Origin of the sequence: Klebsiella sp. 141240 (genome assembly GCF_050600805.1) — a bacterium.
Lineage (GTDB): Bacteria > Pseudomonadota > Gammaproteobacteria > Enterobacterales > Enterobacteriaceae > Klebsiella > Klebsiella aerogenes.
Genome location: NZ_JAQIRK010000008.1, coordinates 1 through 56,496, shown reverse-complemented (window position 1 = coordinate 56,496; position 56,496 = coordinate 1). Strand labels below are relative to the sequence as shown.

Sequence of the window (56,496 nt, the reverse complement as noted above, 5' to 3'; positions counted from 1 at the left end):
GACCGGCGCCGATATTCCGCAGGAACCGGTGGTATTCAGCAAGTGGACCAGCGCGGTGGTCGGGCCGAACGACAACGTGATTATCCCGCGTGGTTCGCAAAAGACCGACTGGGAAGTCGAGTTAGGGGTGGTGATTGGTAAAGGCGGGCGCTATATCGACGAGCGCGACGCCATGCAGCACGTTGCTGGCTACTGCGTGATTAATGACGTCTCCGAACGTGAGTATCAAATCGAGCGCGGCGGCACCTGGGATAAAGGCAAAGGCTGCGACACGTTCGGGCCGACCGGCCCCTGGCTGGTGACCGCCGATGAAATACCCGACCCTAACTCCCTTAACCTGTGGCTGGAGGTTGACGGCAAACGCTATCAGGACGGCAACACTCGCACCATGATTTTCAAAGTGCCCTATATCATCAGCTACCTGAGCCGCTTTATGAGCCTGCAGCCGGGCGATGTCATCTCCACCGGTACGCCGCCGGGGGTGGGTATGGGCCAGAAACCGCAGCCGGTTTATTTACGCGCCGGCCAGACTATTCGTTTGGGCATTGAAGGGTTGGGCGAACAGCAGCAGCTGACCGTGGAGGACAAACAATGACGCAAATTACCGCCCTGCGGGTAGAGGATATTCGCTTCCCCACTTCGCAGCAGTTGGACGGCTCCGATGCGATGAATCCCGACCCGGATTACTCCGCCGCCTACGTGATCCTCGAAACCGACAATCCTAAGCTCACCGGTCACGGGCTGACCTTCACCATTGGCCGCGGCAACGAAATTTGCTGCGCGGCGATTCAGGCGCTGGAGCATTTAATCGTCGGCGAGCAACTCGAGACGATCGCCGCCGATATGGGCGCCTTCTGGCGGCGCTTTACCAGCGATAGCCAGCTGCGCTGGATTGGCCCGGACAAAGGGGCGATTCACCTGGCGACCGGCGCGGTGGTCAATGCGGTGTGGGATCTGTGGGCGAAGGCCGAAGGCAAACCGGTCTGGCGACTGGTTGCCGATATGAGCCCGGCCGAGCTGGTGCGCTGCATTGATTTTCGCTACATCACCGACTGCATTACCCCGGAGGAGGCGCTGCGCCTGCTGGAAAGCCGTGAGGAGGGTAAAGCCCAGCGGCTTGAACAGCTACAGGCGCAGGGTTATCCGTGTTACACCACGTCAGCGGGCTGGCTGGGTTACGGTGATGACAAACTGCGTCGTCTTTGTCAGCAGGCGGTGGACGCCGGTTTCTCGCATATCAAGCTGAAGGTTGGGCGCGATATTGAAGATGACATCCGCCGCGTGCGCATTGCCCGTGAAGTGATTGGCCCCGAGCGGAAACTGATGATTGACGCCAACCAGGTATGGGAAGTGGACGCCGCCATTCCATGGGTCAAAGCGTTGGCCTTCGCCAACCCGTGGTTTATCGAAGAGCCGACCAGCCCGGATGATATCGAAGGCCACCGCAAGATCCGCGAGAACATCGGCGCGGTGAAGGTCGCCACCGGCGAGATGTGCCAGAACCGGATTATGTTCAAACAGTTCATTATGCGCGGCGCGATTGACGTGGTGCAGATCGATGCCTGCCGGTTAGGCGGCGTCAACGAAGTGCTGGCGGTGATGCTGATGGCGGCGAAGTACAACCTGCCGGTTTGCCCGCACGCCGGCGGCGTCGGACTGTGCGAATACGTCCAGCACCTGTCGATGATTGACTACCTGTGCATCGCCGGTACCCATGAAGGGCGGGTGATCGAGTTTGTCGACCATCTGCACGAGCACTTCCTGCACCCTTGCGAAATCCGCGGCGCAGCTTATATGCCGCCGCAGGCGCCGGGCTACTCGATTGAAATGCATCAGGCTTCTATCGAGCAGTACCGCTACCGTGGAGAAGCGCATGTTGCGCATTGATGCCCACCACCACTACTGGCGCTATCAGCCACAGGATTACCCGTGGATTGATGACGACATGCCGCAACTGCGCCGGGATTTTTACCCCCCGCAGCTCCAGCCGCTGCTGGCGCAGCACCGGCTCGATGGCGCGGTGGTGGTGCAGGCGCGTCATGACGAAAACGAAACCGCCTGGCTGGTGGCGCAGGTTTCTCAGGCGGTTGGCGTATGCGGCGTGGTGGGCTGGCTGGATATTACCGCCGCGGATCTCGAGGACAAGCTGACGCAGTGGCGCGACCAGCTGTGCGGGTTGCGCCATCAGGTGCAGGATGAAGCCGACCCGGCAGCGTGGCTTGAGCGCGAGGCGGTCTCGCGAGGAATGCAGCAGTTGCAGCGCCAGGGCTATAGCTGGGATCTGTTGGTTACCCATCGTCATCTCGCGGCGGCGGCACGCTTTGCCGCCCGCCACGATGATCACTGGCTGGTACTCGACCATTTCGGCAAGCCGGATATCGCGCGCGGCGCGGCCCACTGGGCCGAACAGGCGAGGCCGCTGGCCGCATTACCGCATGTGGTGGGCAAACTTTCCGGCCTGGTGACCGAAGTCGGGCGCGGATGCTGGACCGAGCAGCAACTGCTGCCTTTCTTCGACGCCGCGCTGGAGCTGTTTGGCCCGCAGCGGCTGATGTTTGGTTCCGACTGGCCGGTATGCCTGCTGGCGGCGGAGTACCACCAGGTTTACCAGCTGTGCGAAACGGCGCTGGCCCCGCTGACGGAAACGCAGCGGTCAGCTATCTGGGGCGGCACTGCCTGTCGGGTTTATGGTTTAACGGAGGCGAAGCGTGGATCTATTTCTTAAAGACAAAGTGGTTATCGTCACCGGCGGCGGCTCGGGGATCGGCGCGGCGGTAACGCAACTGCTGGCGGAAGAGGGGGCGGTGCCGGTCATCGTCACTAACGCCCAGCCAGAGCAGGGGTTTATGGATAGGCTGAAGCAAATCGCGCCGCAAAGTGAGCTGATTATCGCCGACCTGTGCCAGGAGGCTGAATGCGCCGCGGCGGTAGGCCAGGTGCTGGCGCGCTTTGGTCGTATTGATGCGCTGGTGAATAACGCCGGAGTGAACGATGGCGTAGGGCTTGAGGCCGGGCGTGAGGCGTTTCTCGGATCGCTTGAGAAAAACCTGATCCACTACTACCAGATGGCCCACCTGTGCCGCGAGGCGCTGGAGGCGGCGCGGGGCGCTATCGTCAATATCGCCTCGAAAACCGCGCTCAGCGGCCAGGGCGGCACCAGCGGCTATACCGCGGCGAAAGGGGCGGTGCTGGCATTAACCCGTGAATGGGCGGTATCGCTGCGCGAGAGCGGCGTGCGGGTTAACGCGGTGGTACCGGCGGAAGTGCTGACGCCGCAGTACCAGCGCTGGATAAATACCTTCCCCGATCCACAGCGGCAGATGGCGGCGATTAACCAACGCATTCCGCTGGGCAAACGCATGACCACGCCGGAAGAGATCGCCAATACCGTGGTGTTTCTTATCTCCTCGCGCGCGTCGCACACTACCGGGCAGTGGCTGTCGGTGGACGGCGGGTATTTGCATCTCGACAGGGCGCTGTCATGAGCGCCGCGCGGCGGCTGTGTCAGGCGCTGGATTTAGTCGATTCGGCGGAGAAAATTGCCGAATACCAGCGTCTGCATGAACGTATCTGGCCGGAAGTCGCCGGGCATCTACGCGACCATGGCGTGCTGGATATGGAGATTTACCGGCTTGGCACGCGGCTGTTTATGGTGATGGAGGTCGCCGGGGATTTCGATGGCGAACGCTTTGCTCAACACAGCCTGAACCACCCGGTCATTCAGCGTTGGGAAGCGCTGATGTGGCAATACCAGGTTCCCACCCCCTGGACGCCGGCAGGCGAAAAATGGGTGTCGATGGAGCGCATATTCTCTTTGCAGGATCAATAAAACAACTCTGTACTCTACTGAGGATCTCACCATGCTAGTGAATAAAACGGCGGAGCCGCTGGCGGCCCGCGCCGGGGCGACCCCTAATCTGCGCTGGGCATTTATGCTGGTCACCAGCCTGTTCTTTATGTGGGGGCTCTCTTACGGCCTGCTCGATGTTCTCAATAAACATTTTCAGGAGACCCTGCACGTTACCAAAGCGCAGTCCGGTTTACTGCAGGCGGCCTATTTTGGCGCCTACTTCCTGGTGGCGCTGCCCGCCGGCTACTTTATGGATAAACGCGGTTATAAAGCGGGGATCCTGGTCGGCTTGTGCCTGTATGCGCTTGGCGCGCTGCTGTTTGTGCCGGCGGCGAGCGTGAATAGCTTTGCGCTGTTCCTGTTCGCGCTGTTTGTGATTGCCTGTGGATTAGGTTGCCTTGAGACCGCGGCGAACCCTTATGCGACGGTACTTGGCGATAGTAAAGGCGCCGAGCGGCGGTTGAATCTGGCTCAGTCGTTTAACGGACTGGGGCAATTTATTGGCCCGCTGATCGGCGGCACGCTGTTCTTTTCAGCCACTCAGAGCAATACCGGCGATCAGAGCTCGGTAAAAATCACCTATGTCGCTATCGCCGTACTGGTGCTGGCCATCGCGCTGCTGTCCCGCCGCACACCGATGCCGGATATTCGCGAGGATGAGGGCAGTCAGCAAGAAGCGGCGCAGGGGCTGTGGCAGCATCGCCACTTTACCGGCGGGGTCATCGCCCAGTTCTTTTACGTTGCCGCGCAGGTCGGCGTGGGGGCGTTCTTTATCAACTATGCGACCGAGCACTGGCATGGCGTGACAAACCAGCACGCTTCCTATCTGCTGTCGATTGCGATGATTAGCTTTATGGTCGGTCGTTTCTTCAGTACCTGGCTGATGGGGCGGGTGCAGGCGGCGACGCTGCTGATGGTTTACTCGCTGGTCAATATCGTGCTCTGCGGTTTGGTGATGATGAGCATTGACGGCGTGTCGGTGGTGGCACTCATTGCGGTCTTCTTTTTTATGTCGATTATGTTCCCGACCATTTTCGCGCTGGGCGTTAAAAACATGGGCAGCCATACCAAACGCGCCAGCTCATTTATGATTATGGCCATCGTCGGCGGGGCGATTATGCCTTACTTCATGGGGGCGCTGGCCGACCGCTACAGTACCGCGTTGGCCTATGGGTTGCCGCTGCTATGCTTCCTGGTGGTGCTGTGGTACGGCATGAGCCAACGACGCGCGTAAACGGTAAAATTAGCTAAAAAGGCGGAGGAGACCCTCCGCCTTTTTCTTTTTTGTCGCGCCGGTGGTAAATTTTGCTCAGAATGACGGGTTTACCCTAAATAATTCGAGTTGCAGGAAGGCGGCAAGTGTGTGAATCCCCAGGAGCATAGATAACTATGTGACTGGGGTGAGCGCACGCAGCCAACGCACGTGCAACTTGAAGAATGACGGGTATAAATTGCTGTTTAATATGCTTTGTAACAATTTCGACTAGAATATATACCAGATTTGGCTGGTCGTATTAGCGTGGGTTTTTAAGAATACGCACTAACGATTGCAGTGAACCTTTGGGAGTACAAACAATGCAAGAGAATTATAAGATTCTGGTTGTGGATGACGATATGCGCCTGCGCGCGCTGCTGGAACGTTATCTGACCGAGCAGGGCTTCCAGGTTCGTAGCGTGGCGAACGCTGAACAGATGGATCGCCTGCTGACCCGTGAATCCTTCCACCTGATGGTGCTGGATCTGATGCTGCCGGGCGAAGATGGTTTATCTATCTGCCGCCGTCTGCGTAGCCAGAGCAACCCGATGCCGATCATTATGGTGACGGCGAAAGGGGAAGAAGTGGACCGTATCGTGGGGCTGGAAATCGGCGCCGATGACTACATTCCTAAACCGTTTAACCCGCGCGAACTGCTGGCCCGTATCCGCGCCGTGCTGCGCCGCCAGGCGAACGAGCTGCCGGGCGCGCCATCGCAAGAAGAAGCGGTGATCGCTTTTGGCAAATTTAAACTGAACCTCGGCACCCGCGAGATGTTCCGTGAAGATGAGCCGATGCCGCTCACCAGCGGTGAGTTCGCGGTATTAAAAGCGCTGGTGAGCCATCCGCGTGAACCGCTGTCCCGCGATAAGCTGATGAACCTTGCCCGCGGCCGCGAGTACTCGGCGATGGAGCGTTCCATCGACGTACAAATCTCCCGCTTGCGCCGCATGGTGGAAGAGGATCCGGCGCACCCGCGCTACATCCAGACCGTTTGGGGCCTGGGCTACGTCTTCGTGCCGGACGGTTCTAAGGCATGAAGCGCGTGCGTTTTTCGCCGCGAAGCTCATTTGCCCGCACCCTGTTACTGATCGTCACCCTGCTGTTCGTCAGCCTGGTGACGACTTATCTGGTGGTGCTGAATTTCGCGATCCTGCCGAGCCTGCAGCAGTTTAATAAGGTGCTGGCATACGAAGTCCGTATGCTGATGACCGATAAACTGCAGCTGGAAGACGGCACCCAACTGGTGGTACCGCCGGCGTTTCGCCGCGAAATTTACCGCGAGCTGGGGATTTCGCTCTATTCTAATGAGGCGGCGGAAGACGCAGGCCTGCGCTGGGCGCAGCATTATGAATTCTTAAGCCAGCAGATGGCGCACCAGCTTGGCGGGCCGACCGAAGTGCGGGTTGAGGTCAACAAAAGCTCGCCGGTGGTGTGGCTGAAGACCTGGCTTTCGCCGAATATCTGGGTGCGGGTGCCGCTGACTGAAATCCATCAGGGCGATTTCTCGCCGCTATTCCGTTATACGCTGGCGATAATGCTGCTGGCCATTGGCGGCGCGTGGCTATTCATCCGTATCCAGAACCGACCATTGGTCGATCTGGAGCACGCTGCGTTGCAGGTCGGGCGTGGGATTATTCCGCCGCCGCTACGCGAATACGGCGCGTCGGAAGTGCGTTCGGTGACCCGCGCCTTCAACCATATGGCCGCCGGGGTCAAACAGCTGGCGGACGACCGTACGCTGCTGATGGCCGGGGTCAGCCACGATTTGCGCACGCCGCTGACGCGGATCCGGCTGGCGACGGAGATGATGGGCGAGCAGGACGGCTATCTCGCCGAGTCGATCAATAAAGATATCGAAGAGTGCAACGCCATCATCGAGCAGTTTATTGATTACCTGCGCACCGGCCAGGAGATGCCGATGGAGCTTGCGGATCTCAACGCCGTGTTAGGCGAAGTCATCGCCGCCGAAAGTGGCTACGAGCGGGAAATCGCCACCGATCTGCAGGCCGGAGAAATTCCGCTGCGTCTGCATCCGCTGTCGATCAAACGCGCGTTAGCCAATATGGTGGTGAACGCAGCACGTTACGGTAAGGGCTGGATTAAAGTCAGCAGCGGCAGCGAAGCCAGCCGTGCCTGGTTCCAGGTGGAAGATGACGGCCCGGGGATTAAACCGGAACAGCGCGAACATCTGTTCCAACCGTTTGTGCGCGGCGATAGCGCCCGTAGCACCAGCGGCACCGGGCTGGGGCTAGCGATAGTGCAACGTATTATCGACAATCATAACGGTCGCCTGGAGATTGGCACCAGCGAACGCGGCGGCCTGCTGATCCGCGCCTGGCTACCAATTCCGGTGCATCGCGCGCTGTCGCCGGCGAAGCCTGCGAAAGAGAGTTGATTAGCGTATAAATATAAAAAAGCCGGGCATCGCCCGGCTTCAGACTGCTGACAAAGAAGGAAAAAGCGTGGTTTTTCCTTCTTTGTGGTTATCAGCCGAAAATCAATAAATTGATTTTCCTTGTTATTTGTCTCTTGCAATCTGTAAGTCCAATGGTTGCATGAGGTTTGTTATCAATCTCAAGCCGGGCATCGCCCGGCTTTGTTGTCTCTGCGACCTGATTAACGCTTCGGACCGGCCGCAACCAGCGCAGCGCCGGCCGGGGTATCGGTATATTTCTCGAAGTTCTCAATAAACAGTTTCGCCAGCTGATCGGCTTTCTCCTGCCACTGCTCCGGAGAACCGTAGGTATTACGCGGGTCGAGGATATGGGTATCGACGCCCGGCAGCTCGGTTGGGATCTGCAGGTTGAACATTGGCAGGGTGAAGGTTTCGGCGTTATCCAGCGAACCGTCGAGGATGGCGTCGATAATCGCGCGGGTATCTTTAATCGAGATACGCTTGCCGGTACCGTTCCAGCCGGTGTTGACCAGGTAAGCCTGGGCGCCGGAAGCCTGCATGCGTTTTACCAGCACTTCAGCGTACTGCGTCGGGTGCAGCGACAGGAACGCGGCGCCGAAGCAGGCGGAGAAGGTTGGGGTCGGCTCGGTGACGCCGCGCTCGGTACCGGCCAGCTTGGCGGTAAAGCCAGACAGGAAGTGGTACTGAGTCTGGTCAGCGGTCAGGCGTGAAACCGGCGGCAATACGCCAAAGGCGTCGGCGGTCAGGAAGATAACCTTGGTGGCGTGACCGGCTTTCGACACCGGCTTAACGATATTTTCGATATGGTCGATCGGGTAGGAGACGCGGGTGTTCTCGGTCTTCGAACCGTCATCAAAATCGATGGTGCCGTCAGCCAGTACCACGACGTTTTCCAGCAGCGCATCGCGGCGGATCGCGTGATAGATATCCGGCTCGTTGGCTTCCGACAGCTTAATGGTCTTCGCGTAGCAGCCGCCTTCGAAGTTAAATACGCCGTCATCATCCCATCCGTGCTCGTCATCGCCAATCAGGCGGCGTTTCGGGTCGGTGGAGAGGGTGGTTTTACCGGTGCCGGAGAGGCCGAAGAACACGGCGACGTCGCCTTTTTCGCCGACGTTAGCGGAGCAGTGCATCGAAGCGATGCCCTGCAGCGGCAGCAGGTAGTTCATGATCGAGAACATCCCTTTCTTCATTTCGCCGCCGTACCAGGTGCCGCCGATGAGCTGGATGCGCTCGGTCAGGTTGAAAGCCACGAAGTTTTCGGAGTTCAGACCCTGCTCTTTCCACTGCGGGTTGGTGCACTTCGCGCCGTTCATGACGATAAAGTCCGGCTCGAAGGCTGCCAGCTCTTCTTCGCTCGGGCGAATGAACATGTTCTTAACAAAGTGTGCCTGCCAGGCGACTTCAGTAATGAAGCGCACGCTGAGGCGGGTGTCGGCGTTGGCGCCGCAGAAGGCGTCGACGATAAACAGGCGTTTGCCCGACAGCTGGTGAGTCACCAGGCCTTTCAGGTGCTGCCAGGTTTCCTGGGAGAGCGGCTTGTTGTCGTTCTTGCCATTGCCTTTATCAGACCACCACACGGTATCGCGAGTGGTATCGTCACGGACGATATATTTATCTTTCGGCGAACGGCCGGTGAAAATGCCGGTATCGACGGCGATGGCGCCAAGATTGGTTAATACGCCACGCTCATAACCTTCCAGTTTTGGGTCGAGCTCTTCCTGATACAGCGTATCGAAGCTCGGGTTGTGGACAATTTCCTGGACGTCATTGATACCGTAAGCCTTGAGATCCTGCGGGGTTAAACTATTAACGCGCATGTCACTGCTCCTTAGCCAATATGTACTGCTTTAAATTGTAGGGTTTCTTTCAGGGAATAGACCGCGACCAGGCTCATAGATTTACGTATCTCGACAAACGCCTTTCTTACGAAAAACACAGTGACTCCTGTCACGAAGTGCGCGTGATTATCTCAGGAAAACGGCCGTAGGTGGCGATAGATGTTTCCGAATGGTTAAAAAGTAATTAAAAAAACTGCTGAAATGTGAATGTAATCGCTTTCTTGAAAGAAAGTTACGTAACTCTTTCAGTGAAAATCGATTCAACACGCGGTCGAAATAGTTGACGCCAGGCGCGTCGGGTCAGAAAAACCCGGCAACGCCCGGCGAGAGGGCGATTAGTGTACCTGCGGATCCGCCGGCGAGGCGTTATTGCGGATCTCAGCGATATCCATCGCGTTAAACAGGTAATGATTACCGCAGTAGTCACAATGCATATCAATTTCGCCTTCGTCGGCGAGGATGCTGTCGACTTCTTCATCCGGCAGCGTCTTCAGCGCATCGGCGCAGCGCTGGCGAGAACAGGTGCATTTGAACTCGACGTCTTGCGGGTCGTATACCGTCACCTCTTCCTCATGGTACAGGCGCCATAATACATCGGTCGCCGGCAGGGTGAACAGCTCTTCCGCCTTGATGGTCTCGGTCAGGGTCGCCAGATGCTCGAAGTCGTTAAGCTGCGCGTCCTGAGCCGGCATCACCTGCAGCAGCATGCCGCCGGCTACCGCTTTACCGTCGTGCTCGCCGGTACGAATGAACAGACGAGTCGGCAGCTGTTCGGAACGCTGGAAGTAATCTTCCAGGCATGCCGCCAGGGTATCGCCTTCCAGGCCAACAACGCCCTGATAGCGCTCGCCTTCCTGTGGAGAGATGGTAATGACCAGGTAGCCGTTGCCGACCAGCGTTTTCAGGTCCGCGCCTTCCGGGATTTCGCCCTGAACGCGAGCGACGCCGCGCAGCTGCTGCTGATTATTGCCGTTGATCACCGCCAGCGAGAGCGGGCCGTCGCCCTGCAGCTGAACGGTAATATCTCCGGCGAACTTCAGCGTGGCGGTCAGCAGGCTGGTGGCGACCAGCAGCTCCGACAGCACGGTTTTCACCGGTTGCGGGTAGCTATGGTTGGCCAGGATCTGTTCCAACGTGTCCGATACGGTGACCAGTTCACCGCGCACGGCATAGTTTTCAAACAGATAACGATGTAATTGATCGTGTTGAGTCATAATCATCTCTCTTGCTGGCGGCAGCGCTATTCGCTGTCGCCGTGTTTAAATCTCATCAGGTCGCGGCGCTCTTTTTTGTCCGGACGTCTGTCTGGGTGCGGCATCGTTAGCGCATTCAGCTTACGCGCCAGCGCCACTTTTTCGCGTTTCTCAATACTCTCCGCCGTCTCTTCGTACAGCATAACGGCTTCGCTGGCTGGCCTGCGTTGTTCGGTAACGCTTTTGACGATAACGGTACGCTCGTCGTTGCCCTGACGCAGGGTCAGGGTGGCATTCAGCTCGACGATTTTGCTCGGCTTACTACGTTGTCCGTTGTAGTGCACTTTGCCGCCTTCAACCATCTCGCGCGCGATGGCGCGGGTTTTATAAAAGCGGGCTGCCCAAAGCCATTTGTCCAGCCTGACGCTTTCTGCGGGCTTATCTTTCATGGCCTCTCCTCCGGAGTCAGGGAAGGGATCAGCCGCCGGTAATCGTTCACGCCGGGATGGCGGGTATACTGTTTTTCCGCCAGGCCTGAATCCGGATTGGTGACGCCCAGGCAATAACGAATACCGAACTGCGCCGCCGCGTCCAGGATAGCCTCGCTGTCATCGACAAACAGCGTTTTGCGCGCATCAAGGCCGGTTTCTTCCGCCACCGCGCGCCACAGGCGCTGATCCTCTTTCGGATAACCAAATGTGTGGGTGGAAAGTAATAAATCAAGGTGCGCGTCCAGACCGGTGTGCTTGAGCTTCACCGCCAGATTATGCGGGTGCGCGTTGGTCAGCAGGATGCGGCGCTTGCCGCTGGCCCGCAGCGCATCAAGGAATGGCACGGTATCTTCCCGCAGTTTTGCCCGCGGCCCCTGTTCGCTGGTCATCGCACAAATATCCAAACCCAGTCGCTCGCTCCAGTAATCAAGACAGTACCAGTTTAGCGTATGCTGCACGGCGTGATACTCCTGGTGCATTGCCGCTTTGGCTTCCTGCAGGTTGAGTCCGCGCGCGGCGCCCCAGGTTTCCGGGACCAGTTTTTGCCAGAAGTAGTTGTCGAAGGCGAGGTCGAGCAGCGTGCCATCCATATCCAGCAGAACGGTATCAACCTCCTGCCACGCGATATTGATTTGCATGGTGAGTCTCCAGCGAGGGGGAAATGCGCGACAGGGTATCACACCCTGTCGCGCAGGAATTAATCTTGATGATCCGGGGAAGGGATGAGAACCGGATTCAGGCAGCTTTCATAATATTTTTGAATTTCTTCCATGCGCTGGCGCTGGCGCTGATAGCGGCGGATCGCCTGCACGCCGTGCCACGACATACAGCCAAGCATCGCCAGCAGCAGCAGAGTGGTGCCAAGATAGCGCCACAGCCCGCTGCGATCGGGAATGCGGTGCAGGTTGATATGCTGGGTGCCATTGGCGTCGGTATAAAGATTGGTGACAATCCCCTCCGCATGGAATGGCGTGTGCATCAACATGCCCGCCAGACGCTGCAGCTCGCCCCACTGCTCGTGGGCGGGATAATCGTACAGGCTGATAGCCGGCCACGGCTGATTGACCAGTTCGCTGCCTTCATCGCTGGCGATCAGGAATCCGCCAGGGGCCGGGCTATTTAGCGCCTGCGCCGCGCGGGAGGTTTCACGCATCACAAACGGCGCGGTGGAGGTGGTCACCAGATTCTCCAGCGATTCGGCGCTCACCGGGCGCAGCAACACGTTCACTCCATCGAGCTTACCGGCGGTGGCGCGTTTGGTTAGCGCTTCCCAGTTGCGGGTATTGCCAAGGTTGACCAGCGCGTTCTTCAGACGCACGCAGTCATCTTTCGCCGAGCAGAGCTCGTTGGTTTTCAGCACGATATCGCCGAAGTCATCCAGCAGCACCATTCCTGATTTCTGAATTGCCGAACGTAATGCCGGGCTAACGTGCGAATCGTCGTCCGGGTCAGGATGCAACTGGCGCTGTACCGCCTGGACCAGCGCCGTGGCCTTACCGACGATATCGGATTCCGGCAGCGGCAGGGGAGGCGCATCGTTCCAGATGATCTGCGAACAGTCGAACGGCGTAAACGGCGAGGCTTCTTTCGCGCTCCAGGCGCCCGGCGTGCGGATGTTGCACATCCCGGTACCTTTTAATTGCAGCGTGTCGCCAATACGCACTTTCGCCTTCTCAAGCTGGCCGACGGTGGTGGCTTCGATGGTCTGCGCCCCCTTAAGCCAGGAGAGCGTGAATTTAAAGGGCATATTCAGCGGGACGCTAATCCACAGCATGATGACGACCAGCAGCGCGCCGGCGGCGATAATCGCGCTGCGTAGCCAGTACTGCAGCGGGAAGTTTTTCACTTCATCGTGCAGCGACAGGAAGCGCCCCTGGCGAACCACATGGCGGTTAAGATAAATATCAATATCGGTTTGCTGCCCCAGGTCCTGGGCGATCCATGGTTGCCAGTGGCGCGGATAGATAAGGTCGATAATCCCCAGCGAAATATTATTGACGTGTTCCTGGTCGTTCTCGCCAAACAGCCCCCAGCGTTTCGGCATTCCGCGCAGGCAGTGGATCTCGCGTAGCGAACCGGCCAGCGGCGGCGCATAGATGCCCCATAAGCCCGCAGCCAACAACAGTACGCCGCCGCCGAGCAGCCACGGCGCAAAGACGTCAGGGGAGATCAGGCAGCAATAGAACAGCAGGAAGGCTGCGACGATCATAATCCCTTCGCGCAGGCTGTCAGGACGGCTGAGAGCATGCTCTTCCTGAGTTTCCTGGCGGATGTTCAGCAGCTCGACCTGCTCGCTCTCCTCACCGCGAATCGACGCCTGGGTAGCCGATGCGCGTTCAAGCGCGTAGCTGCGGGCTTCCTGCGGATAATCGCGCAAGGTGTGGTCATTGAGAACAATCACCAGCGGCAGGCTGTCGGTTGGGATCAGCGAGACGCTGTTCTCGTCGTTGATATGCTGTTCCCAGAACGGCGGCAGGTGAACCTCCACCGAGTCGAGGAAGTATCGCCATTTGTTGGGCTCATCAGACGAAATGCCGTAGCGGGTGACGGCGCGGGTGACGGTATAAACGGTGTCGCTCTGCTCATTCAGTTTCAGGGCGACAGGCGCGACGCTGGCGCCGGTTGCCGGTACCTGTTGCGACTGGCTGAGGCCATCGAGATACTTTTCGACCGCCTGGCGTTCATCATCAGAAAGCTTGCGGGTCGTCGCGTCGCTAAAGGCTTGCAGTAAGGGGAGGCGACGACGTCTGGCATGAGATCGATACCACCACCCGATAAGCAAGACACAGAGTAGCAGAGCTGTGAAAAAGGTCAGAAAGGTGCCCATGCCCATCCCATCGTCATAGTAATTTTAATTGTTTATCGGCACATGTTGTCTAATGCAGGAAATTTTATTGTGCAATGCAGCAGCATGTAAGCTTATCAAAAACGGGAAAACTCAGGAATCGGTAAATTCTCAAAACAAATTCAACCTATTGACTTTTTTATCTTTATGAATCTTTGCATTGCAAGCAAAACGTTGCAACTATGTAAATTAGTGGCAATTTGGATTGCCGAAACCGTGCTGCGTATCGCACAATGACTTCTGTAATCACAGCATAGACCGATGACAATGAGCAAATCATTACAAAAACCCACCATTCTCAACGTTGAAACGGTAGCGCGTTCGCGTCTTTTTAATGTTGAAAGCGTGGACCTGGAGTTCAGCAACGGCGTGCGTCGCGTTTATGAACGCATGCGGCCCACCGCGCGTGAAGCCGTAATGATTGTGCCGATTGTTGACGACCACATTATTTTAATCCGCGAATATGCGGTCGGCACCGAATCCTACGAACTGGGTTTCTCCAAAGGGCTTATCGACCCCGGCGAGACGGCCATGGAAGCCGCCAACCGCGAGCTGAAAGAAGAGGTGGGTTTCGGCGCCCGTCAATTGACCTTCCTGAAGAAGCTCAGCATGGCGCCATCTTATTTCTCCAGCAAAATGAATATTATGGTTGCGGAAGATCTCTATCCGGAATCGCTGCCGGGCGATGAGCCGGAACCGCTGCCGCAGGTGCGCTGGCCGCTGTCGCAGCTGATGTCGCTACTGGAAGAAGAAGACTTCAATGAAGCGCGTAACGTCAGCGCGCTGTTTCTGGTGCGTGAATGGCTACAGGCGCAGGGGCGTTTGTAGTTATAAGCGTCTCATCCGGACATAAAAAAAGCGCCTGCAGGCGCTTTTTTTATTAGAACAACTCGTGGGTTTCGCCACCGCTATCGGTAATGGTGGTGCCAACTTCGCGCACCGCCTGATGGGTTGGCTGCGTGCCCTCGATGAAGTACTCGGCGCGGCTGTTGCCGCCGTTAGCCAGTTGACCTGTGCTACGGTCGATATTCACCGTCACAATACCCGGCGGCGGCGTTAACGGCTCTTCCGGCACGCCTTCCAGCACCCGTTTCATAAAGTCATCCCAGGCCGGTTGGGCGCTTTTAGCGCCGCCTTCATAACCCGAAATCTGATCTTTAATCGCGCCGGAAGCGGTGGTACGGCCCAAATCGCGGCGGTGGTCATCGAAACCAATCCACACCGACGTCACGACGCCCGGGCCGTAGCCGGAGAACCACGCGTCTTTTGAGCTGTTGGTGGTACCGGTTTTGCCGCCGATATCATGACGCTGCAGGTCGCGGCCCGCACGCCAGCCGGTGCCCATCCAGCCCGGTTCGCCGAAAATATTGGTATTCAGCGCGCTCTTAATCAGGAAGGCCAGCGGCGTGTTAATAACATGCGGGGCATACTCCGGCGCGCCGCTTTGCGCGACCAGCGACTGATTAGCCTGCTCAAGCTGCGGCTGCGGCGGAACGTCGCCGTTTTGCGGCTCCTGAGAGGTGGCGACCTCTTCGACATCCTGGTTTTCCAGCACGTTGGATTTCGGCGTATCGCCGTAGATCACCGGCGAATTACACTGCGGACAGGCGACCTTAGGCCGCTCTTCAAACAGCACGCCGCCCTGGTCGTTCTCGATCTTGCTAATGAAGTACGGGTTAATCAGGAAGCCGCCGTTAGCCATTACCGAGTAGCCGCGGGCGACCTGTAGCGGAGTAAAGGAAGCGGAACCCAGCGCCAGTGATTCGGTATGGACGATGTTCTGCGCCGGGAAGCCGAAACGCTGCAGATACTCTGCCGCATAATCGACGCCCATTGCGCGCATCGCGCGCACCATCACCACGTTCTTCGACTGGCCTAATCCCTGACGCAGACGAATAGGGCCGGCGTACTGCGGCGGCGAGTTTTTCGGCCGCCAGTCGGAGCCCGCGCCGGCATCCCAGCGGGAGATCGGCACATCGTTAAGCATACTGGCGAGGGTTAAGCCTTTGTCCATCGCCGCGGTATAAAGGAACGGCTTGATATTGGAGCCAACCTGACGCAGCGCCTGGGTAGCGCGGTTGAACTTACTCTGATTGAAGTCAAAGCCGCCGACCAGAGCGATAATCGCGCCATTTTGCGGGTTGATAGATACCAGCGCGGAGTTCACTTCCGGCACCTGCGACAGCCACCATTTGTCGCCCTCTTTGCGCACCCAAATCTGCTGCCCGGTCTGAATGACGTCGGTCACTTTGCGCGGCGTCGAGCCTTGTTGCGTATCGGAAACGTAGCGACGCGCCCAGCGGACGCCATCCATCGTTAACGCCACCGACGTGCCGTTGCCCAGCAACGCGACTGCTTCCTGCGGATTCGCGGAGGTCACTACCGCCGGCGCCAGCGGGCCGACGCCCGGCAGTTTTTTCAGCGTATCGAGGATTTTTTTGTTATCCCACGGGGTCTCGCCAACTTTCCACAGCACGTTGGCCGGGCCGCGGTAGCCGTGGCGCATGTCGTAATCGAGCACGTTTTTACGCACCGACTGCTGGGCGGCCTGTTGGTTTTTACGCGTGATGGTGGTGTAGACGCGATAGCCGTCTTCGTAGGCCTGCTCGCCGTAGCGGTTGACCATCTCCTGACGCACCATCTCGCTCAGATACGGGGCGGAGAAGGCGATTTCCGGCGTATGGTAGCTGGCGTCAATCGCCTCGCTGCGCGCCTGATCGAACTGTGCCTGGGTGATATAGCCTTCGCTTAACATTCGCGACAGCACCACGTTGCGACGCGCGGTCGCGCGGTCCAGCGAATAGAGCGGGTTAAAGGTGGAAGGCGCTTTCGGCAGACCGGCGATAACCGCCATTTCGCTCAGCGTTAGCTGATCGACTGATTTACCGAAGTAAACCTGCGCGGCGGCGCCGACGCCATAGGCACGGTAGCCGAGGTAAATTTTGTTGAGGTAAAGATCGAGAATTTCGTCTTTATTCAGCAGCTGTTCGATGCGGATTGCGAGGAAAACTTCTTTGATCTTACGCGTTATTGTTTTCTCCGGGCTGAGGAAAAAGTTACGCGCGAGTTGCTGAGTAATAGTACTGGCGCCCTGCGAGGCATGGCCTGAGAACATCGCTACGCTCGCGGCGCGGAAAATCCCCACCGGATCGACGCCATGATGCTCATAGAAGCGGCTATCTTCAGTCGCGATAAACGCTTTTATCAGCTCCGGCGGCATCTGCTGCAGAGTGACGGGGATGCGGCGCTTTTCGCCATATTGCGCAATGAGCTCGCCGTCCGCGCTATAGACCTGCATCGGGATCTGCAGACGCACATCCTTTAAGGTCGCGACATCGGGGAGTTGCGGCTCTATAAATTTGTAGAGGCCATAAATCGAGCCTGCTCCCAGCAGAACGCAACAAACTGCAAGGATAAAAAGATACTTTACGAACTTCACCGGAGAATTCCCATTTAGTTTTATTTGGGCAGTTTATAAACAAACGCGCGGTAGTATAAAGGCAAGCCAGGAGCATTGATATACCCCCACGGGGCGGCTTGCTGGCGCTATGCCTTCCGGACGGCGTGTCGATCGACGCTAAAAGCCTCCATTTCGCCACATGGTATATCCAGGCTGCTCCTTGAATCGCAATCGCGGATAAGGAGATCTAAGCATGACTTTCAGAAATTGGCGTATAGGAATTCACATTCAACAGGATAGCGTCGCCATCGTGGCGCTGTTGTACGAACGCGGGCGCTGGGCGTTGCGTCGCTGGTGGCGAATTCCGCTGCCGCCCGGCCTGGTGGTGCAGGGCAGCATCATTGACCTTAATGAGGCGGTGAAGCGGTTACGTGATTGGCGCCGCGAGCTGCCGCTACAACATCAGGTGTGCATTGCGCTTCCTGCCAGCCGTACGCTGCAAAAGCAGTTGCCTGCGCCACAGGTGTCGCTACGTGAAAGCGAAAGAGCGACATGGATAACGGGCACGATGGCGCGTCAGCTGGAAATGCCTGCCTCTTCGCTGTGTATCGATTACGCCGCCCGCGCGGCTAACGACGGCTGGCAGGCGACGGCGGCTCAGCGTTTGGATATCGACAGCCTGCGTCAACTGGCGCGGCGGCTGAAGCTGCGCCTGACGGCGATCGTGCCGGATGCGGCTGCTCTCACTTCTTTTTTCCCCTGGCTTACTGGCGCTGCTCAGGGCCTGGTCTGGCAGGGGGACGCGCAGTGGTTATGGGCGACCCAGGAGCGCTGGGGCTATTGTCCATGCGCTGAAGTCCCCTCTTTCTCCCACTTAACCTCGCGCCTCAATGATGAACAGTTCCAGCTCTGTAGCAGCCTGCCGTTGGCGGAAAATAGCTTTGATTGCTGGAGCGTGCTCCACCGCCTGCAGCCGCCGCTACCCGCCTGCGGCGATCGCTTTGCTATCGCGCTTGGTTTGGCGCTGGGGGGTAAATAACTATGGCGCAGCAGATTAATCTTCTGCCGTGGCGCGAGACGCGACGGCGGCAAAGCTTGCGTATGGGCGGGCTGCTGGCGGCGGCGATGGCGCTAAGCATTATCGCCCTGACGATAGCGACGCGCACGTTACGTCAGATAGACGTGGCGCAGCAGGTAATGCGCACCCAGGCCGACCATCTGCTTTATTCCGCGTTGTTACAACGCGAGCGGGAGATGGGCGAGGAAATACAGCGCGGTGAGCGGCAGGCACGGCGAGCGCAGCGGCGGGCGGCGACGCGTGCCTGGCAGCCGCGACTGTTATCGCTGGCCGCACTATTACCGGAGCGGTTGTGGCTGACCGGGCTGGACTACCAGCCGCAGGGCATCACTCTTTACGGCCTGGCGTTGAACCTCAAGGCGGTGGCGGCGCTGGAAAAGGCGCTTGGCAAGCTGGAGGGTTTTCAACCGGCGATGGCAGGAGGAACGCATCGCGATACACAGGGACGCTGGTCATTTAGCTTTTTTCTACCTGGAGACACTGCCGATGCGGACAGCGATTGAACGCCTGCAGGCGCTGCGCGGATGGCCGTTAGCGTTACTTTGCGCCACAGTTTTGGCCGCGGCAGTGTATCTGGCGTTTTCGCTGGTTGTTGTCAGCGCTTCGCAGCCCACGCCGCCGCCCCTACAGACGCAATGGCGGCGAGTAATGCCGCTGCGGGCCACACTGCAGCAGCGCGTGGTTGATGATTGGACGGCCCGGCGTTTTTCACCGCTGGAGCCACCCGTGGCCGGTATCTTGTTACAGGCCTGGCAACCGCGAGGGCGCGGTGGCGAGATGCTTGCTGTGGTTGACTGGCAGGCGTTGCCGCCGCTGTTTGCCTGGCTTGCCGACTGCGGGGTACACCCTGGCGCTTTTTCATTGAATATCGAAAAAGGGGCGTTGCAGTTGTCGCTACAGCTGGAGAAGGACGATGAACCATAAAGGATACTTGCTGCTGTTGTTTTGCCCGCTGCTGGCAGGGGCGCGGGATCCTTTTTTACCGGTCGAGGATCGCTGCCAGACCACGCAGCTGACACAGTGGCGATACGGCGGCGGAACTGGCCGTCCGGCGCTGTGGCTGGGCCTTATTCAGGAGCGCACCGGTCAGTGGCGGCGTGTACGAAGCAACGATATTTTGCCTGGCGGTTGGCGAATTCGACAGCTAACGGCAGAAACATTAACTCTGGAGGCCAGCGCCGGGTGCGAACCCGAACGCTGGGTCTGGTCACGAAAGGGAAGCCAACCTGATGCGAAGGATAAGCCTGCTGCTACTTCTGCTGCTGCCGCTGCTGGCCGCGGCGGCGAAAAAAGAACCGCCGGTGTCGTTGGTGGTTGATGATGTACCGGTGGTTCAGGTACTGCAAAGCCTGGCGGAAATGCAAAATCTTAATGTAATCGTGGCGCCGGAGGTCAGCGGTACGCTGTCGCTTCACTTAAACAGCGTTCCCTGGCGACAGGCGCTCCAGTCGGTTCTCGATAGCGCCGGGCTGACAATGGCCCGGCAGGGCACGGTGTTGTACATCCATACACAGGCGTGGCAGCAGGCAAAACGAGCGCAGCTGGAAGCCGAGCAGGCTAAACGCTGGCAGAATCTGCCATTACGCAACCACAGTATCCCGCTGCGCTATGCCGACGCAGACGAACTGGCGAAATCCGGGAGCAAGCTGTTGAGCGCCCGCGGCACGATGACCGTCGATCGGCGAACTAATCGTCTGTTAATCCGCGACGACGATCGTCATCTGCCGGCGCTGAAGGCGTGGGCTGAAGAGATGGATCTGCCGGTCGGGCAGGTGGAGCTGGCGGCGCACATTGTGTCAATGAGCGCGACCAGCCTGCGCGAGCTTGGCGTGAAGTGGAGCCTGGCGGAGGCCAGCAGCACGCCGGGGATGGGGAAAATGACCAACCTGAGCAGCAATCTGGCGGTGTCAGACGCAACCACCCGCGGCGGCTTTAATATCGGCCGGATTAACGGGCGGTTATTGGAGCTGGAGCTTTCCGCGCTGGAGCAAAAGCAGCAGGTGGACATCATCGCCAGTCCGCGCCTGCTGGCGTCGCATATGCAACCCGCTAGTATCAAACAGGGCAGCGAAATCCCCTATCAGGTCTCCAGTGGAGAAAGCGGCGCCACCTCGGTTGAGTTTAAAGAGGCGGTCCTGGGGATGGAAGTGACGCCGACGGTGCTACAGCAGGATCGCGTGCGCCTGAAGCTGCGCATTAGCGAAAATACGCCAGGCCAGGTTCTGCAGCAGGAAAACGGCGAAGCGCTGGCAATTGATAAGCAAGAGATTGAAACCTTAGTCGAGGTGAAAAGCGGCGAGACCCTGGTGCTGGGCGGTATTTTTTCGCAAAAGAATAAGTCGGCGCGCGACAGCGTGCCGTTGCTTGGCGAAATCCCCTTGCTCGGGCAGCTGTTTCGCCATGATGGTAAAGATAATGAACGACGTGAACTGGTTGTCTTCATCACGCCGCGTATTCTGGCAGTACATTAAGCGGGTTTTTCATGCTAAACACGTTTCAGGTGTTTGACGCGGGGACGGATTTAGCATACAAGGGGTACCGATTTGAGAGTCGGGTACGACATCAATCCTCCCTTTATGTCCGGTGATTTTATTCTGTTGCCAAACCAGCCGGAGTATTGAGATAATTTTTAGTCTGACTCTCGCTCTATTGCATATGAGGTTTCAGTTCATGTCCTGCTGCGCTGGGTGTCTGCGAAGCGGGTTTATCATTAACGAATAGTCTTAGTAGTACCGAAAAAATGGCAGAGAAACGCAATATCTTTCTGGTTGGGCCTATGGGTGCCGGCAAAAGCACTATTGGGCGCCAGTTAGCCCAACAGCTCAACATGGAATTTTACGATTCTGATCAAGAGATTGAGAAACGCACTGGCGCAGACGTCGGCTGGGTCTTCGATGTCGAAGGCGAAGAAGGCTTCCGCGATCGTGAAGAAAAAATCATCAATGAGTTGACGGAAAAACAGGGAATCGTACTCGCCACTGGCGGCGGCTCAGTAAAATCCCGTGAAACGCGTAACCGTCTCTCCGCCCGCGGCGTGGTGGTCTACCTGGAAACAACGATCGAAAAACAACTTGCTCGTACGCAGCGCGATAAAAAGCGTCCTTTATTACAAGTAGATGCGCCGCCACGTGAAGTTCTTGAAGCGTTGGCAGATGAACGTAATCCACTGTATGAAGAGATCGCCGATGTGACTATCCGCACCGACGATCAAAGTGCGAAAGTCGTTGCAAACCAGATTATTCATATGCTGGAAAGCAACTGATTCTGGCTTAATAAAGTGCGTCAGAGTAAAGCAACTGAGGTGGACGTCGCGTTATGGAGAAGCTGACTGTAACTCTCGGGGAACGTAGTTACCCGATTACCATCGCGGCTGGTTTGTTTAACGATCCAGCTTCTTTTCTGCCACTGAAATCAGGCGACCAGGTCATGCTGGTCACCAATGAAACGCTGGCGCCGCTTTATCTTGATACCGTTCGCTCCGTACTGGAGCAAGCGGGTGTCAACGTCGACAGCGTGATCCTGCCGGATGGCGAGCAATATAAAAGCCTGGCGGTGATGGATACGGTATTTACCGCGCTGTTGCAAAAACCACATGGCCGCGACACCACACTCGTGGCGCTCGGCGGCGGCGTGGTTGGCGATTTAACCGGTTTTGCCGCTGCGAGCTATCAGCGCGGCGTACGTTTTATTCAAGTTCCCACCACGCTGCTTTCGCAGGTGGACTCTTCGGTTGGCGGCAAAACGGCCGTAAACCATCCCCTCGGTAAAAATATGATTGGCGCCTTCTGGCAGCCGGTTTCCGTGGTCGTCGACCTTAATTGTCTCAAAACCTTGCCGAAGCGCGAGCTCTCCTCCGGCCTGGCTGAGGTCATTAAGTACGGCATTATTCTTGACGGCGAGTTCTTCTGCTGGCTTGAAGACAACATCGATGCGCTGATGGCGCTGGATGAATCGGCGATGGCGTACTGTATTCGCCGTTGTTGTGAGCTAAAAGCCGAAGTTGTCGCTGCCGACGAGCGCGAAACCGGGTTACGTGCTTTACTGAATCTGGGACATACATTTGGCCATGCTATCGAAGCTGAAATGGGCTACGGTAACTGGCTACATGGCGAAGCTGTGGCGGCCGGAATGGTCATGGCGGCGCATACGTCCGAGCGTTTAGGGCAGTTTAGCGCGCAGGATACGCAGCGTATGATTGCGCTGTTGCAACGTGCAGGGTTGCCGGTACGCGGGCCGCAGGAAATGTCTGCAGAAGCGTATTTGCCTCACATGATGCGTGATAAAAAGGTATTGGCAGGTGAAATGCGCCTGGTATTACCGCTCGCTATAGGAAAGAGCGAGGTCCGCGGCGGAGTGTCGCACGATGTAGTTCTTGGCGCGATTGCTGATACTCAGCAGGCGCAACAATAAGAAGGTCTAGCCGCGTCCGCGCGGCGTTATCATTTCGGGCAACATGCAATAATCGTGAGCATAAGCCTTTTAGTGGGGTGTTAAATGGATGATTTCAAACCAGAAGACGATATGAAAGCCGATCGCAACGATCGTCGTGCTGGTCGTTCCCGTCAGTCTTCCGAGCGTGACGCCGATCCGCAGATCAATTTCGACGATCTCGATCTTGAGGCCGATGAAGGCCGTCCGACGCGCGCGAACAAAGCCCGTCGTGAACGCGATGAAGAAGAGTACGAAGAGGACCTCGAGTCCGAAGAAGAAGTAGAAGAAGAGCAGCAGGTTGAACGCCGTCCGCGTAAACGCAAAAAGGCCCCTGCTAAACCGGCTTCCCGCCAGTATGTCATGATGGGCGTCGGGGTGCTGGTACTCCTGCTGCTGATTGTCGGCGTGGGTTCGGCGCTGAAATCGCCATCTTCTTCCAATGAATCCGCTTCTGGTGAGAAGAGCGTTAACCTGTCAGGCGATCAAAGCATGACCGCTGACCAGAACAACAATGCCGCGCAGCCGGCCGATCAAACTGCGGGCAACACCAACCAGCAACAGCCGCAGGACGTTTCTCTGCCGCCGATCGCCTCCAATCCGACTCAGGGTCAACCCGCCTCCGAGCCGCAGGGCCAGCAGCGTGTGGAAGTTCAGGGCGACCTGAATAACGCGCTGACTCAGCAGCAGGGTCAACTGGATAGCGCCGTTGCTAACTCCACCTTACCGACCGAACCTGCGACCGTTGCGCCGATGCGTAATGGCGCCGCGCCGCGTCAAACGACCGAACGCCAGACGGCCGCCACGCCGCGTCCTGCTGAGCGTAAACAGGTGGTGATTGAACCGAAACCGCAAAGCAAGCCGCAGGCTACCGCCAAAGCGCCGGTTGAAACCAAACCTAAACACGTAGAGAGCGCGCCGGCGGCTACCGCCAGCAAGCCTGTCGCCACTGCGCAGACTAAACCGGCTGCGACAACCGCGCCAACGGCTACTGCGCCTGCCGCCACTACCTCCGCCCCGGTGGCCACTGCGCCTGCAGCGACCGCAGCGACCGCAGCGACCGCAGCGGCTGGCAGCAAAACGGCTGGCGATGTTGGCTCGATGAAGTCTGCGCCGTCTGGCAACTATACGTTGCAGCTCAGCAGCTCCTCTAACTACAACAACCTGAACAACTGGGCGAAGAAAGAGAAGCTGGAAAAATATGTTGTCTATGAGACGACTCGCAACGGTCAACCGTGGTATGTGCTGGTCAGCGGCATCTACGCTTCGAAAGATGAAGCGAAACGTGCTGTCGCCACGCTCCCTGCGGATGTTCAGGCGAAAAATCCATGGGCAAAACCGCTGCACCAGGTACAAGCTGACCTGAAGTAATGCCGCGAGTAGTCTTAAGCGCAGGATGCTGTCGGAGCGATTTCTCCACAGCCGGAGAAAGTGTAATTAGTTAGGCAGCATGAAAAAGAATCGCGCTTTTCTGAAGTGGGCGGGGGGGAAATACCCCCTGCTCGACGATATTAAAAAGCATTTGCCGGAAGGTGAATGCTTGATTGAGCCCTTCGTGGGCGCCGGGTCGGTATTCCTGAATACCGACTTTTCTCGTTATATCCTCGCGGATATCAATAGCGATCTGATTGGCCTGTATAACATCGTCAAATTGCGCACCGACGAATACGTCAGCGCCGCACGTGAGATGTTTACGCCGGAAAACAACGCCGCGGAGCGTTACTATCAGTACCGTGATGAATTCAACCAGAGTCAGGATCCCCTGCGTCGCGCGGTGCTGTTCCTGTATCTGAATCGCCACGGCTACAACGGTCTGTGCCGCTACAACCTGCGCGGCGAGTTCAACGTGCCGTTTGGCCGCTACAAAAAGCCCTATTTCCCCGAGGCTGAGCTCTATCACTTCGCCGCAAAGGCGCAGAACGCCGAGTTTTACTGCGAATCTTATGAAGAGTGTATGAAGCGCGCCGATAGCCGGGCGGTGGTCTATTGCGATCCGCCGTACGCGCCGCTGACGGCGACGGCGAATTTTACCGCCTACCACACCAACAGCTTCAACCTTGATCAGCAGGTACTGCTGGCGAAAAAGGCGGAATCGTTGATGAAAAAGCGGATCCCGGTGCTTATCTCAAACCACCGCACGCCGCTGACGCAGGAGTGGTATAAAAACGCGGCGGAAACGCATATTGTGAAGGTTCGGCGCAGCATCAGCAGCAACGGTGGTACGCGTAAAAAGGTGGACGAGCTATTAGCGCTGTACCGTCCGCCGAAGACCAAATAAATTTCAAGGAGATGCGGATGAAGCAGTATTTGATTGCCCCTTCGATTCTGTCGGCTGATTTTGCCCGTTTGGGCGAGGATACCGCTAAGGCACTGGCGGCGGGCGCGGATGTCGTACACTTCGACGTCATGGACAACCACTACGTGCCGAATCTGACGATTGGCCCGATGGTGCTGAAGTCGCTGCGCAACTACGGCATTACCGCGCCGATCGATGTGCACCTGATGGTAAAACCGGTCGACCGCATCATTCCTGATTTTGCCGAAGCCGGCGCCAGCATTATCACTTTCCACCCGGAAGCCTCTGAACACGTCGACCGCAGCCTGCAGCTTATCAAAGAGCACGGCTGTAAAGCGGGGCTGGTATTCAACCCGGCAACGCCGCTGAGCTATCTCGATTACGTTATGGATAAGCTGGATGTGATTCTGCTGATGTCGGTTAACCCAGGCTTTGGCGGCCAGTCCTTTATTCCGCACACTCTTGAAAAACTGCGTCAGGTGCGTCAGCTTATCGATCAATCCGGCTACGACATTCGCCTTGAAGTCGATGGCGGCGTGAAAGCCAGCAACATTGGTGAAATTGCCGCGGCCGGTGCGGATATGTTTGTCGCCGGTTCGGCGATCTTCGGCCAGCCGGACTACAAAAAAGTTATTGATCAAATGCGCAGTGAATTAGCGAAGGTTAGTCATGGATAAATTACAGGCCATCCGCGGCGTGGCATTTGACCTGGACGGTACGCTGGTCGATAGCGCGCCGGGTTTAACCGCCGCCGTTGATAGCGCGCTTTACGCGCTGGAACTGCCGGTGGCAGGTGAAGAGCGCGTCGTGACCTGGATTGGCAACGGCGCAGACGTCCTGATGGAGCGGGCGCTGAACTGGGCTCGCCAGGAGCGCGCCACGTTACGCGCGGCGATGGGGAAACCTTCCGTCGACGATCATGATATACCGCAAGACGAACAGCTACGCGTTTTGCGTAAACTGTTCGACCGCTATTACGCCGAAGCGGCGGAAGAAGGCAGTTTCTTGTTCCCGGCAGTGGCCGATACGCTCGGCGCGCTGCACGCAAAAGGCCTGCCGCTGGCGCTGGTTACCAACAAACCGACGCCGTTCGTGGCGCCCTTGCTCGAGGCGCTGGATATCGCGAAATACTTTAGCGTGGTGATCGGCGGCGACGATGTGAAGAACAAAAAGCCGCATCCGGATCCGCTGCTGCTGGTGGCGGAAAAGCTCTCTCTGACGCCAGCCGAACTCTTGTTCGTCGGGGATTCGCGCAATGATATTCAGGCGGCGAAAGCGGCGGGTTGCTGCTCTATCGGTCTGACTTACGGCTACAACTACGGCGAGCCGATAGCGCTGAGCGAGCCGGATTTTATCTTTGACCAATTTAATGAACTCTTGCCCGCTCTTGGGCTACCGTACAGTGAAACTCAGGAATTAAAAAATGACTAAGCCCATCGTTTTTAGTGGCGCACAGCCCTCAGGTGAATTGACCATTGGCAACTATATGGGTGCGCTGCGTCAATGGGTAAACATGCAGGATGACTATCACTGTATTTACTGCATCGTTGACCAGCACGCGATCACCGTGCGTCAGGATCCGCAGAACCTGCGTAAAGCAACGCTGGATACGCTGGCGCTGTATCTGGCCTGCGGTATCGATCCGCAAAAGAGCACCATTTTCGTCCAGTCTCACGTGCCGGAACACGCACAGCTGGGCTGGGCGCTCAACTGCTACACCTATTTCGGCGAACTGAGCCGCATGACCCAGTTTAAGGACAAGTCCGCGCGCTACGCCGAGAACATCAACGCTGGTCTGTTTGACTACCCGGTACTGATGGCCGCTGACATCCTGCTGTACCAGACCAACCAGGTACCGGTAGGCGAAGATCAGAAACAGCATCTTGAGCTGAGCCGCGACGTCGCGCAGCGCTTTAACGCTATCTATGGCGATATCTTTAAAGTGCCTGAGCCGTTTATTCCTAAGTCCGGCGCGCGCGTCATGTCGTTGCTGGAACCGACCAAAAAGATGTCCAAGTCCGATGACAACCGCAACAACGTCATTGGTCTGCTGGAAGACCCGAAATCGGTGGTTAAGAAGATCAAACGCGCGGTGACCGACTCCGACGAGCCGCCGGTTGTCCGTTACGATGTGCAAAACAAAGCGGGCGTTTCCAACCTGCTGGATATCCTCTCTGCCGTCACCGGCCAGAGCATTCCGGAACTGGAACAGCACTTTGAAGGTAAAATGTACGGCCACCTGAAAGGCGAAGTCGCCGAAGCCGTTTCCGGTATGCTGACCGAGCTGCAGGAGCGCTATCACCGTTTCCGCAACGACGAAGCGTTTCTTAATCAGGTGATGAAAGAGGGCGCCGAGAAGGCCAGCGCGCACGCTTCTAAGACCCTGAAAGCGGTATATGAAGCGATTGGCTTTGTCGCTAAGCCGTAATAAGGCTCGCTGAAGGTAAAAAAACCGGGATTATCCCGGTTTTTTTGTCTTTGCCAGAGCGCATTATCTTAATGGTTAGAAAACCAGTTCAGCTTGTCGCGTAGCGCCACAACGCGGCCCACGATAATCAACGCCGGGCTGGCCATCTGCTGCGCCATAATATCCAGCCGATCCAGAGTACCGGTGACGACCTTCTGGTTGACCGCGGTGCCGTTCTCGACGATGGCGGCCGGCATATCCGCCGCCATGCCGTGGGCGATCAGCTTTTCGCGGATCGCCGGCGCCTGGTTTAGCCCCATATAGAACACCAGCGTCTGTTTTTCCGCCGCCAGATTTTGCCAGTCGAGATCGCTACCAGTTTTCAGATGGCCGGTGATTAGACGTACGCCCTGGGCGAAATCGCGGTGGGTGAGCGGAATGCCGGAGTAGGCCGAGCAGCCGGAGGCGGCGGTGATCCCCGGCACCACCGAGAACGGAATACCTGCCGCGCAGAGGGTCTCCAGCTCTTCGCCGCCGCGGCCAAAAATAAACGGATCGCCGCCTTTCAGGCGCACGACACGTTTGCCGCTTTGCGCTTCGCGCAGCAGGATTTGGTTAATCTCCTCCTGCGGCACGCAGTGATAGCCTGCACGTTTGCCGACAAACACCCGATCGGCATCACGGCGCACCAGGTTCATAATGTCGTCGGAGACCAGTCGGTCATAAACCACCACATCGGCCTGCTGGATCTGCTGCAGTCCCTTGAGAGTGAGCAGCCCGGCATCGCCCGGACCGGCGCCAACCAGCACCACTTCGCCGCGATGTTCCAGCGGCTCATTCAATAATCGTTCCGTGGTATCGGCAACGGCCTGACGATCATCGTTCGCCAGCGATTGGGCGAGGCCATCGTTAACAAACAGTTTTTCCCAGAAGCGGCGGCGCTCGCCGACGGTAGCGAACTGTTTTTTCACCCTTGAGCGCAGCTGCCCGGCATAGCGGGCGATTTGTCCGAGATGCAGCGGCAAGAGCGATTCGAGCTTTTCACGCAGCAGGCGCGCCAGCACCGGCGAGGTACCGCCGGAAGACACGGCGACCATCAGCGGCGAGCGGTCGATAATTGACGGCATGATAAAGCTGGCCTGACGGGGCGCATCCACCACGTTGCAGAAAATACGCCGTGATTCAGCGGCCTCGCTGACCTGCTGATTAACGACATCATCGTCGGTGGCGGCGATCGCCAGCCAGCAGTTATCGAGCAGCGCAGGATTAAAATCGCCCTGCGCCAGCGTCAGCATTTGCTCCTCGGCCCACACCTGAAACTGCGGAGTAAACCGGCGTGAGTTGACCGTTAACCGGGCACCTGCGTCGAGCAACAGACGCGCCTTGCGTTCAGCGATATCGCCGCCGCCGACCAGCAAGCAGTCGCGATCGCGTAGTTGGCAAAAAATAGGTAAGTGGTCCACGGCAGATCCTCACGGCAAGGGGGGAATGGGAATGCGGTCGTAGCATAGCAGCAGAGGGATTCACGGAGATATGAATTTTGCCGCCTCTACTTATTAGTGGTCATAAGCTGATGATATGGTTCCCCCCGCGGCGCGGAGGGAACCATGCGGCATCAGGCTTTCAGCTGCACTTTGCCATCTTTAACACGGGCTTCGTAGTGGGCGATGGAGTGGCTCTCATCTTCCATGCACAGCCCGTCGCTGAGACGGAAGCGCTGCTTTTTCAGCGGACTGGCAACCCACAGCGCGCCGTCATGCTCAGCGATAATCCCGCGGGACAGCACGCTGGCATTGAAGAACGGATCGATATTGCTGATGGCGAACACTCTGTCGTCATGGTACGGACGGAAGATAGCCACCTGCTGTTGCCCCAGCAGCGCGCAGACGCCGGTCGCCGGCAGGATGTCGTCAATTTTGCAGATGTTTACCCACTGGCTCATACGTTTTCCTCCACCAGCGTGACCGGGATGCGCTCATAGGGCGTGGCCGGGCGATGCTGGTCACGTTCCGGCACCACCTGAACGTTCGGGTCGCGCTGGTCGCTGTTGATAAAGTGTTTGAAGCGCGTCTGCGCCGCCGGGTTATTGACGGTCTCGGTCCATTCGCAGGCGAAAGCGGCGCGCAGGCGAGCCAGCTCTTCTTCAAGGTGATCGTTCAGGCCCAGCTTATCGTCGATGATGACGCTGCGCAGATAGTCGATGCCGCCTTCCATGTTGTCCAGCCACGGCGCGGTACGGGTCAGCTTATCGGCGGTGCGGATGTAGAACATCATAAAGCGGTCGAGATATTTGATGAGCGTATCGCGATCGAGGTCCGCGGCCAGCAGATCGGCGTGGCGTGGTTTCATCCCGCCGTTACCGCACACGTACAGGTTCCAGCCTTTCTCGGTGGCGATGATCCCAACGTCTTTACCCTGCGCTTCCGCGCATTCACGGGTACAACCGGAGACGCCGAACTTCATTTTGTGCGGGGTACGGATACCTTTATAGCGGTTTTCCAGTTCCACGCCGAAGCCGACGCTATCGCCGACGCCGTAGCGGCACCAGGTACTGCCGACACAGGTTTTCGCCATACGTAACGCTTTGGCGTACGCATGGCCGGTTTCGAAGCCGGCTTCAATCAGCTGGCGCCAGATTTCCGGCAGGTCGTCTTTTTGCGCGCCGAACAGGCCGATACGCTGGGAGCCGGTGATTTTGGTATACAGATTAAATTCGCGCGCGATGCGACCGACGGCAACCAGGCCTTCTGGCGTAATTTCGCCGCCTGCGGAGCGCGGGATAACCGAGTAGGTGCCATCTTTCTGGATGTTGGCGAGGAAGTTATCGTTGGTGTCCTGCAGCGGCGTGTGCTGTGGTTTGAGGATGTACTCATTCCAGCAGGAGGCCAGCAGGGAACCGACGGTCGGCTTACAGACTTCACAGCCGTAGCCCTGACCGTGTTTTTCCAGTAGTTCGTCGAAGGTTTTGATGCCTTCCACGCGGATCAGGTGGAACAGCTCCTGGCGAGAGTAGGCGAAGTGTTCGCACAGATTGTTGTTCACTTCGATACCCTGTTTCGCCAGCTCGGCGTTGAGCACCTGCGTCACCAGCGGAATACAGCCGCCGCAGCCGGTTCCGGCTTTGGTTTCCGCTTTCAGCGCCGCCACGGTGTGGCAGCCTTTATTGATAGCGGCGATCAGGTCGCCTTTGCTGACGTCGAAGCAGGAACAAATCTGCGCGCTGTCCGGCAGTTTATCCACGCCGATAGACGGCTTTCCGCTGCCAGCGTGAGCCGGGAGGATCAGCGAATCCGGGTTTTCCGGCAGCTCGATGGAATTCAGCACCAGCTGCAGCAGGTTGCCGTAATCGCTGGTGTCGCCGACCAGTACCGCGCCGAGCAGGGTTTTGTTATCTTCGCTGACGATAAGACGTTTGTAGACTTCTTTGCTTTCGTCGAGATAGACGTAGCTACGCGCGCCCGGCGTGCGCCCGTGGGCGTCGCCGATACCGCCAACGTCAACGCCGAGCAGCTTCAGCTTGGCGCTGAGATCGGCGCCGGTGAACAGATTGTCGTTGCCGAGGATATGGTCAACGGTAACCTGCGCCATTTTGTAGCCCGGGGCGACAAGACCATACACGCGGTTATTCCAGCTGGCGCATTCGCCGATAGCGTAGATATCCGGGTCGGAGGTCTGGCAGCTATCGTTGACCATGATGCCGCCGCGCTGGGCGACGGCGAGACCGCACTGGGTAGCCAGCTTGTCGCGCGGACGGATACCGGTAGAGAAGACGATGAAATCGACCTGCAGTTCGCTACCGTCGGCGAAGCGCATCGTTTTGCGCGCGTCGGTACCCTGCTGAACGATCTCTTTGGTGTTTTTGCTGGTGTGAACTTTCACTCCCATGCTTTCGATCTTACGCTTCAACTGCTCGCCGCCCATCTGGTCGAGCTGCTCGGCCATCAGCATCGGAGCAAACTCGATCACGTGGGTTTCCACGCCGAGATTTTTCAGCGCACCAGCCGCTTCCAGACCGAGCAGGCCGCCGCCGACCACCGCGCCGCGTTTGCTGCGACGGGCGCAGGATTCAATGGCGTTAAGATCTTCAATAGTACGATAGACGAAGCAATCCTGGGTTTCCGCGCCTTTAATCGGCGGGATCCACGGGTATGAGCCAGTCGCCATAATCAGCTTGTCGTAGAAAACGGTACGGCCAGCGCTGGAGTGGATAACCTTTTCCTGACGGTTGATGGTAATCGCGCGTTCGCCGACCAGTACTTTGACGCCGTGTTTCTCATAGAAACCTTCGCGTACCAGCGACAGCTCTTCCGCAGTGTGATGGGAGAAGTAAGACGACAGGTGGACACGGTCATAGGCGATACGCGGCTCTTCACAGAACACGGTAATGTCGAATTGTCCGGCAGGCGCCTTATCAAGAAGCTCTTCGATAAAGCGATGGCCGACCATGCCGTTACCGATAATAGCGATTCTGACTTTGCTCATTTTTGCCTCGATTTCTTTTCTATTACCGCCTACCTTAACGATTCAGCTACTACACTCATTGATACAAATCAATTTAGAACTTACCTACCACTTAATGAGTATATTCATGATTTATAATGATTTTTCTAAGTGATGGAAAAATCAGGCTTTTCCGTTCTGTTCTTTTTGTGTACAAAGACAGCGGAAGAAATAAGCAATCTTCAGGGGAGCAAACTATGTCGACAACGCCGCTGTGGTTAATTCAGAACGTCCATCTGCCAAAGAGGGAAGGGTTGTGGCAGATTGCGATTGATAAAGGGCGATTCGGCGACATCACGCCGATGGGAGAGGCACGCAGCGAAAGCTACGAAGTGCTTAACGCCCGCGGCGGATTGGCCATTCCGCCGTTTATCGAACCGCACATTCATCTTGATACCACGCAGACGGCGGGAGAACCGAACTGGAACCAGTCTGGGACGCTGTTCGAAGGGATTGAGCGTTGGGCCGAGCGTAAAGCGCTGCTAAGCCATGAGGATGTGAAAGCCCGCGCGTGGAAAACCCTGCGCTGGCAAATCGCTAACGGCATCCAGTTTGTCCGCACCCATGTCGATGTTTCCGACCCAACGTTGACCGCGCTGAAAGCGATGCTGGAAGTCAAACAAGAGGTAGCGCCGTGGGTCGATTTGCAGATAGTCGCCTTCCCCCAGGAAGGGATTTTATCCTACCCCAATGGTGAGAGTTTGCTGGAGGAGGCGTTACGGCTGGGCGCCGATGTGGTTGGGGCGATCCCGCATTTCGAATTTACTCGTGAATATGGTGTGGAATCACTGCATATCGCCTTCCGTCTGGCGCAGAAATACCAGCGTCCGCTGGATATCCACTGCGATGAAATTGACGATGAACAGTCGCGCTTTGTCGAAACGGTCGCCGCGCTGGCGTTAAAAGAGGGAATTGGCCCCCGGGTGACCGCGAGCCACACCACCGCGATGCACTCCTACAATGGCGCTTATACCTCGCGTCTGTTCCGCCTGTTAAAACTCTCGGGCATTAACTTCGTCGCCAACCCGCTGGTCAATATTCATCTGCAGGGGCGCTTTGATGACTACCCGAAGCGGCGCGGCGTGACGCGGGTCAAGGAGCTGATGGCGGCCGGCATTAATGTCTGTTTTGGCCACGATGATGTATTCGACCCGTGGTATCCGTTGGGAACCGGCAACATGTTACAGGTGCTGCATATGGGGCTGCACGTTTGCCAACTGATGGGCTATCAGCAGATTAACGACAGTCTACAGCTGATTACCCACAACAGCGCCAGAACCTTTGGTCTCAATGATTACGGCATTGCTACCGGCAACCCGGCCAATCTGGTGATCCTGCCTGCTGAAAACGGTTTTGAAGCCGTACGCTGCCAGGTGCCGGTGCGTTGGTCAATTCGTCAGGGAAGGGTCATTGCAACTACGCAGCTGGCGCAGACGTGGATACAGACCGATAAAGGCGGCGAGGAGTTGTTTTTTACCAAAAATAGCCCCTTTGCCGAAGCAAAGGGGCTTAAGGCTTAGTGCGCCGATGCGTTCTGACGGTGGCGGGAAACGAAGCCAAGGAGCAGACACATCACGAATACCACGGCATAGAGTCCGTTCGCGGTGTGCAGCGCGGCCAGCGGGCCGCTAGCCGCGACGATCGGCCCGGTCACCACGAAAGTCAGCATGGTGCCGATGGTGCCGCAGGTCAGAATAAAGTTCACCAGCTTCGGCGAAGCGACTTTAGTCTGCTGCGAGCCCAGGGTGATGATCGAGGTATAGATGGCGCTGGAGAAGAAGCCAAGGGTCAGGATGAACCACGGCATATGCTCCGGCGAACCATTGATGAACAGATACATCAGGATTGTCGCCAGGCCCGCCAGAACGGTCAGGATGCGCTGCAGGTCGAAGAAGCGCAGGATGAAGCTGAACGACCACATACCGATCATATAGGACATCCAGAAATCGCTGACCAGCTTACCGGCGTCGCCGAGGCTCATGCCGAGGCCTTTGGCATATTCCGGTACCCAGGAGATAAAGCCCAACTGGCCGAGGATGTAGCATAGCGCGGCGATGGAAAGGAACAGCACGCCGATGCCCCATTTCTCTTTCACCACCGGCTGGCTGTTTTCCGCCAGCGCTTTGTTGCCAAGCACCGGGAACTCACAGCCGAAAGTCAGCACGAAAATAGCAACGTAGACCAGGCCGATACAGGCGTAAACCCAGTACCACTCGATGCTGCGCGCCAGCAGAACGGCGGCGACCATCGGGAAGATCATCCCCGCCATGCTGAAGAAGGAGTCCGTGAACAGCAGACGCGCGCCGCGCTGACGGCCTTCATACATGTGGGTAATCAGGAAAGTACCGATCGACATGGTGATCCCGCTGACCAGACCAAGCACGAACATCGATGCGGAGAACAGCGTCAGGCTGTGGCCGAACATCAACCCGGCGATAGCTAACAGCATCAGGATAAAGCCGAAGCGCAGCTGGGTTTTCAGCGGCACGATCTCCATCAGCCAGGCATTGAGGAAGATAGAAATCAGAATACCGGCATTGAGGAAGGTAAAGGTGTTACTCATACTGGACACCGGCAGATGGAAATAATCCGCGATGTTCCCCATCACCATCCCGGTGACGATCACCAACGCGCCGGTCAGGGCGTAGGAGAAAAAGCTGATCCATGTGAGCTTGATACGATTGCTGTTAGTCATGACAGGCCTGTGAATAGATAGGTAAAGCGCGTTGACGCTGCGCCGGGCGCACAGATTTTATTCATTCAAGTGATGAAGGCAAACGTTTATATTGAAATGTAGAGCTTATTGCATGGTTTTGTGTGACTTTGATCACATTAATAAGATTGCTCACACCTGAGTCAGTTCGTAACAAGTGTTTCAGCTAAGTAAAATTAGGTAAAAGGCTAGCCCGCTATGCAAAGGCTCTTTAGAATCAAGGCACTTGCTTTTTACTCTGCTCCGTTAAGGAATTTCCATGCTCAAATCCACTCTGGCGGCGATGGCTGCCGTATTCGCCATTTCAGCATTCTCCCCCGCCATGGCGGCCAAGGGCGACCCGCACGTACTGCTGACCACTTCTGCTGGCAACATCGAGTTGGAGCTGAATAGCCAGAAGGCGCCGATTTCTGTCGATAACTTCCTGAAGTACGTGAACAGCGGTTTCTATAACAACACGACCTTCCACCGGGTGATCCCGGGCTTTATGGTGCAGGGCGGCGGTTTTAATGAGCAGATGCAGCAAAAGCAGCCGAACCCGCCGATTAAAAACGAAGCCGACAATGGCCTGCGTAATACCCGCGGAACGATCGCCATGGCGCGTACCGCCGATCAGGACAGCGCGACCAGCCAGTTCTTCATCAACGTGGCCGATAACGCCTTCCTCGACCACGGCCAGCGCGATTTTGGCTACGCGGTATTTGGTAAAGTGGTGAAGGGAATGGACGTCGCCGACAAAATTTCTCAGGTTCCGACCCACAACGTCGGCCCGTACCAAAATGTTCCGTCCAAACCGGTCGTCATTCTCTCGGCGAAAGTACTGCCGTAACCCTCTTCTGGCGCGGGCGGTCCGCCTGCGCCCAGCTTGCCTCTCTGCGTAACCTGAAATTGCTGCTTATACTTGTGGCACACAGGGGACGATAAGGGAGGCGACCATGCGTTTACTCACCGATAAGCAAAAATCCCGGCTCTGGGAACAGACCCGCAATGCCAATTTTCAGGCCAGCCGACGCCTTGAAGGCGCGACGGTACCGCTGGTTAGCCTGACGGCTGAGGAAGCGCTGGCGCGTATTGTCGAGCTGAGGAGGCGTCATGAGCGATAAATATGGCGACGACCGCGACCCCTATCTCTATCCGGCGTTGGATGTGCTGCGCAACCGGCTGGGTATTCATCAGGCGCAACGGCTGGAACAAACGGTCTGGGAATTCACTTCGCTGCGCGCGGCGACGATCCCGTTGGGCCCGCGCGGCCGCGGCTTACCGCATCTCTGCGCCATTCACCGGCAACTTTATCAGGATCTCTTTGACTGGGCGGGTAAGCTGCGGGAGATCGATATCTACCAGGGCGATACGCCGTTTTGCCACTTCGCGTGGATAGAGAAAGAGGGTAACGCGCTGATGCGCAAGCTGGAAGAAGAGGACTATCTGTGTGAACAACCCTGGGAGACCTTCGTCGAGCGCCTGAGCTGGTACTACGGCGAAATCAATGTCCTGCACCCGTTCCGCCTTGGTAACGGTCTGACGCAAAGGATCTTCTTCGAACAGTTGGCCATTCACGCCGGCTACCTGCTCGACTGGCGGGGCATCGATCCGGATGCGTGGAGCCAGGCTAACCAGCTGGGCGCGATGGGCGACCCGGAGCCGCTGGAGCGGATCTTTCGTAAAGTGGTGAGCGAAGCGCGGGAATCTGAGTAGAATAGCCCGGTTTTGTTTTTTCCGGAGCCGCTATGATCCTGCTAATCGATAACTATGACTCTTTCACCTGGAATCTGTACCAGTACTTTTGCGAACTGGGAGCGGAGGTGCTGGTTAAGCGTAACGATGAGTTAACGCTGGCAGAGATAGTGTCGCTGGCGCCGGAGAAAATCGTTATTTCGCCGGGCCCCTGCACGCCCGATGAGTCAGGTATTTCGCTGGACGTTATCCGCCGCTATGCCGGAAAAACCCCGCTGCTCGGCGTGTGTCTGGGTCATCAGGCCATCGCCCAGGTCTTCGGCGCTAGCATCGTGCGCGCCGCTCAGGTCATGCATGGTAAAACGTCGCTTATTGAGCACAACGGCGAGGGCGTTTTTCAGGGACTAAACAACCCGCTTACCGTTACGCGCTACCATTCATTAGTTATCGACCCGCCAACTCTTCCCGATGATTTTATCGTTACCGCCCGCAGCGCCAGCGGTGAAATCATGGGTATCCGCCATCGCCAGTGGGATCTCGAAGGCGTGCAGTTCCACCCGGAGAGCATTCTTAGCGAACAGGGACACCACTTGCTGGAAAACTTCCTTAAACGCTGATTTGTAGTTGCCATGAAGTGATTTATTATGCATATTTTGTGATTAAAACATCGCAATCATTGCACATTACACAGAAGGATGGGCATCACATGGCAACAGAGCAACCGGCAATCACCCGCGCCACATTCGATGAAGTCATTCTGCCGATTTATGCACCGGCGGAGTTTATTCCGGTGAAGGGGAAAGGCAGCCGCGTTTGGGATCAGCAGGGCAAAGAGTACATTGATTTTGCCGGCGGGATTGCGGTGACCGCGCTGGGCCACTGCCACCCGGCGCTGGTGGCGGCGCTGCACGAGCAGGGCGAAACCCTGTGGCACACCAGCAACGTTTTTACCAACGAGCCGGCGCTGCGCCTGGGTCGCCAACTGGTGGACGCCACTTTTGCCGAACGCGTGGTGTTTATGAACTCCGGAACGGAAGCCAACGAAACGGCGTTCAAGCTGGCGCGTCATTACGCAATTACTCGTCATAGCCCGTACAAAACCAAAATCATCGCTTTCCATAATGCCTTCCACGGACGGTCGCTGTTCACCGTCTCGGTTGGCGGTCAGCCGAAATACTCTGATGGTTTCGGGCCGAAACCGGCAGATATCGTGCATGTCCCCTTTAACGATCTCGAGGCGGTGAAAGCGGTGATCGATGACCATACCTGCGCGGTGGTGGTTGAGCCGATTCAGGGCGAGGGCGGAGTGATGGCGGCGACGCCGGCGTTCCTGCAGGGGCTGCGCGAACTGTGCGACCAGCATCAGGCGCTGCTGGTATTTGATGAAGTGCAGTGCGGTATGGGCCGTACCGGTTCGCTGTTCGCCTATATGCATTACGGCGTGACCCCGGATATCCTGACCAGCGCGAAAGCGCTCGGCGGCGGTTTCCCGATTAGCGCGATGTTGACCACCAATGAAATTGCCAGCGCCTTCCATGCCGGTTCCCATGGCTCCACCTACGGCGGCAATCCGCTGGCCTGCGCGGTGGCGACCGCGGCTTTCAACCTGATTAACACGCCGCAGGTGCTGGAGGGCGTGAATGCCAAACGGGCGCTGTTTGTCGAACACCTGCAGCAGATCGATGCGCAGTTCGATCTGTTCAGCGACATCCGCGGCATGGGGCTGTTAATCGGCGCCGCGCTTAAGCCGCAGCATCATGGACGCGCGCGCGATTTCCTCTATGCCGCGGCCCAGGCCGGGGTGATGGTGTTAAACGCCGGGCCGGACGTGATGCGCTTTGTGCCGTCGCTGGTGATTGATGATAGCGATATCGCCGAAGGGATGGCGCGCTTTGCGCAGGCGGTTAAAAACGTGCTTAGCGCCTAGTCGTGCGTAGCCAGATGCCGTGATGCGGACGCTGACGCCATGCCACCGACGAAATGGTGTGCATGGTGTTCAGATGGCCGAGGATCCGCTGCAGATGCTGCTCAAGGGTGCTGAGCGGCCCACGCAACACTTCCCCATCCTGGGATTCCATAATATTCACATCGCCCGCGCTGCCCGGCCCGTCTGAATCCAGACGCTGCTGACAGCGCTGCAGGGCAATTTCACAAGATTCCAGATACCGCTGCGCCAGGTCCGGCGTTAGCATCGTATGCTCGCGCGCCAGCGTGGTCATGGCGTTGATATGCTCAACGATAAACTGGCTATGGGTTACCCACAGCTTCATATCTTCCAGATAGTGCGAGTTAAAACCCGGTTCCTGCATCGCCTGGTTAAGCGAGTTATACAGGGCGTTGTGCGCCTGGTTGACGCGCATGCGCTGGTAGGCCAACGCCGGGGCCTGCGGATCGGCGCTAAGGATCAGCCGAATAGCCTCCTGATCGGCCTCCAGGGCATCGTGGGCGTTTTTACGCAGCAGGCCGCTCTGCCATTGCGGCCATAGCCAGACCATCCCGCCAAAGGCGATCAGACAGCCAATGATGGTATCGATAAAGCGGGCGACGATGAACTGCTCGCCGTTAAGCGTTAGCAACTGCAGGGTATATACCGCGGTGACGGTAAAGCCCACCATCGCCCAGCCGTAGTGTTTGCGGATGATGAGATAGCTCAGCAGCGTGATGAACAACATACCGCTTAACGTATAGCTCTCCGGTACGTGGAAATGTAGGGTCAGCCAGGCGATCACCAGGCCCGCCAGAGTGCCTACCGCCCGGTGGACAATTCGCACGCGGGTGGCGCCGTAACCGTTTTGCGTCACGAACAGCACGGTCATCAGGATCCAGTACGGCTTCGGCAGATGTAGGGCGCTGCCCATCAGGCTGGCGATGCTCAACATGACGCTGATGCGCGCGGCGTTGCGCAGCGCCGGGGATTTCAATGACAGGTAGTTCTTCAGCGCCGGTAGTAGCGGTAGGCGCCGTTCTTTATCCGCCATCAGGTTACGTGCGTACAGCGGGCGCTGGGTACGCAGCACACGGGCGATACGACTGAAGTGCCAGGCGCAGAACTGCCCAACCGGATTATCGGGGTGCTGATAAGCGATTTTTTCCAGCGCGCCGATTTGCTTATCCATCTGGAAGCGGCGCGGGTAGCGGTGGTAGAGAATATCATCCGCCAGCACGCGCAGACGCGCGGCGACGGTCTGCGCGTTCCAGCGGATGACCGCTTCCGCATGGCTGCGCTCCACCAGTTTTTGCACCTCTTCAGGCTGGTGCAGGCTCACTGAAATATGTTCCTGCAGATCCAGCCCAACCTGGAACGCGCGCAGTAGTCGCTTATGATCGCTACGCTGGTTGGCGGCTAACATATGCATCTGCTGATAGCACTGGGTAATTAAATCGACCACCTTCTGCTGGCGGGTAAGCAGCGGCGGCAGGGAGGTCGTCGGGTCAGTGTGCTGCGTCAGGAGGCTATATTTGGCCTCGCAATAATTAGCCAGTTCGCGGTAAAGCAGGCTTAACGACTCGCGCAGCGGCTGCTCTCGCCAGAGCCAAAACCAGAACCAATTAAAGAGTCCGTACCACAAGGTTCCCAGCGCATAGATAAGCAGCGGCTCCCAGATGGGCATATTGCCGGCCAGGCTTAAGGTAAAAATGGCGGCGATTAGCGATGCCGGCAACAGGCGAGCGTGTAGCGAACTGATTTCCGCCGTCACGCCGAGTATCAGCGCCAGCGCGCTGAGGATAAGCGGCAAAGGGATGTCGCGCGCCAGAAGCAATTGCACAATCAGGCTGCTGCCGGCAAATAGGCAGCCGCCAACGATAAGGCGTTTGAAAAAGCGTTTATGCGGGGTGTCGAGACCGGCGATATTGCAACAGGCGGGAACTAAAGAGAACAGCAACCCTTGCTGCAGATGGCCGAGCAGAAGCCCGATGGCCACAGGTAGACACAGCACCAGCGTTTGCCGCAGTGCATAGTTGACTTCCGGGTGGTAAATCAGCCTGCGCCACATGGGAGAAACAAAAACGGCGTACTGCGCGGAGCAATACGCCGTTTAGCGACTTAACGGGTACCGTAGACGACGATAGTTTTACCGTGTGCGGAGATCAGGTTTTGATCTTCCAGCATCTTCAGAATACGGCCGACGGTTTCACGAGAGCAACCGACGATCTGGCCAATTTCCTGGCGGGTGATTTTGATCTGCATCCCGTCCGGGTGGGTCATGGCATCAGGCTGTTTCGCCAGATTCAGTAAGGTCTGAGCAATACGGCCCGTCACGTCGAGGAAAGCAAGGTTACCGACTTTCTCGGAAGTGACCTGCAGACGACGCGCCATCTGCGAAGAAAGGCGCATCAGGATGTCCGGGTTCACCTGGATTAACTGACGGAATTTTTTGTAAGAGATCTCGGCCACTTCACATGCGGTTTTCGCACGTACCCAGGCACTACGTTCCTGACCTTCTTCAAACAGGCCTAATTCACCGATGAAATCGCCCTGGTTGAGGTAAGAGAGGATCATCTCTTTACCTTCTTCATCCTTGATGAGTACAGCCACGGAGCCTTTTACGATGTAGTAAAGCGTTTCCGCTTTCTCACCCTGGTGAATCAGCGTGCTCTTTGATGGGTACTTATGAATGTGGCAATGAGACAAGAACCATTCAAGGGTAGGGTCTGTTTGCGGTTTGCCAAGCACCATGCGCGGTTATCCTCTGTTATAAGCTATCTCCGGACGCCGACACTACACGGCATCCGGGCATGCAATCGTATTTTTCCCTATGCCTGGGAAGCTGGCTGCTCAATTTATGCAGCCTGTAATGTGAACTCCTCAGCATACATGCGGTACATCAATGTATTACTGTAGCATCCAGACTGTTTTAGCATAGCTTTCACCGCATGTCTCCTGGTGTCTCGCTTCAGCATGACCCAGGTCGCCTTCCGTTGCGAGATTTGTTATGTGCGCGTAATCTGTCAGGAAAATTGCAACAGCGGAGTTAAATTTTATGCAAGCGCGTGTGAAATGGGTGGAAGGTCTAACCTTCATCGGTGAGTCGGCCTCCGGCCACCAGATTTTAATGGATGGCAACTCCGGGGACAAAGCGCCCAGCCCGATGGAGATGGTGTTAATGGCGGCGGGCGGCTGTAGCGCAATTGACGTGGTGTCTATCCTGCAAAAAGGGCGTCAAAACGTCACTAACTGCGAAGTGAAGCTGACCTCCGAACGCCGTGAAGAGGCGCCGCGCCTGTTCACCCATATCAATCTGCACTTTATCGTCACCGGTAAAGAGCTGAAGGATGCGGCGGTGTCCCGTGCGGTGGATTTATCCGCGGAGAAGTACTGCTCGGTGGCGCTGATGCTGGAAAAGGCGGTCAACATCACCCACTCTTACGAAGTCATCGAAGCCTGAGGCGAATTGACGTAGCGGGACACTAACCCCGGCAGCACGGCGACCGGGGTTTTATTTTGCCCTTAACTAATGGTTTTGCCTTCCATCAAGCGCTCGACCAGCGGCGCCATAATGAGCTCCATCGCCAGTCCCATCTTACCGCCCGGTACCACCAGGGTGTTCATATGCGAGATAAACGACCCCTGTAGCATCGCCAACAGCCAGGGATAATCAATCCCCTGTAAATTGCGGAAGTGAATCACCACGAAGCTTTCGTCGAGCGATGGAATACCTTTGGCGGCAAACGGATTCGAGGTATCGACTGTCGGCACGCGCTGGAAGTTGATATGGGTACGTGAGAACTGGGGGGTGATGAAATTGATGTAGTCCTCCATTGAACGCACCACCGAGTCCATCACCGCTTCGCGCGAATGGCCTCGTTCGCTGGTATCGCGAATGAGCTTCTGGATCCATTCGAGGTTGACGATCGGCACCACGCCGACCAGCAGGTCGACATGTTTCGCCACGTCGTGCTGCGGCGTCACCACGCCGCCGTGGAGCCCTTCATAAAACAGCACGTCGGTGGGTTCAGGCAGCGGCTGCCACGGGGTAAAGGTACCGGGAACCTGATTCCAGGGAACCGCTTCATCGTAGGTATGGAGATATTTGCGCGACTGGCCCTTGCCAAATTCGCCGTATTCTAAAAAGGTGCGTTCAAGCAGGCTGAAGTCGTTGGCTTCCGGGCCAAAGTAGCTGATGTGTTTGCCCTGATCGCGCGCCTTGCGGATCGCCATGTCCATTTCCGGGCGAGTGTAGCGATGGAAGCTATCCCCTTCGACCTCCGCGGCATGCAGGTTCAGCTGCGAGAAAATTTTGCGAAACGCGAGGCTGGTGGTGGTGGTGCCCGCGCCGCTGGAGCCCGTGACTGCGATCACTGGATGTTTGGCAGACATAACAACTCCCTGATTAAGTGATGGTGTGTCGCCGTATCGCGCCAGGCTCTCGCGGTTAGAGGGGCATGGCGCTTAGCCGTTAAACATCTTGCGGGGCATGATGTTGACCGTCTCGTGCAGTTCTGACCACACCAGCACGGCCTCCCCGGTTTTAAGCTGCTGTTTTACATCGGCGACTTTATCGGCAAGCGAACGTTCATGTTCACCATAATCGGTGCCTTCGCGCAACACAAAGCTTTCAATCAGATTATCCAGCGTTTCGGGATCGAGATCCTGCCAGGGAATAATCATGCTTGTCCTCCCAGCCAGCGGGTTAACCAATCCGGAATACGTTGCTCCAGCCACATCTGCGGTTTTCGCAGCGTACCGCCGACAAAGCCAACGTGGCCGCCTTGTTCCGTGAGCTGATATTCGACGTTAGCCGGCAGCTGTTCCTGCGGCGGTATTGAATGATGGTCCATAAACGGATCGTCTTTTGCGTGAATGATCAGCGTCGGCTTGGTGATATCGCTTAAGCGCGGCATCGCGCTGCACTGTCGGTAATAGTCTAGCGCATCGGCGAAACCATGGATTTTGGCGGTGATCATGTCGTCGAATTCGCGGATGCGGCGCATGCTTTTGAGCTGGCGAAGATCGACCGGCAGCGAGCCCGGATAGGCTTTTAGCTTGCGCGCGGCGTTAGCTTTCAGCAGGTTGAGCAGGTAACGCTGATAGACGCGCGAAAATCCTTTATCCATATGGTAGCTGCAGGCTTCCAGCATAAAGGGCGCCGAAACAATGACGGCCGCATCGAGCGGAATATTGTCGCCTTCTTTCGCCAGCAGACAGCCCAGCATGTTACCGCCAAGCGAATAGCCTACCGCTGCCGTCGGCGCAGCGCCGAACTCACGCTGCAGCCAGTGCAGGAACCAGGTGCCATCTTCCGTTTCGCCAGAATGGTAAATACGACTGTTACGATTCGGCTCGCCGCTGCAGCCGCGAAAATGCATCACCACCCCGAGCCAGCCGCGCTGCATAGCGGCGTGAATCAAACCGTGGGCGTAAGGGCTGTGCAGGCTGCCTTCCAGACCGTGAAAAACCACCAGGCGCGGTTTGTGGCGCGCGCCGGCGGGGTCTTCGCTCCAGGCCAGATCGACGAAATCGCCATCCGGCAGCTCAAGGCGCTGCCAGTGCGGCGTAAATCGGAGCTTGCGGCGGATGATCCGCGGCAGCATGGTTTGCAGATGACGATTGCCCACGCCGCGCATCGGATGGAATTCGCGCGAATCGTTATCGGGGGGCGTCACTGCTGTCGGGGTTATTTCAACCATAGTACCAGGATTATTAAGAAACTTTTAGAACACTATACCGCGCATAAAAGTGGGCGGTTAGCCAATATGTGGTCTTGCGGGTAATCGGTATAGATTACATGAAAATGATTGAAGAGAATGGCTGAGCGATGAATTTCGGAAAGCCTCCCGGAATAAAAGTCTGCCGGTATATCTGAAGCAGGCAGTCCGACGGTGAATTTTCTCTCACCGCCGAACGGTTACTCATTAGCCTTCCTGCAGCATTTGCTCCAGCTGTTCCTGCGCGTCCAGCCACGCCATCTCGCACTCTTCGAGACCTGATTTGGCGCTCGCCTGCTGCTGCAGACAGGCGGTTAATTCCGCTTTGCGCGAGGCGTCATACAACTCGCTGTCGCCCAGCTTCTCTTCCGCCTGCGCCAGCTGCGCGTTGAGTTTATCCATCTCTTTTTCCAGACGGGCGATCTCTTTACGCAGCGGTTGCGTTTGCGTGCGCAGTTCGGCTTCGCGGCGTTTTTGATCCTTACGCGCCTGCGCGCTATTGCCGTTATCCTTCGGCGCTTCAGAGGCCTGGTTTTCCTGCTTCTGCGAGTCACTCAGCCACTGCTGATAATCTTCCAGATCGCCATCAAACGGTTCGACTTTGCCGTCGTGTACGAGGTACAGATCGTCAGTGGTGGAACGGATCAGGTGGCGATCGTGCGAGACCACGACCAGCGCCCCTTCGAAGTCGATCAGCGCTTCGGTTAAGGCCTGACGCATATCGAGATCAAGGTGGTTGGTCGGTTCATCGAGCAGCAGCAGGTTAGGGCGCTGCCAGACGATTAACGCCAGCACCAGGCGCGCTTTTTCGCCGCCGGAGAAACGGCGGGTCTCTTCGCTGACTTTATCCCCCTGGAATCCAAAGCCGCCGAGGTAGTCGCGCAGTTTTTGTTCCAGCTCCTGCGGCGCCAGGCGGGCCAGATGCTGTATCGGCGACTCATCGGCGCGCAGGAATTCGAGCTGATGCTGGGCGAAGTAACCGAGCTTAATGCCCTTAGCCAGGCCAATTTCACCGGACAACGGTTGTAGTTCACCGGCCAGCAGCTTAATCAGCGTTGATTTACCGGCGCCGTTGCGCCCCAGCAGACCGATACGCGAACCGGGCACCAGGTTCAGCTTGATGGAGTCGAGAATAATCCGTTCGCCGTAACCGGCGCTGACTTTTTCCATCTTGAGTAACGGGTTCGGCAGGCTTTCCGGCGCGCGGAAGCTGAAATGGAACGGGTTATCGACGTGCGCTGGGGCGATAAGCTCCATGCGCTCAAGCATTTTGATACGGCTCTGCGCCTGCTTCGCTTTGGTGGCCTTGGCGCGGAAGCGGTCGATATAGCTCTGCAAGTGGGCAACGCGCTGCTGCTGGCTTTCATACATGGCCTGCTGCTGCGACAGACGGGTCGCGCGCTGGATTTCAAACGAGCTGTAGTTACCGGTGTATTCGAACATCGTTTGCTGTTCGATATGAATAATTTTATCGACGATCGGATCGAGGAAATCACGATCGTGGGAAATCAGGATCAGCGTACCGGTATAGCCTTTCAGCCACTTTTCCAGCCAGATCACCGCATCAAGATCGAGGTGGTTGGTCGGTTCGTCGAGCAGCAGCAGGTCGGAACGGCAGACCAGCGCCTGCGCGAGGTTTAAGCGCATACGCCAGCCGCCGGAGAAATCACTGACCGGCCGCTCAAGCTGCTCGTTACTGAAACCAAGGCCGTGTAGCAGGCTGGCGGCGCGGGAACGAATCGTCCAGGCGTCAATGGCATCCAGCTTACCGTGAACGGTAGCGATGGCGTGGCCGTCGTCGCGCTCATTGGCCTGCTGTAAATCGGCTTCCAGCTTGCGGAACTCGCGATCGCCATCAATAACATAATCAATAGCCGGTTGCGGCAGGGCCGGCGTTTCCTGATTAACCCACGCCAGCTGCCAGTTGCTCGGGAAGGTCATGGAGCCGCCGTCGGCGCTTATCTCGTTTTTCAAAAGCGAAAGCAACGTAGATTTACCGCAGCCGTTTTTACCCACCAGACCGACCTTCTGGCCAGGATTGATGGTGGCGGTGGCGTTGTCCAGCAGGACGCGTACGCCGCGACGAATTTGTAACGAGGAGAAAACAATCATAAGGCGCCGTATGTTCAGACTATGTTAATTTGTCTTTATGATAATGTAGTGTGGAAGCGAAACGCTCCATAGGGCCGCAATGGTAGCCCAAAATGAAGACGATAGACAAAGTCATTCTGGTTGCGTCGAGACGCAGCCGCTTCGCAAGCCGCCAGATGACGTTCGGGAGGGGAATGATGTCTCAGACAGCGAAAGTGTTGCTGCTGTATGCCCACCCAGAATCTCAGGATTCCGTGGCCAACCGGGTTTTGCTTGAACCGGCCTTACAGTTGCCGAATGTCACCGTGCACGATCTTTATGCGCACTATCCAGATTTTTTTATTGATATCGCCCATGAGCAGGATCTCCTGCGTCAGCATCAGGTGATTGTTTTCCAGCATCCGCTGTATACGTGGAGCTGCCCGGCATTGTTGAAAGAGTGGCTGGACCGGGTGCTGAGCCGCGGCTTCGCCAGCGGCGCGGGAGGGAATCAACTGGCGGGAAAGTACTGGCGCAGCGTGATCACCACCGGCGAGCCGGAGAGCGCTTACCGCCGCGATGCTAACCGCTATCCGATGAACGATATTCTGCGCCCTTTTGAGTTAACGGCCGGCATGTGCCGCATGCACTGGCTGAGTCCGATTATTGTCTACTGGGCGCGCCGACAGCGGCCGGAAGATTTGCAAAGCCACGCCCGCGCGTATCGCGACTGGCTCGCGAATCCTGTTGCAACAGGAGGCGTCAATGGCGGGAGCTGATTTGCTATTAGCAGGGGTACTGTTTTTGTTTGCCGCCGTGGTGGCGGTACCGCTGGCGGCCCGGCTGGGCATTGGCGCCGTACTCGGTTACCTGCTGGCCGGGATTGCGATTGGCCCGTGGGGGCTTGGCTTTATTAGCGATGTGGATGAAATTCTCCATTTTTCCGAGCTGGGCGTTGTATTCCTGATGTTCATCATCGGCCTTGAGCTCAATCCGGCCAAACTGTGGCAACTGCGCAACTCGATATTCGGCGTCGGCGCGGCGCAGGTGCTGTTTAGCGCGGCGATCCTCGGCGGATTGCTGGTGGTCACCGGGTTTTCGTGGCAGGCGGCCGTGGTGGGCGGTATTGGGTTAGCAATGTCCTCTACCGCGATGGCACTGCAGCTGATGCGCGAGAAGGGAATGAGCCGTAACGAATCAGGCCAGCTTGGATTTTCAGTACTGTTATTTCAGGATCTAGCGGTGATCCCGGCGCTGGCGCTGGTCCCGCTGCTCGCCGGACACGGCGACGATAACTTTAACTGGATGTCGGTAGGGATGAAGGTGCTGGCATTCGCCGGCATGCTGATTGGCGGTCGTTTTCTGCTGCGCCCGGTATTCCGTTTTATCGCCGGTTCCGGCGTGCGCGAGGTCTTCACCGCCGCCACGCTGCTGCTGGTGCTGGGCTCAGCGTTGTTTATGGATGCCCTGGGGCTGTCAATGGCGCTGGGGACGTTTATCGCGGGCGTGCTGCTGGCGGAAAGCGAATATCGCCACGAGCTGGAAATTGCTATTGAGCCGTTTAAAGGCTTGCTGCTGGGGCTATTTTTTATCTCCGTCGGCATGGCGCTGAATCTTGGTGTGCTGTACACCCATTTGCTGTGGGTCGTGCTAAGCGTTGCCGCGCTGGTGGCGGTTAAAGCGTTGGTGCTTTATGTATTGGCCCGGGTATACGGTTTGCGCAGCGCCGAGCGCACGCAGTTCGCCGGAGTATTGAGCCAGGGCGGCGAGTTCGCCTTTGTTCTCTTTTCCATGCCGGCTTCGCAGAAGCTGTTCCATAACGATCAAATGGCGCTGCTGCTGGTTACCGTAACCTTATCGATGATGACCACGCCGCTCCTGATGAAGGTCATTGATAAAGTGCTGTCGCGACGGCTTAACCCGGCGGAGGATACCGATGAGGCGCCATGGGTCGAGGATGATAAGCCACAGGTGATTATCGTTGGCTTCGGGCGTTTTGGTCAGGTGATTGGGCGCCTGCTGATGGCCAATAAAATGCGTATTACCGTGCTTGAACGCGATATCAGCGCGGTCAACCTGATGCGCAAATATGGCTACAAAGTCTATTTCGGCGATGCGACGCAGCTTGAGCTGCTGCGTTCGGCGGGGGCGGAAGAGGCGCAGTCTATTGTGATTACCTGCAACGAGCCGGAAGATACCATGAAGCTGGTGGAGATGTGCCAACAGCATTTTCCCCACCTCCATATTCTGGCGCGTGCGCGGGGGCGCGTAGAGGCGCATGAGCTATTACAGGCGGGCGTGACGCAATTCTCGCGAGAAACCTTCTCCAGCGCCCTGGAATTGGGACGCAAGGCGCTGGTGACCCTGGGAATGCATCCGCATCAGGCGCAGCGCGCGCAGTTGCACTTTCGACGCCTCGATATGCGAATGCTGCGCGAGTTAATGCCAGTGCATACTGATACTGTACAGATATCTCGCGTGCGGGAAGCCCGGCGCGAGCTGGAAGAGATTTTTGAGCGTGAAATGCAGAAAGAAAGCCGGCAGTTGGACGGCTGGGACGAGTTTGAATAGAAGGTAGAGCAAAATGGCGGTACGTAAACGTTTTATTGCCGGCGCAAAATGTCCGGCGTGCCAGGCGCAGGATTCACTGGCGATGTGGCGCGAGAATAATGTCGATATTGTTGAGTGCGTTAAGTGCGGACATCAGATGCGCGAGGCCGATAAAGAGGTCCGCGAACACGTTCGCAAAGAAGAGCAAGTGATCGGCATTTTTCATCCGGACTAGCGTTATCTGTCGCCTTTTTTTAAGCTAGAGGGTACACGGCTGCAGAATTCCGCTACAATCTGCGCCACTATTCTTCCCATGCTCAGGAGATATCATGAAAGTAGCAAAAGACCTGGTGGTCAGCCTGGCCTATCAGGTACGTACAGAAGACGGTGTGTTGGTTGATGAGTCTCCGGTGAGTGCGCCGCTGGACTACCTGCATGGTCACGGTTCCCTGATTTCCGGCCTGGAAAACGCATTAAACGGCCACGAAGTGGGCGATAAATTTGATGTCGAAGTCGGCGCGAATGACGCGTACGGCCAGTATGACGAAAACCTGGTTCAGCGCGTTCCTAAAGACGTCTTCATGGGCGTTGACGAACTGCAGGTTGGCATGCGCTTCCTGGCTGAAACCGACCAGGGTCCGGTACCGGTAGAAATCACTGAAGTCGGCGACGATTTCGTGGTGGTTGACGGCAACCACATGCTGGCTGGCCAGAATCTGAAGTTCAACGTAGAAGTTGTCGCCCTGCGCGAAGCCACTGCAGAAGAGCTGGAACACGGTCACGTACACGGCGCTCATGGTCACGATCACGATCATGACCACGGTCATGACGGCTGCTGCGGCGGCCACGGCCACGATCATGGTCACGACCATGAACATGGCAAAGGTGGTTGCGGTAACGGCGGTTGCGGTTGCCACTAATGGCGTCGCGTTCGCGCGAATAGCCAAAAAAGCGGGGAAACCCGCTTTTTTTACGTCTCAATAATGCGGAGGCGGCGTCTCTTCAGACTGTGACGCGATGTGCGACGGCTGTGTCGCTTTCAGTTTTTCGATCATCAAGCGCATATGTTCGCGCATTTTGGCCATTTCTATTTCATGCGCCGTGACGGTTTTGTTGAGGTCCTCGATGGTGATCTCCTGAAACGCCAGTCGGCTTTCCAGTTCCGCCAGACGCGTCTCCATTGTGCTATCGTTCATAGGTCGCCTCTTCTGTCTTGTTTGCGGGCGGATTCTACTCAAGTTTCCGCGTTAACGCAGCATCGTAACGTCAGAGAGGAAACTAATTCATACAAAAATAGTCTGAAATGAGGCGATATTCAGGTAGGTCCGTATGTAGATTTGTTCTGCAACGTTCTATAGTACGTTTTTTGCTTTTTATGATAACCCTGGGGTGAGATGCCCCGGCCCTGGAGAAATGGATGAAATCACTGTTTAAAGTAACGCTGCTGGCGACCACGATGGCCGTTGCCCTGAATGCACCGCTGACCTTTGCTGCCGATACCGCAGCGAAAGCTGCACCGGCGGCGGACAGCAAATCGGCATTTAAAAATGACGACCAAAAATCCGCTTATGCGCTGGGTGCATCCCTCGGCCGTTACATGGAAAACTCCCTGAAAGAACAAGAGAAGCTGGGTATCAAACTGGATAAAGACCAGCTGATCGCCGGCGTGCAGGATGCGTTTGCCGATAAGAGCAAACTGTCCGACAAAGAAATTGAAACCACTCTGCAGTCCTTTGAGACCCGCGTGAAAACCGCCGCTCAGCAGAAGATGGAAAAAGATGCGACCGAGAACGATGCTAAAGGCAAAGCGTTCCGTGACGCCTTCGCTAAAGAGAAGGGCGTGAAAACCTCTAAATCCGGCCTGATGTATAAAGTCGAGAAAGCCGGTACCGGCGATGCGCCGAAAGACAGCGATACCGTCGTGGTGAACTACAAAGGTACGCTGATCGACGGTAAAGAGTTCGATAACTCTTACACCCGCGGCGAGCCGCTCTCTTTCCGTCTTGATGGCGTTATCCCGGGTTGGACCGAAGGCCTGAAAAACATCAAAAAAGGCGGCAAAATCAAGCTGGTCATCCCACCGGATCTGGCTTACGGCAAAACTGGCGTTCCGGGTATCCCGGCTAACTCTACGCTGGTATTCGATGTAGAACTGCTGGACATCAAACCGGCTCCGAAGGCTGATGCTAAGCCAGAAGCCGCTGCCGAAGCACCGGCTGCAGACGCTAAGAAGTAATCTGCCATAAGCCGCCGCCTTCAGGGGCGGCGGCTTTTTTATTGGCAGCAGATATAATTAAAACTGGAAAATTCCTCAGGCGCTGTATTACTTTAGATAGCTTAATAATGATGATGAGCCTGCCCTGACGATAACGACAGGCTCCTGAAAAGGAGTGCTTTTTTACATGTCCAGGTCGCTTTTAACCAACGAAACCAGCGAGCTTGACCTGCTGGATCAACGTCCTTTCGACCAGACCGACTTCGATATCCTAAAATCCTATGAAGCGGTGGTGGACGGGTTAGCGATGCTCATTGGTTCCCATTGTGAAATCGTGCTGCACTCACTGCAGGATTTAAAATGCTCCGCTATTCGTATTGCTAACGGTGAACACACCGGCCGCCAAATTGGCTCGCCGATTACCGATCTGGCGTTACGTATGCTGCACGATATGACGGGAGCAGATAGCAGCGTATCGAAGTGCTATTTTACCCGCGCGAAAAGCGGCGTGCTGATGAAATCGGTGACTATCGCTATTCGCAACCGGGAACATCGGGTGATTGGTCTGCTGTGTATCAACATGAACCTTGATGTCCCGTTCTCGCAGATTATGAGCACCTTTATTCCACCGGAAACGCCGGAAGTGAACTCTCAGGTTAACTTTGCCTCGTCGGTGGATGATCTGGTGGCGCAAACGCTGGAGTTCACCATTGAAGAGGTGAATGCCGATCGCAACGTATCGAATAACGCGAAAAACCGCCAAATCGTGCTGAATCTATACGAGAAAGGCATCTTCGATATCAAAGATGCGATTAACCAGGTAGCCGATCGCCTGAATATCTCTAAACACACGGTGTACCTCTACATCCGCCAGTTTAAAAGCGGTGATTTCCAGGGGCTCGATAAGTAATGCGTTTTGCCATCACGGTAACCGGGCCTGCCTACGGTACTCAGCAGGCCAGTAGCGCGTGGCAGTTTGCGCAGGCGGTTATTAACGCAGGGCATGAACTGGCCTGCGTATTTTTCTATCGTGAAGGGGTCTACAACGCTAATCAGCTGACGGCCCCCGCCAGCGATGAGGTAGACCTGGTGCGTCACTGGCAGCGCCTGCATGATGAACATGCCGTTGCGCTGCACATTTGCGTGGCAGCCGCGCTGCGTCGCGGCGTGACCGATGAACGCGAAGCGCAGCAGCTTGGCTTGCCGGCGCATAATCTGCAGCCGGGATTCACCTTAAGCGGGCTAGGCGCACTGGCTGAAGCGTTGTTAACCTGCGATAGAATGGTGCAGTTCTGATGAAACGCGTGGCTTTCGTATTTTCTTCCGCGCCGCACGGCAGCGCAGCCGGTAGGGAAGGGCTGGACGCCTTACTGGCGACCTCGGCCCTCACCGACGACCTCGGCGTCTTCTTTGTCGGCGACGGCGTGTTTCAGATTATCCCTGGCCAGCAGCCGGGAAAAATCCTCGCCCGTGATTATATCGCCACCTTCAAGCTGTTATCGCTGTATGACATCGAACAGTGCTGGTTATGCGCGGCGTCTGCCCGCGAACGCGGCCTGGCCGCCGATACGCCGTGGGTGGTGGATGTAGAAAGCCTCGAGCCAGAGGCGCTGCGCGCCCGGCTTGATGAGTTCAACGTGATTCTACGATTCTGAGGCCCAGATGCTCCACACTCTAAGCGTCTCTCCATGGCATGTCGATATCGACGCGATGCTGCGTCTGGTGAAGGCAGGCGACGATCTGCTCCTGCTCTCCGATGGCGTGGTCGCGGCGATTGACGGCGGCCGTTTCCTTGAAATCCTGCAATCCGCCCCCATAACCCTACATGCTCTGCAAGACGATATCGAAGCCCGCGGGCTGGCTGGTCAAATTGCGGACAGTGTCGTCAGGGTTGACTATACTGATTTCGTCAGTCTTACGGTCAAACATGAAGGTCAGTTGGCCTGGTAATGGCGGGATCGTTGTATATTTCTTGACACCTTTTCGGCACCGCCCTAAAATTCTGCGTCCTCATATTATATGAGGCGATTTATTACGTGTTTACGAAGCAAAAGCTAAAACCAGGAGCTATTTAATGGCAACAGTTAACCAGCTGGTACGCAAACCACGCGCGCGCAAAGTTGCAAAGAGCAACGTGCCGGCGCTGGAAGCCTGCCCGCAGAAACGTGGCGTATGTACTCGCGTATATACCACCACTCCTAAGAAACCGAACTCCGCACTGCGTAAAGTTTGCCGTGTGCGTCTGACTAACGGTTTCGAAGTCACCTCCTACATCGGTGGTGAAGGTCACAACCTGCAGGAGCACTCCGTGATCCTGATCCGTGGCGGTCGTGTTAAAGACCTTCCGGGTGTTCGTTACCACACCGTTCGTGGTGCGCTTGACTGCTCCGGCGTTAAAGACCGTAAGCAGGCTCGCTCCAAGTACGGCGTGAAGCGTCCTAAGGCTTAATGGTTCTCCGTTAAGTAAGGCCAAACGTTTTATATTAATGTCAAACTAAACTCTTTGAGTTTTGGACAATCCTGAATTAACAACGGAGTATTTCCATGCCACGTCGTCGCGTCATTGGTCAGCGTAAAATTCTGCCGGATCCGAAGTTCGGATCAGAACTGCTGGCTAAATTTGTAAATATCCTGATGGTAGATGGTAAAAAATCTACTGCAGAAACTATCGTATACAGCGCGCTGGAGACCCTGGCTCAGCGCTCTGGTAAAACTGAACTGGAAGCCTTCGAAGTTGCGCTCGAAAACGTGCGCCCGACTGTCGAAGTTAAGTCCCGCCGCGTAGGTGGTTCTACTTATCAGGTTCCAGTTGAAGTACGTCCGGTTCGTCGTAATGCTCTGGCAATGCGTTGGATCGTTGAAGCTGCTCGTAAACGCGGTGATAAATCCATGGCTCTGCGCCTGGCGAACGAACTCACTGACGCTGCAGACAACAAAGGTACTGCAGTTAAGAAACGTGAAGACGTTCACCGTATGGCCGAAGCCAACAAGGCGTTCGCACACTACCGTTGGTAATCCCTTCGGAGTCATAGTCACCAGGCGGGCGTTTCAGATGAGTCGCCCGCTCTGGATAACTTAACTGAACGCCTAAAGAAATAAACGAGGAATCAAATGGCTCGTACAACACCCATCGCACGCTACCGTAACATCGGTATCAGTGCGCACATCGACGCCGGTAAAACCACTACTACCGAACGTATTCTGTTCTACACCGGTGTAAACCATAAAATCGGTGAAGTTCATGACGGCGCCGCTACCATGGACTGGATGGAGCAGGAGCAGGAACGTGGTATCACCATCACTTCCGCTGCGACTACTGCATTCTGGTCTGGTATGGCTAAACAGTATGAACCGCACCGTGTAAACATCATCGACACCCCGGGGCACGTTGACTTCACTATCGAAGTAGAACGTTCCATGCGTGTTCTTGATGGTGCGGTAATGGTTTACTGCGCAGTTGGTGGTGTTCAGCCGCAGTCTGAAACCGTATGGCGTCAGGCAAACAAATATAAAGTTCCACGCATTGCGTTCGTTAACAAAATGGACCGCATGGGTGCGAACTTCCTGAAAGTTGTTGGTCAGATCAAAACCCGTCTGGGCGCGAACCCGGTTCCGCTGCAGCTGGCAATTGGTGCTGAAGAAGGTTTCACCGGTGTTGTTGACCTGGTGAAAATGAAAGCCATCAACTGGAACGAAGCTGATGCAGGCGTTACCTTCGAATACGAAGATATCCCGGCTGACATGCAGGAACTGGCTGACGAATGGCACCAGAACCTGATCGAGTCCGCTGCGGAAGCTTCCGAAGAGCTGATGGAAAAATACCTGGGTGGCGAAGAACTGACTGAAGAAGAGATCAAAAAAGCTCTGCGTCAGCGCGTTCTGAACAACGAAATCATCCTGGTAACCTGTGGTTCTGCGTTCAAGAACAAAGGTGTTCAGGCGATGCTGGATGCGGTAATTGATTACCTGCCATCCCCGATCGATGTTCCGGCAATCAACGGCATCCTGGACGACGGTAAAGATACCCCGGCTGAGCGTCACGCAAGCGACGAAGAGCCGTTCTCTGCACTGGCGTTCAAAATCGCTACCGACCCGTTCGTTGGTAACCTGACCTTCTTCCGTGTGTACTCCGGTGTGGTTAACTCTGGTGATACCGTACTGAACTCCGTGAAAGCTGCACGTGAGCGTTTCGGTCGTATCGTTCAGATGCACGCTAACAAACGTGAAGAGATCAAAGAAGTTCGCGCGGGCGATATCGCTGCCGCTATCGGTCTGAAAGACGTAACCACTGGTGACACCCTGTGTGACCCGGATGCGCCGATCATTCTGGAGCGTATGGAATTCCCTGAGCCGGTAATCTCCATCGCCGTTGAGCCGAAAACCAAAGCTGACCAGGAAAAAATGGGTCTGGCTCTGGGTCGTCTGGCTAAAGAAGACCCGTCATTCCGCGTATGGACTGACGAAGAGTCTAACCAGACCATCATCGCCGGTATGGGTGAACTGCACCTCGACATCATCGTTGACCGTATGAAGCGTGAATTCAACGTTGAAGCGAACGTCGGTAAACCTCAGGTTGCTTACCGCGAAGCGATTCGCCAGAAAGTTACCGATGTTGAAGGTAAACACGCCAAGCAGTCTGGTGGTCGTGGTCAGTACGGTCACGTTGTGATCGACATGTACCCGCTGGAGCCGGGCTCTAACCCGAAAGGTTACGAGTTCATCAACGACATTAAAGGTGGTGTAATCCCTGGCGAATACATCCCGGCCGTTGATAAAGGCATCCAGGAACAGCTGAAAGCTGGTCCGCTGGCTGGCTACCCGGTAGTTGATATGGGTATCCGTCTGCACTTCGGTTCTTACCACGACGTTGACTCCTCTGAGCTGGCGTTTAAACTGGCCGCTTCTATCGCCTTTAAAGAAGGCTTTAAGAAAGCGAAACCAGTTCTGCTTGAGCCGATCATGAAGGTTGAAGTAGAAACTCCGGAAGAGAACACCGGTGACGTAATCGGTGACTTGAGCCGTCGTCGCGGCATGCTGCGCGGTCAAGAATCTGAAGTAACTGGCGTTAAGATCCACGCTGAAGTTCCGCTGTCTGAAATGTTCGGATATGCAACTCAGCTGCGTTCTCTGACCAAAGGTCGTGCATCATACACCATGGAATTCCTGAAGTATGATGATGCGCCGAACAACGTTGCTCAGGCCGTTATTGAAGCCCGTGGTAAATAATCCACAGGATTAAAACCTAAGTCCCGTGCTCTCTCCTCAGGGGAGAGCACTATAGTAAGGAATATAGCCGTGTCTAAAGAAAAATTTGAACGTACAAAACCGCACGTCAACGTTGGTACTATCGGCCACGTCGACCATGGTAAAACTACTCTGACCGCTGCAATCACCACCGTACTGGCTAAAACCTACGGCGGTGCTGCTCGCGCATTCGACCAGATCGATAACGCGCCGGAAGAAAAAGCTCGTGGTATCACCATCAACACTTCCCACGTTGAATATGACACCCCGACTCGCCACTACGCACACGTAGACTGCCCGGGCCACGCCGACTATGTTAAAAACATGATCACCGGTGCTGCTCAGATGGATGGCGCGATCCTGGTTGTTGCTGCGACTGA

Annotated in this window: 58 protein-coding genes (1 of these 58 only partly in view); 41 read left to right on the top strand and 17 right to left on the bottom strand. The window is 56.5% G+C overall.

Annotated features, from left to right (window positions below):
- From PGQ95_RS15580 to envZ, 8 genes are all read left to right on the top strand, one after another.
- Positions 1 to 595, top strand: the 3' portion of a protein-coding gene (locus PGQ95_RS15580; RefSeq protein ID WP_087859063.1) for a fumarylacetoacetate hydrolase family protein. It extends 257 nt beyond the left edge of the window; 595 of the gene's 852 nt are visible here — the last part of the coding sequence; its start codon lies off the left edge, out of view; the stop codon is at positions 593 to 595.
- Entirely contained in the window at positions 592 to 1,887 is a 1,296-nt protein-coding gene (locus PGQ95_RS15575; RefSeq protein WP_407609368.1) for an L-fuconate dehydratase, read from the top strand. Before PGQ95_RS15580 ends, PGQ95_RS15575 begins: the two co-directional genes overlap by 4 nt.
- Positions 1,874 to 2,725, top strand: a complete 852-nt coding sequence (locus PGQ95_RS15570; RefSeq protein ID WP_430918632.1) for an amidohydrolase family protein — start codon at positions 1,874 to 1,876, stop codon at positions 2,723 to 2,725. Before PGQ95_RS15575 ends, PGQ95_RS15570 begins: the two co-directional genes overlap by 14 nt.
- Positions 2,709 to 3,485: an SDR family oxidoreductase gene (locus PGQ95_RS15565; protein WP_113373946.1), complete on the top strand. Its 777-nt coding sequence runs from the start codon at positions 2,709 to 2,711 to the stop codon at positions 3,483 to 3,485. Before PGQ95_RS15570 ends, PGQ95_RS15565 begins: the two co-directional genes overlap by 17 nt.
- Positions 3,482 to 3,829, top strand: a complete 348-nt coding sequence (locus PGQ95_RS15560) for an L-rhamnose mutarotase (protein WP_113373945.1) — start codon at positions 3,482 to 3,484, stop codon at positions 3,827 to 3,829. The genes PGQ95_RS15565 and PGQ95_RS15560 overlap by 4 nt, the downstream gene beginning before the upstream one ends.
- Before the next feature lie 31 nt (positions 3,830 to 3,860).
- A complete protein-coding gene (fucP, locus tag PGQ95_RS15555) occupies positions 3,861 to 5,084 on the top strand; it encodes an L-fucose:H+ symporter permease (RefSeq protein WP_430918630.1) in 1,224 nt (407 codons plus the stop codon).
- 341 nt (positions 5,085 to 5,425) lie between these two features.
- Entirely contained in the window at positions 5,426 to 6,145 is a 720-nt protein-coding gene (gene ompR, locus PGQ95_RS15550; RefSeq protein WP_001157751.1) for an osmolarity response regulator transcription factor OmpR, read from the top strand.
- Entirely contained in the window at positions 6,142 to 7,503 is a 1,362-nt protein-coding gene (gene envZ / locus PGQ95_RS15545; RefSeq protein WP_015369373.1) for a two-component system sensor histidine kinase EnvZ, read from the top strand. The genes ompR and envZ overlap by 4 nt, the downstream gene beginning before the upstream one ends.
- 221 nt (positions 7,504 to 7,724) lie before the next feature.
- Here the strand turns inward: envZ and pckA are convergent, their stop codons facing one another.
- From pckA to PGQ95_RS15520, 5 genes are all read right to left on the bottom strand, one after another.
- Entirely contained in the window at positions 7,725 to 9,344 is a 1,620-nt protein-coding gene (pckA, locus tag PGQ95_RS15540; RefSeq protein ID WP_045375850.1) for a phosphoenolpyruvate carboxykinase (ATP), read from the bottom strand.
- A 356-nt stretch (positions 9,345 to 9,700) separates the two neighbouring features.
- Entirely contained in the window at positions 9,701 to 10,579 is an 879-nt protein-coding gene (gene hslO / locus PGQ95_RS15535; protein ID WP_015703666.1) for an Hsp33 family molecular chaperone HslO, read from the bottom strand.
- 26 nt (positions 10,580 to 10,605) lie between these two features.
- Entirely contained in the window at positions 10,606 to 11,007 is a 402-nt protein-coding gene (gene hslR, locus PGQ95_RS15530; protein WP_015369376.1) for a ribosome-associated heat shock protein Hsp15, read from the bottom strand.
- Positions 11,004 to 11,687 (bottom strand): GMP/IMP nucleotidase, encoded by a 684-nt coding sequence (gene yrfG / locus PGQ95_RS15525; protein WP_015703664.1) that lies wholly within the window; start codon positions 11,685 to 11,687, stop codon positions 11,004 to 11,006. Before yrfG ends, hslR begins: the two co-directional genes overlap by 4 nt.
- Positions 11,688 to 11,746: 59 nt before the next feature.
- Positions 11,747 to 13,876 carry an intracellular growth attenuator family protein gene (locus tag PGQ95_RS15520; RefSeq protein WP_015703663.1) on the bottom strand — a complete coding sequence of 710 codons (2,130 nt, stop codon included), beginning with the start codon at positions 13,874 to 13,876 and terminating at the stop codon, positions 11,747 to 11,749.
- Between the two features lie 285 nt (positions 13,877 to 14,161).
- On the opposite strand from PGQ95_RS15520, the gene nudE reads away from it, so the two are divergent.
- On the top strand, positions 14,162 to 14,722 hold the full coding sequence (gene nudE / locus PGQ95_RS15515; protein WP_015703662.1) for an ADP compounds hydrolase NudE: 561 nt from the start codon (positions 14,162 to 14,164) through the stop codon (positions 14,720 to 14,722).
- 52 nt (positions 14,723 to 14,774) lie between these two features.
- On the opposite strand, the gene mrcA is transcribed toward nudE, so the two are convergent.
- The gene (gene mrcA, locus PGQ95_RS15510) at positions 14,775 to 17,333 is read right to left on the bottom strand and encodes a peptidoglycan glycosyltransferase/peptidoglycan DD-transpeptidase MrcA (protein WP_430914875.1); all 2,559 of its coding nucleotides are present in this window, start codon (positions 17,331 to 17,333) and stop codon (positions 14,775 to 14,777) included.
- Positions 17,334 to 17,547: 214 nt separating this feature from the next.
- On the opposite strand from mrcA, the gene PGQ95_RS15505 reads away from it, so the two are divergent.
- The 12 genes from PGQ95_RS15505 (at position 17,548) to trpS (ending at position 27,524) form a co-directional block, all read left to right on the top strand.
- Positions 17,548 to 18,333, top strand: a complete 786-nt coding sequence (locus PGQ95_RS15505; RefSeq protein ID WP_411325915.1) for a pilus assembly protein — start codon at positions 17,548 to 17,550, stop codon at positions 18,331 to 18,333.
- A 2-nt stretch (positions 18,334 to 18,335) separates the two neighbouring features.
- Positions 18,336 to 18,875 carry a PilN domain-containing protein gene (locus tag PGQ95_RS15500; RefSeq protein ID WP_113373940.1) on the top strand — a complete coding sequence of 180 codons (540 nt, stop codon included), beginning with the start codon at positions 18,336 to 18,338 and terminating at the stop codon, positions 18,873 to 18,875.
- A complete protein-coding gene (locus PGQ95_RS15495; protein ID WP_430918627.1) occupies positions 18,859 to 19,296 on the top strand; it encodes a hypothetical protein in 438 nt (145 codons plus the stop codon). Before PGQ95_RS15500 ends, PGQ95_RS15495 begins: the two co-directional genes overlap by 17 nt.
- Positions 19,286 to 19,690 (top strand): HofP DNA utilization family protein, encoded by a 405-nt coding sequence (locus PGQ95_RS15490; protein WP_430918625.1) that lies wholly within the window; start codon positions 19,286 to 19,288, stop codon positions 19,688 to 19,690. The genes PGQ95_RS15495 and PGQ95_RS15490 overlap by 11 nt, the downstream gene beginning before the upstream one ends.
- The gene (gene hofQ, locus PGQ95_RS15485; protein WP_430918732.1) at positions 19,599 to 20,843 is read left to right on the top strand and encodes a DNA uptake porin HofQ; all 1,245 of its coding nucleotides are present in this window, start codon (positions 19,599 to 19,601) and stop codon (positions 20,841 to 20,843) included. The genes PGQ95_RS15490 and hofQ overlap by 92 nt, the downstream gene beginning before the upstream one ends.
- Positions 20,844 to 21,112: 269 nt before the next feature.
- Positions 21,113 to 21,634, top strand: a complete 522-nt coding sequence (aroK, locus tag PGQ95_RS15480) for a shikimate kinase AroK (RefSeq protein ID WP_002920267.1) — start codon at positions 21,113 to 21,115, stop codon at positions 21,632 to 21,634.
- Positions 21,635 to 21,687: 53 nt separating this feature from the next.
- A complete protein-coding gene (aroB, locus tag PGQ95_RS15475) occupies positions 21,688 to 22,782 on the top strand; it encodes a 3-dehydroquinate synthase (RefSeq protein WP_015369386.1) in 1,095 nt (364 codons plus the stop codon).
- An 84-nt stretch (positions 22,783 to 22,866) separates the two neighbouring features.
- Positions 22,867 to 24,171, top strand: coding sequence for a cell division protein DamX (gene damX, locus PGQ95_RS15470; RefSeq protein WP_430918623.1), 1,305 nt, complete (start codon positions 22,867 to 22,869; stop codon positions 24,169 to 24,171).
- Positions 24,172 to 24,250: 79 nt separating this feature from the next.
- Positions 24,251 to 25,078, top strand: coding sequence for an adenine-specific DNA-methyltransferase (gene dam / locus PGQ95_RS15465; RefSeq protein WP_015369388.1), 828 nt, complete (start codon positions 24,251 to 24,253; stop codon positions 25,076 to 25,078).
- A gap of 17 nt (positions 25,079 to 25,095) precedes the next feature.
- A complete protein-coding gene (gene rpe, locus PGQ95_RS15460; RefSeq protein ID WP_015369389.1) occupies positions 25,096 to 25,773 on the top strand; it encodes a ribulose-phosphate 3-epimerase in 678 nt (225 codons plus the stop codon).
- Positions 25,766 to 26,527: a phosphoglycolate phosphatase gene (gene gph / locus PGQ95_RS15455; RefSeq protein ID WP_047048014.1), complete on the top strand. Its 762-nt coding sequence runs from the start codon at positions 25,766 to 25,768 to the stop codon at positions 26,525 to 26,527. The genes rpe and gph overlap by 8 nt, the downstream gene beginning before the upstream one ends.
- Complete coding sequence (gene trpS / locus PGQ95_RS15450) at positions 26,520 to 27,524, top strand: tryptophan--tRNA ligase (RefSeq protein WP_015369391.1); 1,005 nt, start codon at positions 26,520 to 26,522, stop codon at positions 27,522 to 27,524. The genes gph and trpS overlap by 8 nt, the downstream gene beginning before the upstream one ends.
- A gap of 68 nt (positions 27,525 to 27,592) precedes the next feature.
- Here the strand turns inward: trpS and cysG are convergent, their stop codons facing one another.
- From cysG to nirB, 3 genes are all read right to left on the bottom strand, one after another.
- Complete coding sequence (gene cysG / locus PGQ95_RS15445) at positions 27,593 to 28,966, bottom strand: siroheme synthase CysG (RefSeq protein WP_430918621.1); 1,374 nt, start codon at positions 28,964 to 28,966, stop codon at positions 27,593 to 27,595.
- 152 nt (positions 28,967 to 29,118) lie between these two features.
- Positions 29,119 to 29,445 (bottom strand): nitrite reductase small subunit NirD, encoded by a 327-nt coding sequence (nirD, locus tag PGQ95_RS15440; protein WP_015369393.1) that lies wholly within the window; start codon positions 29,443 to 29,445, stop codon positions 29,119 to 29,121.
- The gene (nirB, locus tag PGQ95_RS15435) at positions 29,442 to 31,985 is read right to left on the bottom strand and encodes a nitrite reductase large subunit NirB (protein ID WP_087859078.1); all 2,544 of its coding nucleotides are present in this window, start codon (positions 31,983 to 31,985) and stop codon (positions 29,442 to 29,444) included. The genes nirD and nirB overlap by 4 nt, the downstream gene beginning before the upstream one ends.
- A 215-nt stretch (positions 31,986 to 32,200) precedes the next feature.
- On the opposite strand from nirB, the gene PGQ95_RS15430 reads away from it, so the two are divergent.
- Positions 32,201 to 33,523, top strand: a complete 1,323-nt coding sequence (locus PGQ95_RS15430) for a cytosine deaminase (protein WP_430914867.1) — start codon at positions 32,201 to 32,203, stop codon at positions 33,521 to 33,523.
- Here the strand turns inward: PGQ95_RS15430 and tsgA are convergent.
- Entirely contained in the window at positions 33,520 to 34,698 is a 1,179-nt protein-coding gene (gene tsgA / locus PGQ95_RS15425; protein ID WP_213317293.1) for an MFS transporter TsgA, read from the bottom strand. The two genes, PGQ95_RS15430 and tsgA, sit on opposite strands and share 4 nt — an antisense overlap.
- 277 nt (positions 34,699 to 34,975) lie before the next feature.
- On the opposite strand from tsgA, the gene ppiA reads away from it, so the two are divergent.
- From ppiA to argD, 5 genes are all read left to right on the top strand, one after another.
- Positions 34,976 to 35,545: a peptidylprolyl isomerase A gene (gene ppiA, locus PGQ95_RS15420; RefSeq protein ID WP_015369397.1), complete on the top strand. Its 570-nt coding sequence runs from the start codon at positions 34,976 to 34,978 to the stop codon at positions 35,543 to 35,545.
- A 106-nt stretch (positions 35,546 to 35,651) separates the two neighbouring features.
- Positions 35,652 to 35,819, top strand: coding sequence for a YhfG family protein (locus PGQ95_RS15415; RefSeq protein ID WP_087859080.1), 168 nt, complete (start codon positions 35,652 to 35,654; stop codon positions 35,817 to 35,819).
- Positions 35,809 to 36,411, top strand: a complete 603-nt coding sequence (locus PGQ95_RS15410) for a putative adenosine monophosphate-protein transferase Fic (protein ID WP_213794123.1) — start codon at positions 35,809 to 35,811, stop codon at positions 36,409 to 36,411. Before PGQ95_RS15415 ends, PGQ95_RS15410 begins: the two co-directional genes overlap by 11 nt.
- A 32-nt stretch (positions 36,412 to 36,443) precedes the next feature.
- A complete protein-coding gene (gene pabA / locus PGQ95_RS15405) occupies positions 36,444 to 37,007 on the top strand; it encodes an aminodeoxychorismate synthase component 2 (RefSeq protein ID WP_430918618.1) in 564 nt (187 codons plus the stop codon).
- Positions 37,008 to 37,096: 89 nt separating this feature from the next.
- A complete protein-coding gene (gene argD / locus PGQ95_RS15400) occupies positions 37,097 to 38,317 on the top strand; it encodes a bifunctional acetylornithine/succinyldiaminopimelate transaminase (RefSeq protein ID WP_430918616.1) in 1,221 nt (406 codons plus the stop codon).
- Here the strand turns inward: argD and PGQ95_RS15395 are convergent.
- On the bottom strand, positions 38,307 to 40,385 hold the full coding sequence (locus tag PGQ95_RS15395) for a YccS/YhfK family putative transporter (protein WP_430918614.1): 2,079 nt from the start codon (positions 40,383 to 40,385) through the stop codon (positions 38,307 to 38,309). The genes argD and PGQ95_RS15395 overlap by 11 nt on opposite strands.
- 50 nt (positions 40,386 to 40,435) lie before the next feature.
- Positions 40,436 to 41,068, bottom strand: a complete 633-nt coding sequence (crp, locus tag PGQ95_RS15390; RefSeq protein ID WP_000242758.1) for a cAMP-activated global transcriptional regulator CRP — start codon at positions 41,066 to 41,068, stop codon at positions 40,436 to 40,438.
- 304 nt (positions 41,069 to 41,372) lie between these two features.
- Between crp and PGQ95_RS15385 the strand changes: the two genes are divergently transcribed.
- Positions 41,373 to 41,777 carry an OsmC family protein gene (locus PGQ95_RS15385; RefSeq protein ID WP_015703648.1) on the top strand — a complete coding sequence of 135 codons (405 nt, stop codon included), beginning with the start codon at positions 41,373 to 41,375 and terminating at the stop codon, positions 41,775 to 41,777.
- A gap of 62 nt (positions 41,778 to 41,839) precedes the next feature.
- Here the strand turns inward: PGQ95_RS15385 and PGQ95_RS15380 are convergent, their stop codons facing one another.
- From PGQ95_RS15380 to PGQ95_RS15365, 4 genes are all read right to left on the bottom strand, one after another.
- On the bottom strand, positions 41,840 to 42,709 hold the full coding sequence (locus tag PGQ95_RS15380) for a phosphoribulokinase (RefSeq protein ID WP_015369404.1): 870 nt from the start codon (positions 42,707 to 42,709) through the stop codon (positions 41,840 to 41,842).
- 72 nt (positions 42,710 to 42,781) lie between these two features.
- Positions 42,782 to 43,000 carry a YheU family protein gene (locus PGQ95_RS15375; RefSeq protein ID WP_015369405.1) on the bottom strand — a complete coding sequence of 73 codons (219 nt, stop codon included), beginning with the start codon at positions 42,998 to 43,000 and terminating at the stop codon, positions 42,782 to 42,784.
- Complete coding sequence (locus tag PGQ95_RS15370; RefSeq protein ID WP_045375901.1) at positions 42,997 to 44,019, bottom strand: hydrolase; 1,023 nt, start codon at positions 44,017 to 44,019, stop codon at positions 42,997 to 42,999. The genes PGQ95_RS15375 and PGQ95_RS15370 overlap by 4 nt, the downstream gene beginning before the upstream one ends.
- 225 nt (positions 44,020 to 44,244) lie before the next feature.
- The gene (locus tag PGQ95_RS15365) at positions 44,245 to 46,149 is read right to left on the bottom strand and encodes an ABC transporter ATP-binding protein (RefSeq protein WP_430918612.1); all 1,905 of its coding nucleotides are present in this window, start codon (positions 46,147 to 46,149) and stop codon (positions 44,245 to 44,247) included.
- A 173-nt stretch (positions 46,150 to 46,322) separates the two neighbouring features.
- Between PGQ95_RS15365 and kefG the strand changes: the two genes are divergently transcribed.
- The 4 genes from kefG (at position 46,323) to slyD (ending at position 49,577) form a co-directional block, all read left to right on the top strand.
- Positions 46,323 to 46,886, top strand: coding sequence for a glutathione-regulated potassium-efflux system ancillary protein KefG (gene kefG / locus PGQ95_RS15360; protein ID WP_015369408.1), 564 nt, complete (start codon positions 46,323 to 46,325; stop codon positions 46,884 to 46,886).
- Positions 46,873 to 48,678 carry a glutathione-regulated potassium-efflux system protein KefB gene (gene kefB, locus PGQ95_RS15355; RefSeq protein WP_430918610.1) on the top strand — a complete coding sequence of 602 codons (1,806 nt, stop codon included), beginning with the start codon at positions 46,873 to 46,875 and terminating at the stop codon, positions 48,676 to 48,678. Before kefG ends, kefB begins: the two co-directional genes overlap by 14 nt.
- Positions 48,679 to 48,691: 13 nt before the next feature.
- Positions 48,692 to 48,892 carry a YheV family putative zinc ribbon protein gene (locus PGQ95_RS15350; protein WP_004106389.1) on the top strand — a complete coding sequence of 67 codons (201 nt, stop codon included), beginning with the start codon at positions 48,692 to 48,694 and terminating at the stop codon, positions 48,890 to 48,892.
- Between the two features lie 94 nt (positions 48,893 to 48,986).
- The gene (slyD, locus tag PGQ95_RS15345) at positions 48,987 to 49,577 is read left to right on the top strand and encodes a peptidylprolyl isomerase (protein ID WP_015369410.1); all 591 of its coding nucleotides are present in this window, start codon (positions 48,987 to 48,989) and stop codon (positions 49,575 to 49,577) included.
- Between the two features lie 57 nt (positions 49,578 to 49,634).
- On the opposite strand, the gene PGQ95_RS15340 is transcribed toward slyD, so the two are convergent.
- On the bottom strand, positions 49,635 to 49,853 hold the full coding sequence (locus tag PGQ95_RS15340; RefSeq protein ID WP_015369411.1) for a protein SlyX: 219 nt from the start codon (positions 49,851 to 49,853) through the stop codon (positions 49,635 to 49,637).
- Between the two features lie 221 nt (positions 49,854 to 50,074).
- On the opposite strand from PGQ95_RS15340, the gene fkpA reads away from it, so the two are divergent.
- From fkpA to PGQ95_RS15295, 9 genes are all read left to right on the top strand, one after another.
- Positions 50,075 to 50,893: an FKBP-type peptidyl-prolyl cis-trans isomerase gene (fkpA, locus tag PGQ95_RS15335; RefSeq protein WP_015369412.1), complete on the top strand. Its 819-nt coding sequence runs from the start codon at positions 50,075 to 50,077 to the stop codon at positions 50,891 to 50,893.
- Between the two features lie 166 nt (positions 50,894 to 51,059).
- Entirely contained in the window at positions 51,060 to 51,782 is a 723-nt protein-coding gene (locus tag PGQ95_RS15330; RefSeq protein ID WP_004868391.1) for a helix-turn-helix transcriptional regulator, read from the top strand.
- Complete coding sequence (gene tusD, locus PGQ95_RS15325) at positions 51,782 to 52,168, top strand: sulfurtransferase complex subunit TusD (protein ID WP_430918608.1); 387 nt, start codon at positions 51,782 to 51,784, stop codon at positions 52,166 to 52,168. The genes PGQ95_RS15330 and tusD overlap by 1 nt, the downstream gene beginning before the upstream one ends.
- A complete protein-coding gene (gene tusC, locus PGQ95_RS15320) occupies positions 52,168 to 52,527 on the top strand; it encodes a sulfurtransferase complex subunit TusC (protein ID WP_015369414.1) in 360 nt (119 codons plus the stop codon). Before tusD ends, tusC begins: the two co-directional genes overlap by 1 nt.
- Before the next feature lie 7 nt (positions 52,528 to 52,534).
- A complete protein-coding gene (gene tusB / locus PGQ95_RS15315) occupies positions 52,535 to 52,822 on the top strand; it encodes a sulfurtransferase complex subunit TusB (protein WP_087859087.1) in 288 nt (95 codons plus the stop codon).
- 124 nt (positions 52,823 to 52,946) lie between these two features.
- Positions 52,947 to 53,321, top strand: a complete 375-nt coding sequence (gene rpsL / locus PGQ95_RS15310; protein ID WP_000246815.1) for a 30S ribosomal protein S12 — start codon at positions 52,947 to 52,949, stop codon at positions 53,319 to 53,321.
- A 95-nt stretch (positions 53,322 to 53,416) separates the two neighbouring features.
- A complete protein-coding gene (gene rpsG, locus PGQ95_RS15305; RefSeq protein WP_015369416.1) occupies positions 53,417 to 53,887 on the top strand; it encodes a 30S ribosomal protein S7 in 471 nt (156 codons plus the stop codon).
- A 96-nt stretch (positions 53,888 to 53,983) separates the two neighbouring features.
- On the top strand, positions 53,984 to 56,098 hold the full coding sequence (gene fusA / locus PGQ95_RS15300) for an elongation factor G (protein WP_015369417.1): 2,115 nt from the start codon (positions 53,984 to 53,986) through the stop codon (positions 56,096 to 56,098).
- 69 nt (positions 56,099 to 56,167) lie between these two features.
- Positions 56,168 to 56,496, top strand: a 329-nt coding sequence (locus tag PGQ95_RS15295; RefSeq protein ID WP_000031695.1) for a GTP-binding protein, incomplete at its 3' end; no start/stop codon positions are given.

Coding starts and splice junctions, on each gene's coding strand:
- PGQ95_RS15575 (WP_407609368.1), top strand. CDS start 592: ATGACGCAAATTACCGCCCTGCGGGTAGAGGATATTCGCTTCCCCACT.
- PGQ95_RS15570 (WP_430918632.1), top strand. CDS start 1,874: ATGTTGCGCATTGATGCCCACCACCACTACTGGCGCTATCAGCCACAG.
- PGQ95_RS15560 (WP_113373945.1), top strand. CDS start 3,482: ATGAGCGCCGCGCGGCGGCTGTGTCAGGCGCTGGATTTAGTCGATTCG.
- fucP (WP_430918630.1), top strand. CDS start 3,861: ATGCTAGTGAATAAAACGGCGGAGCCGCTGGCGGCCCGCGCCGGGGCG.
- ompR (WP_001157751.1), top strand. CDS start 5,426: ATGCAAGAGAATTATAAGATTCTGGTTGTGGATGACGATATGCGCCTG.
- envZ (WP_015369373.1), top strand. CDS start 6,142: ATGAAGCGCGTGCGTTTTTCGCCGCGAAGCTCATTTGCCCGCACCCTG.
- pckA (WP_045375850.1), bottom strand. CDS start 9,344: ATGCGCGTTAATAGTTTAACCCCGCAGGATCTCAAGGCTTACGGTATC.
- hslO (WP_015703666.1), bottom strand. CDS start 10,579: ATGACTCAACACGATCAATTACATCGTTATCTGTTTGAAAACTATGCC.
- hslR (WP_015369376.1), bottom strand. CDS start 11,007: ATGAAAGATAAGCCCGCAGAAAGCGTCAGGCTGGACAAATGGCTTTGG.
- yrfG (WP_015703664.1), bottom strand. CDS start 11,687: ATGCAAATCAATATCGCGTGGCAGGAGGTTGATACCGTTCTGCTGGAT.
- PGQ95_RS15520 (WP_015703663.1), bottom strand. CDS start 13,876: ATGGGCACCTTTCTGACCTTTTTCACAGCTCTGCTACTCTGTGTCTTG.
- nudE (WP_015703662.1), top strand. CDS start 14,162: ATGAGCAAATCATTACAAAAACCCACCATTCTCAACGTTGAAACGGTA.
- PGQ95_RS15505 (WP_411325915.1), top strand. CDS start 17,548: ATGACTTTCAGAAATTGGCGTATAGGAATTCACATTCAACAGGATAGC.
- PGQ95_RS15500 (WP_113373940.1), top strand. CDS start 18,336: ATGGCGCAGCAGATTAATCTTCTGCCGTGGCGCGAGACGCGACGGCGG.
- PGQ95_RS15495 (WP_430918627.1), top strand. CDS start 18,859: ATGCGGACAGCGATTGAACGCCTGCAGGCGCTGCGCGGATGGCCGTTA.
- PGQ95_RS15490 (WP_430918625.1), top strand. CDS start 19,286: ATGAACCATAAAGGATACTTGCTGCTGTTGTTTTGCCCGCTGCTGGCA.
- aroK (WP_002920267.1), top strand. CDS start 21,113: ATGGCAGAGAAACGCAATATCTTTCTGGTTGGGCCTATGGGTGCCGGC.
- aroB (WP_015369386.1), top strand. CDS start 21,688: ATGGAGAAGCTGACTGTAACTCTCGGGGAACGTAGTTACCCGATTACC.
- damX (WP_430918623.1), top strand. CDS start 22,867: ATGGATGATTTCAAACCAGAAGACGATATGAAAGCCGATCGCAACGAT.
- dam (WP_015369388.1), top strand. CDS start 24,251: ATGAAAAAGAATCGCGCTTTTCTGAAGTGGGCGGGGGGGAAATACCCC.
- rpe (WP_015369389.1), top strand. CDS start 25,096: ATGAAGCAGTATTTGATTGCCCCTTCGATTCTGTCGGCTGATTTTGCC.
- gph (WP_047048014.1), top strand. CDS start 25,766: ATGGATAAATTACAGGCCATCCGCGGCGTGGCATTTGACCTGGACGGT.
- trpS (WP_015369391.1), top strand. CDS start 26,520: ATGACTAAGCCCATCGTTTTTAGTGGCGCACAGCCCTCAGGTGAATTG.
- nirD (WP_015369393.1), bottom strand. CDS start 29,445: ATGAGCCAGTGGGTAAACATCTGCAAAATTGACGACATCCTGCCGGCG.
- nirB (WP_087859078.1), bottom strand. CDS start 31,985: ATGAGCAAAGTCAGAATCGCTATTATCGGTAACGGCATGGTCGGCCAT.
- PGQ95_RS15430 (WP_430914867.1), top strand. CDS start 32,201: ATGTCGACAACGCCGCTGTGGTTAATTCAGAACGTCCATCTGCCAAAG.
- tsgA (WP_213317293.1), bottom strand. CDS start 34,698: ATGACTAACAGCAATCGTATCAAGCTCACATGGATCAGCTTTTTCTCC.
- ppiA (WP_015369397.1), top strand. CDS start 34,976: ATGCTCAAATCCACTCTGGCGGCGATGGCTGCCGTATTCGCCATTTCA.
- PGQ95_RS15415 (WP_087859080.1), top strand. CDS start 35,652: ATGCGTTTACTCACCGATAAGCAAAAATCCCGGCTCTGGGAACAGACC.
- PGQ95_RS15410 (WP_213794123.1), top strand. CDS start 35,809: ATGAGCGATAAATATGGCGACGACCGCGACCCCTATCTCTATCCGGCG.
- pabA (WP_430918618.1), top strand. CDS start 36,444: ATGATCCTGCTAATCGATAACTATGACTCTTTCACCTGGAATCTGTAC.
- argD (WP_430918616.1), top strand. CDS start 37,097: ATGGCAACAGAGCAACCGGCAATCACCCGCGCCACATTCGATGAAGTC.
- PGQ95_RS15395 (WP_430918614.1), bottom strand. CDS start 40,385: ATGTGGCGCAGGCTGATTTACCACCCGGAAGTCAACTATGCACTGCGG.
- crp (WP_000242758.1), bottom strand. CDS start 41,068: ATGGTGCTTGGCAAACCGCAAACAGACCCTACCCTTGAATGGTTCTTG.
- PGQ95_RS15385 (WP_015703648.1), top strand. CDS start 41,373: ATGCAAGCGCGTGTGAAATGGGTGGAAGGTCTAACCTTCATCGGTGAG.
- PGQ95_RS15380 (WP_015369404.1), bottom strand. CDS start 42,709: ATGTCTGCCAAACATCCAGTGATCGCAGTCACGGGCTCCAGCGGCGCG.
- PGQ95_RS15375 (WP_015369405.1), bottom strand. CDS start 43,000: ATGATTATTCCCTGGCAGGATCTCGATCCCGAAACGCTGGATAATCTG.
- PGQ95_RS15370 (WP_045375901.1), bottom strand. CDS start 44,019: ATGGTTGAAATAACCCCGACAGCAGTGACGCCCCCCGATAACGATTCG.
- PGQ95_RS15365 (WP_430918612.1), bottom strand. CDS start 46,149: ATGATTGTTTTCTCCTCGTTACAAATTCGTCGCGGCGTACGCGTCCTG.
- kefG (WP_015369408.1), top strand. CDS start 46,323: ATGATGTCTCAGACAGCGAAAGTGTTGCTGCTGTATGCCCACCCAGAA.
- kefB (WP_430918610.1), top strand. CDS start 46,873: ATGGCGGGAGCTGATTTGCTATTAGCAGGGGTACTGTTTTTGTTTGCC.
- PGQ95_RS15350 (WP_004106389.1), top strand. CDS start 48,692: ATGGCGGTACGTAAACGTTTTATTGCCGGCGCAAAATGTCCGGCGTGC.
- slyD (WP_015369410.1), top strand. CDS start 48,987: ATGAAAGTAGCAAAAGACCTGGTGGTCAGCCTGGCCTATCAGGTACGT.
- PGQ95_RS15340 (WP_015369411.1), bottom strand. CDS start 49,853: ATGAACGATAGCACAATGGAGACGCGTCTGGCGGAACTGGAAAGCCGA.
- fkpA (WP_015369412.1), top strand. CDS start 50,075: ATGAAATCACTGTTTAAAGTAACGCTGCTGGCGACCACGATGGCCGTT.
- PGQ95_RS15330 (WP_004868391.1), top strand. CDS start 51,060: ATGTCCAGGTCGCTTTTAACCAACGAAACCAGCGAGCTTGACCTGCTG.
- tusD (WP_430918608.1), top strand. CDS start 51,782: ATGCGTTTTGCCATCACGGTAACCGGGCCTGCCTACGGTACTCAGCAG.
- tusC (WP_015369414.1), top strand. CDS start 52,168: ATGAAACGCGTGGCTTTCGTATTTTCTTCCGCGCCGCACGGCAGCGCA.
- tusB (WP_087859087.1), top strand. CDS start 52,535: ATGCTCCACACTCTAAGCGTCTCTCCATGGCATGTCGATATCGACGCG.
- rpsL (WP_000246815.1), top strand. CDS start 52,947: ATGGCAACAGTTAACCAGCTGGTACGCAAACCACGCGCGCGCAAAGTT.
- rpsG (WP_015369416.1), top strand. CDS start 53,417: ATGCCACGTCGTCGCGTCATTGGTCAGCGTAAAATTCTGCCGGATCCG.
- fusA (WP_015369417.1), top strand. CDS start 53,984: ATGGCTCGTACAACACCCATCGCACGCTACCGTAACATCGGTATCAGT.